Consider the following 56366-nt stretch of genomic DNA (forward strand, 5'->3'; position numbering starts at 1 on the left):
CAGCGGGCCGCTGACCTGGACGCCTTCGTCGGGCGGATCGGCAAGCTGCTGGCCGCCGGCACCCCGGTCATCGTGGTGGACCCGCTCATCGTGAACAAGGCGGACCACGAACTGGTCGCGCGGATGGAGAGCGGCCTGGACCTCGCGGCAGTGCTGTCGTACTCGGGGTGGAACACCGGCGGCAACGCACTCGGCCTGGCGCTCGGCCACGGCACCGCCCGGTGGGCGTACCTCCGCTCGTCGGGCAGTGGGTTCGGCGTGCCCGCCCTGCGCGGGCCCGGCCAGGCGCACGCCGAGTACCTGCTCTACCGGTTCGTGAAGGACGACCCGTGGAAGAACATCGTGCAGGTCGAGGCGTACGCGCACGCACGGGCGCAGGGCTGGGACCCGCTCGCGCTCACCCCCGAGCAGAAGGTCTACTTCGACGGCTGGGTGAGTGAGCGGCTGGTGCCGTTGACCGAGCGGTACTTCGCCGACCACTTCGCCGGGCACCGCATCGTGCTGGGCCATCGAGGCGCGAAGACGTTCACGGCGACGCTGGCTCGCTTCGAGTCGGCGCGTGTCGAGCTGCCGTGGGACCGGCTCTTCGAGGTGATCCTCGAGCCTCGGCTGAAACTGTCCTGACAGGCGCCCGAGCACCGGGCGCTGCACATCGACGACGGCTTCGAGGAGCGCGGTCAACTGCCGCGCGGGCGGGATCCTTCTCCGCCGGCGGAACCGCGCCCTCGAGGTCGGCGATGAGCCGGGAGCATCAGATGGTCACCTCGCCGCGTACGAGTGCCTTCGCGACAACGGTCCGCAGGATGTCGTTCGTGCCCTCGCCGATGCTCATCAGGATCGAGTCCCGGTAGAGGCGCTCGACCTCGAACTCGGTGGAGTAGCCGTAGCCGCCGTGCACCTTCATCGCGTCGATCGCGGCTTCGAGGGCGACCTCCGAGCAGAACACCTTGGCCATCCCGGTCTGCGCGTCGGCGCGACCGCGTCGGACCGCGTCGGCCGCCCAGTACGCCATCAGGCGGGCGGCCTGCAGCTGGATCGCGATGGTGGCGAGCTTGAGCTGGATCGCCTGGAACTCGGCAATGTGTTTGCCGAACGCCTTGCGTTGCTGGGCGTAGGCCAGCGCCTCGTCGTGGGCGCGCTGCGCGATGCCGACTGACCGCGCGGCGATGTTGACCCGGCCCCACTCCAGGGCGGACAACGCCTGTTTGAGGCCGATGCCCTCGACGCCGCCGAGCAACCGGTCTTTTGGTACCCGCACGTTGTCGAGGAGGATCTCGCAGGACTCGGTGCCCTTGTAGCCGAGCTTCGGGATGTCCCGCAGGACCTGGAAGCCCTCCAGCGTCGCGTCGACGAGCAGCACGCTCATGCCGGTGTGCGCGGGCGTGGCGTGCGGGTCGGTCTTGACCAGCACCGGCAGCGGGTCGGCGTACCGCGCGTTGGTGATCCACATCTTGGTGCCGTTGACGACGTAGTGGTCGCCGTCGAGGCGGGCGGTGGTGCGGATGCCCTGCAGGTCGGTGCCGGCGTCCGGCTCGGTGAGGCCGATGCCGGTCCGCCGGGCGCCGGTGGCGAGGTCGGGCAGGTAGGCCCGCTTCTGCTCCTCGGTACCGTGCACGGCGATCATTCGGCAGGCCAGGGAGTGGCTGCCGAGGATGCCGGCGATGCCCATCCAGCCGCGGGAGAGCTCCTCGAACACCAGCGCGAACGAGACCGGGTCGAGGTCGAGGCCGCCGTATTCCTCCGGCACGGTGATGCCGAACAGCCCCATCTCGGCCATCCCCCGCACGATCTCCGTCGGGTACCGCCCGGCGTGCTCCCACTCCCGGGCGACCGGGATGATCTCGCGGTCGACGAACGTGCGGAGCAGGGCGCGGAAGTCCTGCTGTTCCTCGGTGAGCGTGAAGTCCATGGGTGCGCCTCCGTCAGCGGTGGAAGACCGGCAGTGCCCGGCCGTCGTCGAGATCGTGCCAGCCGACGCGGACCGGGTCCCCGATTCGCCAGCCATGACCATCCAGGGTGGACAGCACGATTGGTCCCTCGGCGAGCCGGATCCGGGCGATCGTGTAGGGCACGGCAACCCCCGGCACGGGTGCCCGGTGCACCACGGTGAACGTGTCCACGACGCCGTCGCCGGACGCCTCGACGAACCCAAGGTCCATCATGGACGGGCAGGCGGTACACAGCGCTCGGGGCGGGTGCTGGACGTGCCCGCATGACCCGCAGGTCTGCAGCGTGTAGCGGTGCTCCCGGGTGGCGTCCCACCAGCCGGCCGTCACGTCGTCGGGCGGCGGTACGTTCATCGCTGCACCCCCAGCACGACCGTGGCGTGCGTGGACAGGATCCCGCCGGTGCCGTGCGCCACGGCCACCCGGGCGTCGGGCACCTGCCGGGCACCCGCCTCGCCGCGCAGCTGGCGGACCGCCTCCACCAGCAGCAGCACACCGTACTGACCGGGATGGCAGTACGACAGGCCGCCGCCGGAGGTGTCCAGCGCCAGCTCACCGCCGGGACGGATCCGGCCGTCCTGGATGAAGTCGAGCACCTCGCCCGGTCCGCAGAAGCCCAGCGCTTCGATGCTGAGCGCGGCGGTGATGGTGAACGAGTCGTACACCTCCAAGACGTCCACCTCGGACGGTGTGATGCCGGCCCGGGCGAACGCCTCCCGGCCGGACTCGCGCGCACCGGTGACCGTCAGGTCCTCGACGGCGGTCATCGACGTGTTCGTCGACCGCTCGCCGTAGCCGAGGACCCGTACCGGCGGGTGCCGCAGGTCGCGGGCCCGGTCCAGCGCGGTGACCACGACCGCCCCGCCACCGTCGGTCACCAGGCAGCAGTCAGCGACGGTCAACGGGCTGGAGACCATCGGCGCGGCGAGCACGTCGTCGACGGTCAGCGGCCCGGCGCCGTAGCGGAACGCGGCCGGGTTGAGCAGCGCCCACTCCCGGGCGGCGATCGCGATCTCGGCCAGCTTCTCCCGCGTCCCGCCGTACCGGTGGAAGTACTGCTGCGCCGCCATCGCGTAGTACGACAGCGGATACAGCGGGCCGTACGGCGTCTCGAACTGGGCCTCCGGGGTGTGCGCTTCGACGACCCCGCCGAGGCTGCGCGAGCGCGCGGAGCGCTGGTTCGACGCGAAGCTGATGACCACGGTGGACGCCTGGCCGGCTTCGATCGCCTGCGTGGCGCGGGCGACCATCATCTCGGCGGCCGACCCGCCGACGAACGTCGAGTCGACCCAGCGGGGCCGCAGCCCGAGATACTCGGCGAGCTGTGTGGTGGAGAAGCGGGACACCCCGGTGGTGGCCAGTCCGTCGACGTCGGCGAGGGTCAGCCCGGCGTCGGCGAGCGCCCGGGTGACGGCCTGGGTCTGCAGCGTGAGCGTGGACTTCCCGGTGCTGCCGAGGTCGCACTCGGCCGCACCGACGATCGCGACGCCGGTCATCGCGCGCCCGGCCCGTCGGCCGTGCCCAGCAGGACCGTCGCGTGGGCGGGGCGGGCCGCGGGGCGCTGCGGGCCGTACTCGCTGGCCAGGATCGTGGCGGAGAGGTCGACCCGGACGCGGTCGGCACCGACCTCGACCACGGTGCCCTCGCACCGGACGGTTTCACCGGCGAACATCAGGTTGCGGAACGTGAACGACAGCTCGTGCACGAAGCAGCGCGGGCCGAGCGTGTCCTGCAGCAGCTCGACGAAGAGCGCCCCGAAGACCTGCCCGTCCACGACCGGGCCCGGGACCCGCGCGGCGGCCAGGAACTCGGGGTCGAAGTGCAGGCGGTACCAGTCCCAGGTGGCACCGGCGTAGGCGACCATGTCGGTGAGTGTGATGGTGCGCTCCAGCGCGGGCAGCGCATCCCCGACGTTCGGCGGCACCCGCGATGTCATGCGGCACCGTCCAGGCTGACCAGGATGATCGTCTCCTCGTTGACGGCGAGCAACTCGCCGTCCTGGTTGGTGTACGTCGCGCGCGAGGAGACCACGAGCATGTCCGCGCCGGTGCGGGTCTGCTTCTCGGTCAGGTCGTGGATCTCCCAGGTCGCGGTGATGACGTCATTGGGGCGTACCCGGCGGTGGAACGTGTAGCTGTTGCCGCCGCGGACCTGGCGGGTGCCGGGGACGTCGAGGTGCCATGAGTGCCCGGCGTAGCCGTCGCTGTCCATCGGGAGGTTCGCGTACTGGTTGGTCTCGCAGATGAGCGTCGGCGGGGCGGTCACGCCCGGCAGGCCCTGCGCGCGGGCGAACTCGGGGTCCGAATACAGCGGGTTGTCGTCGCCGACGGCCATGCCGAAGTACCGGCCGGCCGCGGCGCCGAGCGGTTCCGGCGCGGTGTACACCTTCCTCGTGCCCAGCAGTGCGCGCAGTTCGTCGGTCAGCAGGCCCACGCCGTCTCCTTCGCTCCGCTCCGGACCGCGCTCATGCCGCCTTTTCCGCTTCGCTCCGGACCGCTCGTGCCGGGTACACCGCCGTCGGGAACACCTCGAACAGGAACTCGGGGCGCAGCAGGGCCTTGCAGATCGCCCCGGTCGACGCCGGCCAGGGCGGGCTGAGCAGCCGTTCCCGCACGCCGGCCACGCCCCGGTACGCCGGCAGCGCGGACTCGACGCAGTACTCGGTCGTCTCCAGCAGGTGCTCCGGTCCGAGGCCGGCGTAGCGCAGCAGGTGCAGGATCGCACCATAGGTCGCCTCGGCCTGCGCCACGATGTCGTCGGGGTGCAGAGCCTGCTGCGTCTGCATGTCCAGCGCCGCAAAACCGGACATGTACAGCGTCCGGCCGGCCCTGACCCCGGGGGCGTAGGTGAGTGTGTCGTAGCGGGACCAGCCCGGGTTGACCAGTTCCAAAGGGTGCCGGGAGGCGGTGACGTCGATCGCGACGAGCGCGTCCGGGTGGTGCAGCCGGCTCATCAGGATACCGCCCGCGCCCGGGTACACGCCGGCGCCGCCGAGGCGTTCCTGCCGCACGCGGTGCGTCCGGCGGTACACGTCGCGGGTCTGTGGGGTCGAGTAGTCGTAGGTCGTGACGGCAGCGTCGAGGGACAGCCCGACCGCCTTGAGCAGCTCCCCCGCCCGGTCCAGGCAGTAGGCGTACTGCGCGGCGAAGTCGCCCGGGTGGACCACGGCGCCGGTGGCGTCGACCGGGAGCATCGTCGGCAGGTACACCGCGCCGTCGTGGCCGGTCCGCACGGTGGAGGTCCGCCAGGTGCCGGCCCGCCGGGGCTCGCTGGCGGCCAGCACCTCGCCGCCGCCGCGGACCGCATGCAGCTCGACCTCCAGCAGCGCGGTACGCCGCACGAGCCGCTCGACGACGACCGTCCGCAGCACGGGCTCGTGGTCGCCGAAGACCTCCCGCCGGACCGCCGCGGCCGCCTCGTACTCGGCGAGCCCGGCGACGGTCACGTTTTCGGTGACCCGGGTGACGTCCTGCGGCCCGAACCCGGCGGCCGCCAGGATCGTCAGCACCTTCTCGTACGCGATGCGCGCCTGCGCCGCCATGTCCCCGGTGACCGTCATCTTGCCGACGGCCTCGTCGAACGCGGCCGAGGTGTGGCCGGAGGTCCAGGCCGCGTCGCCCTCGGCGAGGCCGAGGCAGAACGTGAAGCCGTCGTACGGGAACCAGCGGAAGGACCGCGGTCTGATGGCGTGCAGTGTCACGGGCCGTCCTTGCCTGTACCGGCGGCGGCCAGCGCCGCCATGAGCGGTTCGATGGTGTCCAACTCTTCGAGGCGACGCAGCAGGTCGACGAGGTCAGTGGTGTCGCCACCGGCGCTGCCGCGGAACTTCGCGACGAGCTGCTCGTCGGTCAGCGGGTTGTCCGGGCCGCCCGCGCTGCGCAGCACGCTGCCGGTGACGGCCGAGCTGTCGACACGCGTGATGCGTGCGGCGCCGGGCGCGTCGGCCGCCGTCCCGCCGGTGGGGGTGACGTGCCAGCGCACCAGCCGGGCAACGCGTTCCACCTCGGGCCGGCCGAGCGAGTCCGGGTCGTACGTCGCGGTGGTCAGGTCACCGTCGACAACGGCGGCGGCGACGCTCCACGGTAGCGAGAACTTCGCCGCGTACGGCGACGCCGGTCGCGCCAGGTCCCGCCGGGTGTCGCAGACCGTGGGCACCGAGTCGGGGTGCACGTCGACGTCGATCGCGGCGACGTCGCCGGGACCGACCCCGCCGCGGCGCACCGCGTGCAGGACCGCGTCGATCGCGGCGTGCGAGAGCTGGCACGCCGGGTACGGCTTGACGCCGATCCGGGTGGTCTCCCAGCGCGTGCCGAGGTCGGCGGTGACGGACGTGAGGTCGACCGCGCCGGCGGCGAGCGCGTCGTACACACCGTGCGGGCCGTCGAAGACGTTCGTCGGGCCGCTGGCCCCGGCCGCGGCCAGCCGGGCGGCGAGGATGCCGGCGTGCGCGGCGAACCCCGGGTGCAACTGCTTCGTCGACGCTCCACCGTGGAGAAATGCGAGGAGCCCACCGGCCTGGCTGCCGGCAATGCCGAGCGCGTCGGCGGTCCGCGCGGCGCCGAGGCCGAGCAGCCGGGCCGCAACGATCGCCGAGGAGAACACGCCGGCCACCATCGTGGCGTGCAGCCCGCGGGCGTGGAAGCCGTGCGGTGCGGCGGCGGCTACCCGGCACACGGTCTCGTAGCCGACGACGGCGGCCTCGAGAACGGCCCGGCCGGCCGCGCCGACCTGCTCACCGACGGCGAACGCGGCCGGCAGCACCACGGCCGTCGCGTGGACGAGGCCGCCGGCGTGGGTGTCGTCGAAGTCCAGAGCGTGCACGAGCGTGCCGTTGGCGAGCGCGGCGGCCGGCGCCCCGACCCGGCCCCGCGACCCGATGATCGTCGCCTCCGGCGGCCCGCCGAGCGCCCGGGCGACGGCGACGGCCGGAATCGGCGCCGGCCCGCCAAACTCCCCCGCTACCGAGCCGGCGCGCAACCCACCCAGCGCCGTGCCGACCCCGTCGAGCAGGTGCCGCAGCGCCGCGGCCCGCACCGCGGCCGGCACCTCGATGTGGCCGGTGCCCCACTCGGCAAGCTCCTCGGCGATCATCGTGACGCGGCCGTGGTGTCGAGGCTGTCGGGGGTGTCGGGGGTGCCCGCGCCGGGTGCCGGCCCGGCGTCGCCGAACGCGCCGGCCGCCCGCAGCGCCGCCACCTGCTGCGCATCCAGGCCCAGAATCTCCTCGGTGACGAGCGCGACGTCCTCGTTGCGCTGCGGCGCCCGGCGGTAGGTGGGCGTCTCGTCGCCGACCCGCACCGGGGACGCGAGCTGCCGTACCTCGCCGTACCGGGGATGGTCGGTGGTGACCACGAGGTTTCGGGCGGCGGTGTGCTCGTCCACCAGGGCCGCGCCGACGTCGTTGATCGGGCCGCACGGGATCGACCCGGCATAGAACTGCGCGAGCCAGTCGTCGACGGTCTTCTGCCGGAAGATCGACTCCAACCGGGGCACCAGGTCGGCGCTGTGCTCCCGGCGGGTGGCGAACGTCGCGTACGGCGAGCCGGCCTCGGCCCACTCCGGGTGGCCGACGATCTGGCACAGCCGGGTCCAGAACTTCTCCTTCGCGCAGCCGACGACCATCCAGCCGTCCTTGGCCTCGAACGCCTGGAACGGCACGAGCGACGGGTGGGCCGAGTGGTGTGTGCGTACCGGCCGGAAGCCGGCGTTCAGGTGCCACGTCGCGGGGTAGGTCAGCATCGACACCGCGGTGTCGTACAGGCTGACGTCGCAGTCCATGCCGACGCCGTCGCGGCGGGCGGCGTGCACCCCGGCCAGGAGCGAGATCGCGGCCACGAAGCCGCCCGAGTAGTCCACAAGTGACAGCCCGGACTTGGTGGGCGGCCCGTCCGGCTCGCCGGTCAGCTCCATCCAGCCGGCGAGACCCTGCAACACGTAGTCGTAGCCGGGTTCCCGCTTGCGCGGCCCGGTCATCCCGAACCCGGTGAGCGCCACACACACGATGCGCGGGTTGAGGTGCTTGAGGTCGTCGTACCGGATGCGCATCTTCTCCGGCACGTCCCCGCGCAGGTTGGAGTAGACGACGTCGGAGACCGCGACGAGTTGCTCGAAGACGTCGCGCCCGGCGGCGGTACCCAGGTCGAGGGAGATGCTGCGCTTGTTGCGGTTGAACGTCTCGAAGAAGAGCGAGTCCTCGTCCTCGGCGTACGGCGGCACGTACCGGCCGACGTCGCCGCCGGCCCGCGGATCCTCGATCTTGATGACCTGGGCACCGAGGTCGGCCAGGTGCACGCTGCCGAACGGCCCGGCGCCGTACTGCTCGACCGCGATGATGCGCAGGTCCTCCAGCGGTCTCATGCGGACGCTCCCGTCAGCTCACCGATCAGCGCGATGATCTCGTCCTGGGCCGCGCGGATCTCGGCGGCCGGCAGCCCATGGGTCGGCGGGCTCAGCTTCACGGTGTCGGCGATGCCGTCGTAGGCCGCGATCCGGGCGGCGACGTCGTCGCGGGTGCCGGCCATGGTGAGCGCATCGACCATCCGGTCGCTGACCCTGCCCGCGAGATGGTCCGCGCCGGCACCGGCCCGGAACGCGTCGATGACAGCCTGCTGGTCCTCGGCGAGGCCGTGGAAGGCAAAGAAGTCGGCGTACGTGCGGACCGTGGCGTAGAAGCCGACCACACCGGCGGCGCGGCGCCGGGCGAGCGCCGGGTCGGCGGCGACCGAACAGCACGCGGAGACGACCACGTCGAGGTCGTGGCGCGCCTTGCCGTTCGCGCGGTCGATGCCGAGCGTGAGGTCGGGCAGGATCTGCTCCCGCAGGTACCCCGGTGAGCACAGCTCGTGGCTGATCCAGCCGTCGCCGATCTCGCCGACCAGCCGGGTCATCAGCGGGCCCATCGCTGCCAGATACACCGGGATCGGCCGCTGCGGCACGGCGAACGGCCGCTCGTAGCCGCGGATGCGCATCGGCTCGAACTCGCCGTCGGCACGGATCTCGGCACCGGTGGTGCAGTCGTCCCAGAACAGCCGGATGTTGCGGACCGTCTCGCGCAAGTGACCGACCGGCTTGCCGAACGGGACGTTGTGCCAGTCCTCGTTGAGCCGGCGCACCCCGGAGCCGAGGCCGAGCACGAACCGGCCGCCGGACAGCTCGTCCAGGTCGAGCGCCTCCAGCGCGGTGATCACCGGGCTGCGGGTGAACGCCAGGACGATCGAGGTGCCGATCCGTGCGGTTGACGTCGCCCCGGCCAGGGCTGCGGCGGTGCCGGTCGCGCTGCGGTGCAGCTCGGAGACCCACAGCACCTCGGCGCCCGCGCGTTCCGCCCGGCGCCCGGCGTCGGCCAGCTCCGCGAGCGTCGCACCCCACGGCTGGTACGTGAGCCTCATGCCGTTCCCTTGCTGTCGCGGTCGCGGTCGTTGTCGAGGGAGAGCGGGGACTTCCCGACGGGGAAGAGGTTCTCCAGCTGTTCGGCGCCCCGGCGGTACACATAGAACGTGCGCTTGAAGGAGCAGACCTCGTCGCCGTGCTGGTTCAGCGTGCGGGTGCGCACCGTGACGATGCCGGCATGTGGGCGGGACGCGGACTCGCGCTTCTCCAGCACGAGCGACTCGCTGTAGAGCGTGTCACCGGCGAACACCGGGTGGGTCATCCGGATCTCGTCCCAGCCCAGGTTCGCGAACGCGTTCTGGGTCAGGTCGGTGACGCTCTGCCCGACCGCGATGGCCACCGTGAGCGTCGACACCACGAGCGGCTTGCCGAACTCCGACCGCGCGGCGTACTCGGCGTTGAAGTGCATCTCGTTGGTGTTCATGGTCAGCAGCGTGAACCAGGTGTTGTCGGTCTCCGTGACGGTGCGCCCGAGGGGATGCTGGTAGATGTCTCCAATCTCGAAGTCCTCGAAGAACCGCCCGGTCCAGCCCTGCTTGAGCCCCATCAGTCGATCTCCTTTTGATACCGCGCGAAGTGGTTGTCACGGATCACCCGCTTGAGGATCTTGCCGCTCGAGTTGCGCGGCAACACGTCGACGACGTGCCACTCGCGGGGCACCTTGTAGCGCGCCACGTGCTGCCGGACGTGGCCCTCCAGGGCCTCGACGTCGATCCGGGTCCCCGGGCGGCCGACCACGAACGCGGCGATGCGCTCGCCGTACACCTCGTCGGGCACGCCGACCACGGCGACCTCGTCGACCGGCTCGTGGCGGGCGATGACCTCCTCGATCTCGCGCGGGAAGATGTTGACCCCACCCGCGATGATCATGTCTTTCTTCCGGTCGACGATGGTGATGAATCCCTGTTCATCACGCACGGCCACGTCCCCGACGGAGAAGAACCCGTCCGCGTCGTACCCGGCCCGGGTGGCCTCCTCGTCGTCGAGGTACCCGGCCAGCAGCAACGGCGAGCGGGCGAACAGCTCGCCGGGCTCACCCGGCCCGACCTCGTTGCCGTCGTCGTCGGTGAGCCGGACCTCGTTCCAGAACCAGGGATGCCCGACACTGCCGGCCCGTTCCAGGGCGAACTCCGGGCGCAGGTTGGTGACGATGGAGCATTCGGTCGAGCCGTACAGCTCGTGCACGTCGACGCCGGGGAAAGCGGCGATCACCCACTCCTTCAGCGCGACCGGCAACGCGGCGGCGTTGAAGTACAGCGTCCGCAGCGCCGACAGGTCGTACCGGGCGGCCGGCTCCTCGCAGAACCGGCGGAGGTGCTGGGCGTGCGTGGGCACCAGGAACACCGTGGAGGCGCGGCTGGCCACCATCAGGTCCAGCAGCCGCTCCGGATCCCAGGTGGGCAGCACGGTGCACGAGCCGCCGAGCATCGGGGCGGTGTAGGCGAACGCGAACCCCGCGCCGTGGTACATCGGCGCGACGGCGATCGTGCTGCGGTTGGGGCCGAGCCCGTAGTCCAGCCCGACCCCGAACGCGGTGAGGACCCGTCCCCGGTGGGTCAGCAGGACGCCCTTGGGCCGCCCGGTCGTGCCAGACGTGTACGTGACGCAGAACGGGTCGAGCTCGTCGACGGGCACCTGCGGATCGACCGCACGGCCCTGACCCAGGAACGTCTCGTACCGCTCGCCGACCTGGCCGGCGAAGCTGAGCACGAGCGGCAGGTCGTCGAGCAGCCCGTCGACGTTGCCGGCCAGCTCGTCGGCCAGGATGATCCCCTTCGCCCGCGAGTGGGCGAGGATGTAGGCGTTGTCCGAGCTGTTGTTCCTCGTGTTCAGCGGCACGGTCGGGATGCCGGCCTTGGCCATCGCCGCCGATATTTCGAAGTACTCGTAGCGGTTGTTGCTCAGCACCGCGATCCGCTCACCGGGGGCGATGCCGTGCGCGAGCGTCGCGGACGCGAGCCGGTTGGAGCGCTCGTCGAGCGCGCCGAACGTCACGGCGTGCTCGCCGTCGACGACCGCGACCCGGCCGGGCGTGGCCCGGCCGAACTCGCGGATCCCGGCGGCCATGTTGAGCTGCACACCCTTCACCCGGTGCCGTCCTTCCTGAGTCGAACCGGTCAGAGTCCGTAGCGGGCGAGCACGTCGCGCTTGCCGGGGGTGAGGGCCTTGCGGGTCATCCGGCCGGTGGTGAGCCACGCGATCGCGTCGCCGTTCCTGTTGCTCGCCAGCATCCGTTCGACCAGGTACGGCGCGACGTCGTCGACGTGGTCGCACAGGATGTTGAGCTGCCTGCGCTGCCGCGCCACCTGCTCCGGCGCGGCGGCGGCCTCGCGCAGCCACCCCTCGGTGATGAGGATGCCGGGGCGGATCTGGCCGACCCGCACGTCGGTACCGGTGACCTCCTTGACCAGCGCCCGGGTGAAGAGGTCCAGACCGCGCTTGGTGGCCGAGTAGACCCCCATGCCGGGGCGGATCCGGCCGTCGCTGCCGCCGCCGAGCACGTTGAAGACTTGGCCGCCGCCGGCGGCGAGCATGCCGCGGACGGCGACCTGGGACCCGTACACGGTGCCGAGCATGTTCGTGGTGACCATCGTCCGGACGTCCTCCGGCGCGGTCTCGGCGATCCGCCGGGTGGTGTTGGCGACACCGGCGTTGTTGATCCACAGGTCGACGCCGCCCAGCGCGTCGACCGCGGCGGTCCACAGCCGCTCGACCTGCGCGGCGTCGGTGACGTCCACGGCGAAGCCGTGCACGGCGGCCGCTGCGGCGGCCTGCGGGCGCAGCCGCGCGACGGCATCGTCCACGGCCGTTTGCGTGCGGCCCGAGACGACGACGGAGTGGCCTCGCGAGAGCAGTTCGCGGGCGAGCGCGAAGCCGATCCCCTTGGTGCTGCCGGTGATGACTGCCTTGTGCATGGCTGCTCCTGCCCACTCGAGTCGGGAGAACGGGTCCGGTCAGTCGCCGGCCAACCGGGCGACCGCGTCGGCCAGCGGCACCACGTCGGCATACTTGGCGTCGAGGTCGAAGAGGTTGGCCTCGTGCGGGCCGGGATCGCGGTCGGCGCACGCCTCGCGCACCACCATCGGGCGGAACCCGTGCTGCAGGGCGTCGACCGCCGACGCGCGGACGCAGCCGCTGGTGGAGAAGCCGCCAAGCACCACCGTGTCGACGCCGGCCGCGGTGAGCCAGGCGGCCAGCGCGGTGCCGGCGAAGGCGCTGGCGTAGTGCTTGTACACGATGTACTCGCCCCGGGCAGGTGTCACCTGGGCCGGGAAGTCGCCGAGCGGGTTGCCGGCGGCGAACGCGGTCAGCGCCGGCACCTTCGCGGCGAACAGGGGCGCCTCGGCGCAGGACTCGTCGGCGTACCGCACCGCGGTGAAGGCCACCGGAACCTGGACCGCGCGGGCCGCCGCCACCATCGCGGCCATGGCGGCCAGCGCGGCCTCCGCGGTGGCCAGAAACAGTGGCGACGAGGGTACGGCGTACGCGGCGACCGGGTCGACCAGCACGAGCGCGGGCCGGGTGCCCCAGCCGAGCCGGCGGGCGAACCCGGCGCCGGCGTAGTCGGCATCGAGCGTGCCGCCGCGCGCGGTACCGACGGACATCTCAGATCACCCCGTCCGCGCGCAGGGCCGCGCGCTGCTCGGCACGATTCATCGCCGCATCGTATGCGCTGGATACATCGTTTCGCTAGGGGGAACAATGCGGGCGACAGGCTTGCCGCGCTCGTGGAAACAGTGTTTCCATTGCAGCCATGCTGGTCCCGGACGGCACCGATCTCACCATCGCCGGACACCGGGCGCCCTGGCACCTCCGGGCAAGGGGCGCCGCCCGCAACGCCGCCGGGAAGACCCTGAAACGCGAACTGAGGAGCAGCGGTGCGAGCGCACGTCGAACTGATTCACGAGAATGACTACATCTGGCACGTCGGGGAGCTGCCGCACGGCGAGGGCGGGGTCCGCGAACGCCGGCTCTCGACCGACGAGGAGGACGGATCGTCCTCGCTGTCGCTGCGGTTCGACAGCGACTGGGGGCGCGGGCCGGGCGTTCCGCACGCCGACACCGAGTTCCTCGTCCGGTCCGGCTCGCTGACCTACGGCGGTCAGGAGATCGGCCCCGGCGGCTACCTGCAGGTGCCGCGGGGCGTGCCGATGGACTGGATCAAGATCCGCGAGGGCTCGTCGGTGCTGCACTGGCGCGAGTACGGCGACTGCGGTTTCGACGTTGAGAAGGCACAGTGGAGCCCGGCCTCAGCGCGGTGGGACACCGCCGTCGGCGAGGTGACGGTGGTGGACTCCAACGCCATGGAGTGGACCGCGGCCCCGACGGTCGGGCCGATCACCCCGCTCTACATCAAGCTGCTGCACCGCGACCCGGTGACCAACTTCTACACCCGGCTGATCCGGGCCAACAAGGGCTGGAGTGATCACCGGCTGGCCCACCACCCCTGCTACGAGGAGTTCTACACGCTCGGCGGGAAGATGGCGTACAACTTCGGCGACATCGACGAGGGCACCTACTGCTTCCGGCCGGCCGGGGTGAAGCACGGCCACTTCGTCGCCGAGACCGACATCGACTGGATCATCCGATCGGACGGCGAGCTGATCAACTGGTACACCACCGATGAGTGGATCAAGTGGGGCGGCACGGCGACCAACTACCACGAACACGATGAGACGCCGGTCATCTCGACCCTGCCGGTGCGGTCCCGTTCGCGCGGCCCGTGGTCCGGCGACGGGATGTGATGGCGACGGGATGTGACGCAGCCGGTCGCCGCGGCCACGTCACATCCCGGTCACACCTACCGGGCCACGTACTCCCCTCGCGGTGGGCCGGTAACCGCGCCGTCGCGAAACGCGACGTGCCCACAGACCACCGTCGCGACCGGCCAGCCGCGGACCTTGCGCCCCTCGAACGGACAGCCGGGGTGAGCGCGGCGGTGCTGGCGGCCGACGGGCTGACCGGGCCACCGACCGTGCTGGAGGGACGGTTCGGCTTCTTCACCGCGCACACCGGCGACTTCACCGCCGACGCGTTGCTGCGCGGGCTGGGCACCGACTGGGAGGTGCTGCGCACGGTCTACAAGCCGTACCCGTCGAACCACTTCACCCACCCCGGCGTCGACTGTGCACTGGCGCTGCGGGCCGGTGGGCTCGACCCGGCCGACGTCGCCGAGATCGAGCTGGGGGTGGCCGCCCCGGTCCTGCGTACCATCGCCGAACCCACCGCCGAGAAGATCCGCCCGCGCAGCGCGTACCACGCGAAGTTCTCCGGCCCGTACACGATCGCGGCGGCGCTGCTCGGCGGTGGCGGCCTGGGGCTGTCGCTCGACGACTTCGCCGGCGAGTTGCCGGCCGACCGGCTGGCGCTGGCGGCCCGGGTCCGGTGCGTGCCCGACCCCCGGGCGTCGGAACTGTTCCCGCGTGCGTTCGCGGCGGTGCTGCGGGTACGGACCCGCGGCGGCGCACTCCTGGAGCACCGGGTCGACTCGTCGCGCGGCGGGCCGCAGCATCCGTTGAGCGCGGCCGATCTGGCGACGAAGTTCCAGCTCAACGCCGAGCGGGCGGTTCCACCGGCGCGGATCGCCGCGCTGCGCGACGCCGTGCTCGGCGGCACCGGCGCCGGGGTGACGCCATCGGCGCTACTCGCGCTGACCGCCCCGGCTGCCTGAGGCCGGTCCCGGCCGCCATGCCCACCGCCGCACCCACGCCCGCCCGGGCCGCGAATGCCCGGGCCCTGCGCGGGCGCCTACTCCGCCAGGGCGAGCAGGCGCCGGGCGGAGCGGACCACCGCCTCGTCCACCAGCCGGCCCCGCGCGTCGAGGCAGACCCCGACGCCGTCGCGGACCGCCGCGTCGAAGCGGGCCACCAGGTCCGCCGCCGTCGCCACCTCGTCCGGTGCGGGGGTGAACGCCTCGTTCACCACCGCGACCTGCGCCGGGTGGATGCAGGCCCGGCCGACGAAGCCGAGCCGCCGCAGCGCCATCGTCGACGCGCGCAGCGCCACCAGGTCTCGGAAGTTGGTGCTGACCGGCGCCACCGGGGGTTCGATGCCGACCGCCGCGCTGGCCAGCACCACCTGCGAGCGGACGAAGAGCAGTTCCCGTTCGTCCGGCCCGAGTGTGACGCCGAGGTCGGCGCGCAGGTCCGCCTCGCCGAGCTGCAGCCGCCGTACCCGGGGTGCGCGGGCGATGTCGAGGGCCGCGACCACAGCCGCCGCCGACTCCAGCAGCGGCACCACGGCCGTCATGCCCGCCGGCAACCCGGCCGCCGACTCGGCCGCGCCGAGCACCTCGTCGAGGGCGGTCAGTTCGGCGGCGGACTCGGCCTTCGCCACGCAGAGCCCGGCGAGGCCCGGCCCCACGACGGCCGCCGCGTCGACGTGGCCCAACCGGCCCGGGTTGATCCGCACCCACCAGGCGACCCCGGGCGGCGCGGATCGCAGGAAGGCGGCGACCGCCGAGCGGGCGGCGTCCTTGCCGGCCGGCGGCACCGCGTCCTCCAGGTCGACGATCACTGCGTCCGCGCTGCGCCCCGCCGCCTTGGCCAGCTTGTCGGGCGCGTCCCCGGGCACGTACAGGTACGACCTCAACGGCTTCGGGCCCTTCCGCTCGACAGCGCCCCGGCGAGGCGCGGCCATTGTTTCGACTACGGATACAGTGTTTCCATTGGTGGTCGAGACGTCAAGGAGGCCTCATGGGACCGCACCCGCACGGCTGGTGGATTCTGCTGCACATCGTGCTCTTCGTCTTCTGGCTGGGCGGAGATCTCGGGGTCTTCTGGTCAAGCAGGTTCGTCCTCAAGCCCGATCTCACGCCGGCCGCCCGGGCCACCGCGCTGAAGATCATGAGCGGGCTCGACCTGGGGCCCAAGATCTGCCTGGTGCTCTTCCTGCCCAGCGGCGTCACGCTGATGGCGCTGGACCCGCACGGCGCGCGGGCCTTCGGGATCAACCCGTTCGGCTGGCCGATCGTCGCGCTGCTCTGGGTGTTCGCGGCGGCGTGGCTGGCCGCCACGATCTCCGACCACCACCGCCCGGGCCACCGCCGGTGGGTGCGCCGGGCGGACTGGACGGTCCGGATCGTGCTGATCGCCGGGCTGCCCGGGACCGCGCTCTACACGCTCTTCGCCGCCGCACCGTTCGGCGTGGACACCAACCCGAAGTGGCTGGGCGGCAAGATCCTGCTCTACAGCGTCGCGATCGCCTGCGGACTGGGCATCCGGCTCACCCTGCGCCCGTTCGGGCCGGCCTTCGGCACGCTGATGACGACGGGCTCCACACCGGAGGTGGAGGGCACGATGCGGCGGGCGATCGACGGCTGCCTACCCTACGTGTGGGGCATCTGGGGCAGCGTGCTGGCGGCCGCGGCGCTCGGCGTGCTGAAGCCGCTCGCGGCGCTGTGACCCGGGCAGGTCGGTCAGGCGCCGCTGTAGCCGAGCTGAGCGGAGATCCGGCTGGTCGCCTTCAGCAGCGACTTCGCCAGGTTGGGCGAGTCCGGCTTGAACCGCCCCACCGGCCCGGCCACGCTAACGACCGCCACCACGTGCCCGTCGTGGTCGTAGACCGGCGCCGCGATCGACGTCGCGCCGGGCTGGCGTTCACCGCGCGAGGTGGCATAGCCGCGCTTACGGATGGCGGCCAGCTCCTTGCGCAGCTTTGCCGGGTCGGTGATGGTCCGGTCGGTGAGCTCGTCGAGCCGGTGCCGCTCCAGGTAGGCGTCGAACTCGTCCTCGGTGACGAAGGCCAGGAACGCCTTGGACGAACTGCCGGCATGCAGCGGGTACGGGATGCCGATGTTGACGTCCAGCCGCAGCTCGTGCTCGGGCACCACCTGGTCGACGTACAGCCGGGTATCGCCCCGGCGCAGCGACAGCGTGGCGGTCTCGCCCGTCTCGGCCGCCAGCGCGCGCAGCTCCGGGCCGGCCATCGCGCGCAGGTCGGTGCGGGCCAGGTAGGCACGGCCGAGCGTGACGGCCGCGTGGCCCAGTGCGTAGCGACGGGTGCTCGGGTCGACAATGATCAGCTCCCGGCTGCGCAGCGCCGTGAGGATGCGGTGCACGGCGGCCTTGGTCAGGCCCAGCGCGGTCGCGATCTCGGTGACGCCCAGGTCCGGGCGCCCGCTGCGCCCGAAGTAGAGCAGCACGTCCATCGCCCGCTCGACCGCCGCGATCGAGCGGGACTGGCCGTCGCTGTCCTCCGCCACGGCCGGTGCCGTCGTCGCGGATGTCCGACTGGTCATGGGTGGGCCTCCACAGCGCTGTTCGTTCGTCCGTCTCCAGAGCAGTGTAGGTCGCTCGATTCGCTCGATTCCACCTAGCGAAACAGCGTGTCCTGGCCGCCGCCGAACGACGGTTGACACGGGACAACGCCCCTCGTTACGTTTGTGGTAACGACGTTTCCTAATGCGAAACGGAGAACCTGCCAGTGTCGGTTGACAGCATCACGTTCCGCTCGGCCCTCGCCCAGTGGCCCAGTGGCGTCGGTGTCGTGACCACGGTCATCGACGGCCGGCCGCACGGCATGACCGCGAGCTCGTTCTCCTCGGTCAGCCTCAACCCGCCGCTGGTCTCCGTCTGCGTGGGCGTCCACCTTCCCAGCCACGCCCTGGTGGAGCGGGCCGGCGTCTTCGCGATCAGCTTCCTCGGTAAGGGCCAGGCCGGCATCGGCCAGCGCTTCGCCGGCATGCACCCCGGGGTCACCGACCGCTTCGGCGGGCTGGACTGGGCGCACGCCGAAACCGGCTGCCCGGTCCTGGCCAACGCGACGGCCTGGCTGGACTGCCGGGTCGTGCACGCCTACCCCGGCGGCGACCACACGATCTTCGTCGGCGAGGTTCTCGCTGCCAGCACTCCCCGGGTCGGTGCCCCGCTGCTGTTCCACTCCAGCGCGTGGAGCCAGCTCGCCGACCCGCTGCCGGAGAGGATCGACATCGCGATCGGGGGCCGACTCTCCCGCCTACGCGCGAGCACCCTGGCAACGGCCGGCTTCACGGTGCGGGCAACCCCCGGCCCGTTCATCGCCGATGCCTTCCGGGCCGGCGGCGAGGAGGCCACCCTCGCCGAGCTGGACCACCTGCTGCGCGCCGGGCACACCGCCGTCACCCTGGTTGAGGAGGCCGACGCCAGCCCGGTGCAGGTGCGGGCCGTGCTCGCCGACGCCACCGTGCGCGCCCGCCGCGCCTCACTTCGGGTGCGGCTGCGTGCCCAGCGCGGGCTCGGCCTGGTCAACGCCATGGTCGCGATGAAGAGCGGGGTCACCGGCTTCGACACCACCCTCAGCGGTCGCACGGGCGCCCTGCGCACCCGCGACGTGGTCTTTCTCGCCCGGCAACTCGGGGTGTCCTGTCCCCGGCTCCCCGCCAACAAACCAGAGGAGTAACCCACATGTCCACCGGCGGACGGCTCATCGACGACCTCACCCCGGCCGAGCAGGATCGCGCGGCCCGGGTGGAGAAGGTGCTGCCCGCGCTGCGGGCCGCCGCCGCGCAGGCCGACGCCGACGGGGTGTTCCCCGCCGCGCACGTCGCGCTGCTGCGCGATGCCGGGCTGCTCGGCCTGGTGGTTCCGCAGGAGTATGGCGGCCTCGGCGGCGGCCTGCGCGACCTTGCCGCCGCCACCTTCGCGATGGGCAGCGCGTGCCCGTCGACGGCCTTGGCCTTCTTCTTCCACAACACCAGCGCCTCCCGGGGCCTGCTGCCGCTGGAGGCGATCGAGCGCGGCCTCTTCGACGACGCCGACGTCCCCGCCGTGCGGGCCTTCGCCGAGAAGGTGCTGACCCGGATGGCCGGTGGGGTGTGGCTGGCCAACTTCGCCAGCGAGGCGGTGAAGAGTTCGTCGGCCAACATCGCCATCTCCACCACCGCCACCCCGGCCAGCCGCGACGGCGTCGACGGCTGGTCGCTCACCGGCGAGAAGTCGTTCGGCTGCGCCACCGGCGTCGCCGACACCTACCTGGTCACCGCCCGGCTCGCCGGGCACGAGACGGCGGACGGGCTGGCACTGTTTCTGGTGCCCCGCGATGCCGCCGGCGTCGCCTCACGGCCGACCTGGGACGGCATCGGCATGCGCGGCTCGGCCAACCACGGCATCCGGCTCGACGACGTCTTCATTCCGTCCGACGAGGCGCTCACCGTGCCCGGCGCGTTCGTGAAGATGCTGCAGTGCAGCCGCGGCAGCTTCGTCGGCAACCAGCTGGCCATCACGGCGGTCTACGTCGGCGCGGCGCAGAGTGTCTACGACGACACGCTGACCAAGCTCACCGAGAAGACCTTCGCCGACACCAGCCGGCCGATTGCGGAGAGCCCCATGCACCAGGTGATCGTCGGTGACATGACGGAACGGTTGGAGACGGCGTACCTCTGGCTGCGCCGCCAGTTGCTGCTGGAGACCAGCGAGCCGCCGCTGCGCCCGCACGCCGACGTCTACCGGCAGTGGCGGTTGGCCAAGGGCTCGATCTGCGAGGCGTGCTTCGACGTGGCGGTCGGCGCGCTCAAGGCGTCCGGCACGTCCGGTGCCACCATGAACGGACCCGTCGGCCGGGCGCTGCGCGACCTGGCGATGGGGCTGGTGATGACGTTCCCACCGGAGCGCGGCCGGTTGGAGGCGGCCAGCTCGGTCACCAGCGACCGGTCCAACAACCTGTTCGCGGCGGTGGCCGGGTGACCGGGTCCGACCAGCCGGACCAGCCCGATCTCGCCGACCTGGTCGACGGGGTCTGGACGCCCAGCGACGCACCGCTCGGGTTCGACCTGGAGGACCCGGCGACCGGGGCGGTGCGGCGGCCCGCCGCCGGCACGCCGCCGGTCCGGATCGAGGCCGCCGTCGCCGCCGCCTCGGCGGTGCACGAGGCCGGGAGCTGGGCCGTACTGCCGGCCTCGGCCCGCGCCGACGTGCTGGACGGCGTCGCCGAGGCGGTCGAGGGCGTCGCGGCCGAGATCTGCGCGCTGGAGTCGGCGACCACCGGCGTGCCGATCCAGCAGACCACACCGCTGGGTGTGATCCTCGGCGGCGCGTTCCGGCTCGCGGCCGCCCAGCTACGGCAGGGCCCGCAAAGCCAGGAGTTCCACCGCGAGGACGGCCGGATCGTGCACGTCGAACGGCTGCCCTGGGGTCCGGCCGCCTGCGTGGTGCCGTGGAACGCGCCCGCGCCGATGGCCGCGCACAAGGTCGCGAACGCGCTCGCCGCCGGCTGCCCCACGATCCTCAAGCCCAGCGAGTACGCCCCGCACGGCAGCCAACGGCTCGCCGCCGTCATCGGGGCGGCGCTCGCCGCCTCCGGTGTGCCGGCCGGGGTGTTCCAGCTCGTGCACGGCGGGGCCGAGGCCGGCGCGGCCCTGGTCAGCGATCCCCGGATCCGGGCGGTCTCCTTCACCGGCGGGCTCGCCGCCGGGCGGGCGGTCGCGGCGGCCTGCGCCTACGACATCAAGCCGGTGCAGCTCGAGCTCGGCGGCAACAATCCGCTGGTCGTGCTCCCCGACGCCGACGTCGCCGACGTCGCCCGGGCCGCGGTCGACCTGCTCAGCACGCTCAACGGCCAGTGGTGCCGGGCGCTGGGCCGACTGATCGTGCCCGCCGACCGGCACGACGAGATCGTCGGGGCGATCGCCGACCGGCTTGCCGGCCTGGTCGCCGGCGCGCCGCTGGACCCCGCGACCGACCTCGGTCCGCTGGTGCACTCCCGGCACCTGGCCCGGGTGTTGGCCGCCCGCGACGACCTGCTGGCCCACGGCGGGACCGCGGTCACCGGCACCACGCTGCCCGCCGCCGGGCCGCTGGCCGGCGGGAACTTCCTCGCCCCGACGCTGGTCACCGGCGTCGCCGCGGTGCACACCGGCGACGAGATCTTCGGACCGGTAGCGGCGGTGCACCCGTACGCCACCGAAGACGAGGCGGTGGCGCTGGCCAACGGCACGCTGTACGGGCTGGAGGCGTACGTGCTCGGCGCGGACGAGGAGGCCGCGTTGGCCGTGGCCCGCCGGATCCGGGCCGGCGAGGTCAAGGTCAACGGCTCCTCAGTGCTCAGCCTGCACCTGTTCAGCCCGCGCCCGGCGTTCGGGCTGTCCGGGTACGGCGAGGAGGGCACCGCCGAGACCCTGCGGTTCTTCACCAACCCGCGGGTGGTCGGCGTCGAGGGCGGCTTCGCGCTGCACGGCCGGCCATGAACCCGGGCGAGACCGTCCCGTCGAGGGATGCGCCCCCGGTCGCGCCCGGCGGCGCGGCGCCCGCACGCCCGGCCGACGTGCTGCGGGCGCTGCTGGGCGGCGCCTCGCCGGTACACGCCCCCGGCGTACACGACCCGCTCACCGCCGCGCTGGCCGCCGAGGCCGGACACCGGGCCGTGCACCTGTCCGGTGCGGTCTGCGCCGCGGTCGAGCTGGGCCTTCCCGACCTGGGGTACCTGCACGGCACGCACGTCGCGGAGCGGGCCGCCCGGCTGGTCCCGGCACTGGCCGGCGTGCCGCTGATCGCCGACGCGGACACCGGCTACGGCAACCCGCTGCACGCGGTCTGGACCGCCCAGCGGTACGCGGCGGCCGGTGTCGCCGGGCTGCACCTGGAGGATCAGGTCAGCCCGAAGCGCTGTGGCCACCTGGCCGGCAAGGAACTGCTGGACCGGGCGGGTGCGACGGCAAAGATCCGGGCGGTCGCCGAGGCGGGTACCGGCCTGGTGCTGATCGCACGCACCGACGCCTACTCGGTGGCCGGCCTCGACGAGGCGATCGAACGGGCCGGCCGGTTCGCCGCCGCGGGCGCGGACGCGGTCTTCCTGGAGGGCGTGGACACCGCCGAGGAGCTGGCGGCGGTGCGTACCGCGCTGCCCGGCGTACCCCTGGTGGTGAACCGCTCGGAGGCGGGCGGCGTGCGGCCCTTCCCGCCCGACGACGCGCTCGGCGCGCTCGGGGTCCGGGTCGTCCTGCACCCGGTCGCGCCGATGCTGGCCGCGCTCCGTGCGGCTGCCGCCGCCTACGCAGCGATCGGCCGGGACGGCCACGCTGACGCGGTGCCCCGGCTTGCCTGGTCGTCGTTCACCGCGCTGGTCGGCCAGGACGACGCGCTGACTCTCGATCGGAGGTACGCCTGATGCACGTGCTGGTCGCCGGAGCGGGGCCTGTCGGGCTGACCGCGGCGCTCGCGCTGGCCCGCCGGGGCTGCGAGGTGACCGTGCTGGAGGCCGGCGACCAGCTCGCCGCCGAGTCCCGCGCCTCCACGTTCCACCCGCCGACGTTGGAGATGCTCGACGCGCTGGGGGTTGGCGCGGACCTGTTGGCGCGTGGGCTGGTCGCGCCGACGTTCGCGTACCGGGACCGCCGGGAGGGGCTGATCGCGGAGCTGGACCTCGCGGTGCTCGCCGGCGACACTCCGTACCCGTACCGGGTGCAGTGCGAGCAGTCCAAGCTGACCCAGATCCTGCTGGCCCACCTGGCCGGGCACCCAGCGGCCCGGGTCCACTTCGGCTGGCCGGTCGACTCGGTACGACACGCCACGGATCCGGCCGACGGCGGCGTGGTCGCGGTCGCCGAGGATGGCCGGGAAGTGGCCGGCGACTGGCTGATCGCGGCCGACGGCGCCAGTTCCGCGGTACGGCGGGCGCTGGAGCTGCCGTTCGACGGGATCACCTACCCCGAACGGTTCCTGGTGGCCTCCACCGACGAGGATCTGCCGGCGCTGCTCGGCCCGCTGGCGTACGTCAACTACGTCTTCGACCCGGTCGAGTGGTCGGTGCTGCTGCGCACGCCGGACCACTGGCGGGTGCTGCTGCCCACCCCCGAGGACACCACCGATGCCCACGAGCTGGGCCGGCTCGACGAGCGGCTGCGGGCGATCGCCGACCCGGGCCGGCCGTGGCGGGTGGCGCACGCCAGTTTGTACCGGGTGCACCAGCGGGTCGCCGCGGCGTTCCGGCAGGGGCGGGTGCTGCTGGCCGGCGACGCCGCGCACGTCAACAACCCGCTCGGCGGGCTGGGCATGAACTCGGGCATCCACGATGCGGTCGCCTACGCGGAGGTGCTGGCCTCGGGCCGCGCGGCACCGGACGGCGGGGAGCTGGACCGGGCGGTGACGGCGGTGGCCGACGAGCGGCGCCGGATCGCCCTGACCTACGTGCAGGAGGTCTCCGACCAGAACTACCGCCGGATCCGGGCCACCGATCCGCAGCTGCGGTCCGCGCAGCTGGCCGGCCTGCGCGCGCTGGCCGAGGATCCGGCGGCCGCCCGGGCGTACCTGCTGCGCAGCTCCATGATCGCCTCGCTGCGTCCCGACGCCGGGCAGCCGGTGGCACGGGCATGACGGCAGCCGGCGACGGCCCGCACGGCGCGGTGATCGAGCGGGAGAACCCGTCCAGGGCCAGCGAGCTGGTCGGCACGGTCGGTGTCAGCGGGCCCGACCGGGTGGACGCCCTGGTCCGCCGGGCCGACGCCGCGCAGCGGGGCTGGGCGGTCACCGGTATCGCGCGGCGGCTCGCCGCGCTGGCCGCCGGCGCCGACGCGATCGCCGGACGGCTCGAACCGCTGGCCGAGCTGCTGGCCCGGGAGTCGGGCAAGGTGCTCGCCGACTGCCGCGGCGAGGTCGGGTTCGCCGCCACTTACCTGCGCTGGGTCGTCGAGCATGCCCCGGCGGCGTACGCGGAGCGGGAGATCGACGACGCGGCCGGCCGGCTACTGCGGCTGCCCCGGCCGTACGGGGTGGTCGCCGCGATCACGCCGTGGAACGCGCCGATCATCCTCACCCTGCTCAAGGTGGCCCCGGCCCTCGCCGCCGGCAACGCGGTGGTGGTCAAGCCCTCGCCGCTGGCCCCGCTGGCGGTCTCGGAGGCGCTGCACCTGCTCACCGGGGCGCTGCCCGACGGGACGCTGGCGGTCGTCCACGGCGACGCCGTCGCCGGAGCGGCGCTGGTCGGACACCCGCTGGTGCGCAAGGTGGCGTTCACCGGCGGCGGCACGGCGGCCCGGCAGGTGGCGGCGACCGCGGCCACCCAGACCACCCCGGTCGTGCTGGAGCTGGGCGGCAACGATGCGGCGATCTTCCTGCCCGACGCTGACCTGGGCGCCGAGCCGATGCGCCGGCTGGTTTTGGCGAGCTTCGCCACCAGCGGCCAGGTGTGCATGGCGGCGAAGCGGCTGTACGTGCACCGCAGCCGCCGCGACGAGTTCGTGGCGGCGTACCGGTCCGCGGCGGCGGAGGTGCTGCGCGTCGGTGACGCGCTCACGCCCGGGGTGAGCATGGGCCCGGTCATCTCGGCCGGCGCCGCCGCCCGGATCGAGCGGATCGTTGCGGCGGCCGTCGCCCGGGGAGCCACCGCGCTGCCGCTGGGCACCGTCGATGGCGGCACCGACCTGGCCGGCGGGTACTTCGTGGCCCCGACGCTCGTGCTGGACGCACCGGACGACGCCGAGGTGATCGCCGGGGAGCAGTTCGGGCCGACGGTACCGCTGCTGCTCTACGACGACGAGGAGGAACTGTTGGCCCGGGTCAACGCCGACGAGCTTGGCCTTGGCGGCTCGGTCTGGTCGGCCGACGAGGAGCGGGCGTTCGCGCTGGCCCGCCGGGTCGAGGCGGGCTTCGTCTTCGTCAACACGCACAACCGCACCGGGCTGTCGCTGCGGGCGCCGTTCGGTGGGGTGAAGCGCTCCGGCTACGGCCGGGAGTACGCCGAGGAGGGGCTCGCCGAGTACGCGCAGACCTGCGTCGTGCACGCCCCCGGCCCGTTCCGGCCCGGTGGCGCCGGGCTGCCCGCCAACGCGTACCCGGGCTGAGGCCGGGCGGCGTCGGGCGGGCCCTGTCCTCAGTAGTCGACGACGACGCGGGCCGCGAGGCGCGGCTTGAGCCAGCCCGCCACCTCCAGGTGGGCGGGGTGGGACTGGTAGGCGCGCAACGCGTCCGCGTCGGTGTGCGTGCTGATCATGCAGAGGTCGTAGGAGACCGGGGTCCGCAGCGTGTCCAGGGCGACCGTCAGCGTCGCGATCTCATCAATTGTGCTGGCCAGACCTTCCAGCAGCGACTTCGCCTTGGCAGCATCGGCCGCATCGGCGAACTTCATCAGTACCACGTGTGTAAACACCTGTTCTTCCCCCTGTTCCCCGGCGTCGCCCGAGTGTATGTTCTGGAAACAGCGTTTCGCCAGGGGAACCGGAGCGGGAATGACCATCAGGGTTGCCGCCGTACAGTTCGAGGCCGGCCAGGACATCGAGGCCAATCTGGCCACCTGTCTGCGCCTGATCGCCGACGCCGCCCGACAGGGCGCGCAACTCGTGGTGCTGCCCGAGTTCTGCAACCACCTGTCCTGGTACACCGACCGCGCCCAGGCACGCGCCCTGGCCACCCGGCCGGGCGACACGTTCCTCACCGCGATCTCGGCGAGCGCCGCCGAGCACCGGGTGTACATCAAGATCAACGTCACGCACGCCTACCCCGACGGGCGCACCGGCGGCACCAACTTCCTCTTCGGACCGGACGGGGCGGTGCTCGGCAGCTGCGACAAGCAGGTCCTGATGGGCGCCGAGAACGACCACCTCGACCCGGCGACCGAGGTCGGCCCGGTGCTCGACACGCCGATCGGCCGGCTCGGCATGTACGCCTGCATGGAGGGCGTCATTTCCGAGGTCACCCGCGGGCTCACCCTGTGCGGCGCGCAGGTGCTGCTGAACAGCCTGAACTCGTTCGCCACCGATGAGGCCGCACTGCACATCCCGGTGCGGGCCACGGAGAACCGGGCCTGGGTGATCGCCGCCAACAAGGTCGGCCCGCTGCTGCCCGCCGAGCACCTGCCGGCCATGAGCCGCGGCCTCGGTGTGCCGGAGCAGTGGCTGCACGGGGCCGGCGAGTCGCAGATCGTCGCACCGGACGGCACGGTGGTGGCCAGGGGCCCGCGCACCGGCGAGGCCGTCGTCATCGCCGACATCGCTCCGGAGCGCGCCGACGACAAGCACCGCCCGGACGGCACCGACATCCTCGCGGCCCGCCGGCCGGACCTCTACGGCCCGCTCGGGGACGCGCCGACCGGCCGCCGCCGGCCGCCCGGCGCGGCGAGCCTGCCGGTCGCCGTGGTCCGGCCGCCGGACCCCGGCCAGGCGGCCGACCTGCTCGGCAAGTCGGTCGCCGAGGGCGCGCTGCTCGCCGTGCTCGCCGAGAACGCCCTCGGCGCGCACGTCGGGCCGGCCGAGGTGGCCGCGGCGCTGATACCGACACTGCGCGGCACCGACTCGTACGCCGTGGCCACCGCCCGCGGCGCCGACGGCCCGGTCGGGCTTCTCATCGGCCCGGATGGCGTGGTCGGCGAGCAGCCACAACTGCATCGGGCCGGCGCGGCCCGCGACGCCGCGCGGCCCGGCGACGCGTTGCGCACCTTCGATCTGCCCTGGGGGCGGCTGGCGATCGTGGTCGGCGACGACGCGATCTTCCCGGAGACGTTCCGGCTCACCGCGCTCGCCGACGCCGATGTGGTCGCCGTGCCGTTCACCCCGCGCGAGCCCTGGGAGCTGGCGCTGGGCCTGCCGGAGCGGGCCGCGGAGAACCGGCTCAACGTGATCGCCGCCGGGCCACTCGGCACGGGCGCCGCGGTCTTCACGCTCAGCGCCGACTTCACCCTGTGGACCACCTGGGCCGGGCCGTTCACCGGCCGGATCAGCAGCCCGCTGCGCACCGACATCGCCGCCGACCGGCCCGTCACGCATGCCGTGGTGGCCCCGGCGCAGGCGGCGAACCGGCTCGTCTCCCGCCGAACCGACCTGGTCGACGGCCGCCCGTGGCGGCTCGTCCATGCCCTCACCGAAAGGCGCTGATCCGTGGCCGACACCTTGAAACATGTCGAGGACATGCTCGACAACTCCCCCACGGTCGACGTCCACGAGACGTTCCACCGGTACCAGGTACTCCTGGGTGAGCTGAAGGCCAAGATCGCTGCACGGTTCGAGCTGACCCGCGACCCGTCCACCGAGCCGCTGGAGCACTACGGGGACTACCCGAACGGACCGGGCGGCTCGCTCGCCGCGTACACCGGGCCCGAGGTCGACTGGCTCGTGCACTCCTGGCTGGGCAACCCGGCGGCCAGCTTCGCCAACCTGCACCTGACGTGCTGGCTGGGCCCGCAGGTCAGGGTGCCGCACCTGGGGCTGGCCCTGCTGGTCTGGCCCGGTGGCTGGTTCTACATCGACTCGGTACCCCGGGTCAACATGGTCGAGCACGGCGACTACTACGACCGGTACTACGAGCCGGTCAACGAGAAGTGGCTGGAGCTGCGCGCCGACCCGGCGTTCGACTACTTCGTCAGCCGGGCCGGATTCATCCGGGCCAGCCTGTCGCCGACGGCGTACTGCTACTCCTTCGACCGCAGCCCGGAGAACATCGAGAAGGTCAGCCAGGTGACCCACGCCCACGTCGACCGCTGGCTGCGCTGGGTCGACGAGGCCGAGCCGGTGCCGGCCGAGGAGCGGGCCGCGCTCGCCGAGACCGATCTGCGGATCCGCCGCAACATCGCCGACCGCGACCCGGCGAACGTGATGGGCGTGCGCTACTTCGGCGAGGAGACCACCAACCGGCTCGTCCGCGCACTCTGGGGCGGCGACCGCGAACTCCCCCGGCCGTCGGCATGAGCGGTCCGCAGCGAAGCGGTGTCCGGTCGGTCTGGTGGGCCGCGCGCGTCCCCGGCGCGCCGGCCCCGTTCGACACCGCACACCTGCGGGTCTACTACCCGGCCCGGCCCACCGGCTCGGACGCCGAGCGGCTCAGCGGGGTGCTGGCGGCAGACCCGGCCGGAGCGCCGTACCCGGTGGTCCTGCTGGTCTCCGGGGTCAACGTCGGGCAGGACACCTACCGCTGGCTGGCGGTGGAGCTGGCCGCGCGGGGCGTCGTCGCGGTGACCTACGACTGGGTCGGAGTGCTCTTCGCCGGCCTGCACGGGATCACTCCCGGCGTCGACCTGGACGCAGCCCGGCCGGACGGCTACGGCAGCCGGCCGACCAGCCCGTCGCTGCGCCCGGTGCTCGACGCGCTGGCGCAGCTCACCGGGCCGCTCGACGGGTTACTCGACCTCGATCGGGTGGCGCTGTTGGGCCACTCGGCCGGCGGAACGGTGGCGCTGCAGTCGGCGCGGTTCCTGCCCGAGGTCCGTGCGGTGGCCACCTACGGGGCGCACACCATGGTGGCGACCATGCTCGGCTGGCCGGCCGGCACCGTGCTGCCGGCCCAGGTGGACTGCCCGGTCATGCTGCTCGCCGGCACCAACGACGGCGTGATCAACGGCTCCGCCGACCGGTATGGCGAGGACGCGACCACCCGCGCCGACCCGATCACCCGCACCTTCGACGAGGCACTGCCCGACGCCGGCGGCACCAACCTGCTGGTGCGGCTGGCCGGTGCCAACCACTTCGGCATCGCGCACCCGCTCGACCCCACCTCGGCACGCGCCTTCCTCGACGAGGAGGCCACCGGCGACCCAGAGACCACCCGTGCGCTCCTGGTCGACCTGCTGTCCGGGTTCCTCGCCGTCCACCTTCGCGGCGAACCGGCCGACGGCTTCGACCGGTTGCTGGCAAAGCTCGACACCACCTCTTCGATCGCCTCGTTCCGTCGGAGGTAAGCCACCATGCTCAAGAACTTCTGGTACGCGGTCGAGTTCTCCGACCGGGTCACCACCAAGCCGACCCGGATCACCGTGCTCGGCCAGTACCTGGCCCTCTACCGCACCCCGCGCGGGCGCGTGGTGGCCCTGTCCGACCTGTGCGTGCATCGGGGCGCGGCGCTCTCCGGCGGCTGGACGGCCGGCGAGAACATCGTCTGCCCGTACCACGGCTGGGAGTACGAGCCGGGCGGGGCGTGCACGAAAATCCCGGCGAACCAGCCCGGCCGGGGCATCCCGAACAAGGCCCGAGTCGACTCGTACCCCGTGCAGGAGCGCTACGGCTTCGTCTGGGTCTTCATGGGCGACCTGCCCGAGGCCGAGCGGCCGCCGATCCCGGTCTGGCCGGAGTTCGACAACCTGGTGGAGAACGGCGGCAAATACCGGGCGGTCACCGGCGAGTTCCTGTGGAAGGCCAACTACGAGCGGATCCTGGAGAACGGCTGCGACATCGCGCACGCGCCCTTCGTGCACGGCAGCGTGTTCGGCAACCGGGAGAAGCCCGAGGTTCCCGAGTACGAGGTCGAGGTGCGCGACGAGTGGTCGGCGTTCGCCACGGTCAGCCTGCACCCGCCGCGCTCCAAGGGCCTCTGGTCGCTGATCAGCCGCAACAACGCGGACCTGGCCAACCGCCCGCCGGTGGTCACCTCGGCCGGCTGGATGCTGCCCAACATGATCAAGCTGCACGTCCGGCTGCCGATCGGCGAGCTGATCATCTACGACACCAACATCCCGGTGGACGAGACGACCACACTGGTCAAGTGGGTCGCGCTGCGCACCTTCTTCACCGGTGCCTGGGCCAACCGCAACGCCGTGCAGCGCGTCATCCGGATCTTCTATCAGGACGCCGAGGTGGTGAACAAGGTCCGCCCCGAGCTGCTCCCGTTCGACCTCGGCGCGGAGCTGCACGTCAAGAGCGACCTCATCGCGGTGCACTACCGGCGACGCCGGCAGGAACTGGCCGAGCAGGGCTGGATGCTCTCCGACGCCGACCGGGTGACGGGCGACGTGCCGCGCCGAGAGGCAACCGTCATCCCCTCGCCAGCCCGCCGGGAGAACCCGGAGCTGGCCCGCGCCTGGATACACAAGGCCAAGGGCGACCACCCGACCGTGGCGGAGTCGCAGCGGATCGGGCTCAAGCGCATCACCGAGCAGGAGGGCGCCGACGCCGCCGCAGGTGCCGAGGCGCAGGCGAGCCCCGAGCCGACCAACAGCGCGCCGACGAAGGAGCAGTCATGAGTCTCCCGCTGGAACTCTGCGAGAACGCGGTGGCCCACCTGACCGCCCGGCACCCGCTCACCGCGGTCATCGACGAGCCGCTGAGCAGCCCGATGTCGCCCGACCCGGTGGGTTCGCTGCGGGTCTGGCGGGGCGCACCGGGCCAGCCGGTGGCCAAGGTGGTCTACGTCGGGCTGGTCGTCCCGATGATCCGCCTCGACAGCCACATGGTCTTCGCCTTCACCGCCGCCGACAGCGCGGTCCCGCACTTCACCCTGGACTCGGTGTACGGCGGCGACTACTACGCCTACCACCTCGACCTGATCCCCCGGGCCGAGCTGAGCAGCCACCTGCCCTACATGGACACGGTGTACCAGCCGCTCACCGCGGTCTTCACCGAGGCCGACGCGATGGACGGGCTGAGCCGGGCCGACATCGGGCCACGCCAACACGCGCTGATGTCGCCGTGGATGCTGGTCAGCCGGGCCACCGAGGAGGCGTTCCGGAAGATCGGAGCCGCCGTCTCCGCGTACGCCGAGCACTGGTCCGCGCTGGTGACCGACGGCCTGCCGGCCGACGTCGTGGCCGGCCTGGCCGACACCGACCTGGCCGCCCGGGACACCGCCGTGCGGGTCAACCTGTTCAGCCCCGACGTCGACCCGGTCTGGGCCCGGGTCTCCCGGCTGATCGGCGAGCCGGCAACCGACCGGATCCGGGCGGAGCTGGTCGGCAATGAGTGAACCGACCGAACCGACAACCGAACCGGCGGCCACCGAACCAAGCGAGTGGCAGCAGCGGATCGCAGGCGAATGGCACGGCCGGCCGTCGCTGTTCACCGCCACCGGCGTCTGGCAGGGCTTCGAGGAGATCCGCCGCTCGTCGGTTTACGCCGATGGCGTCACCACGTACTACATGGACGGCGGGCTGGTCGGCGGGGGCGAGCTGGCCGGGCGCTACCGGCTGGGCGCGCCGTTCGCTTTCGGCGTGATCGACTCCGACGCCAACCGGGTCTACACCGGCCCCGACTTTTTCGGCACCGGCCAGCCGTACGGGTCCTTCGTGGACTCGCACTACTACGGCCCCGGCTGGCAGGTCGACCTGAACACCTGGAACCAGGTGCTGCCCGACGGCGAGACCCAGGTCTACTCGTCGATGCTCTACCAGGGCTGGGCGGTGGTGGGCTGCTTCAACGGCGTCTACACCCGAAGCTTCGACCACGACACCAACACGGACACCCGGGAGCGGGTGGCGCGGTTCCTGTCCGCCGAGGAGCGGCGCGGTCCGGTGCCGTACATCCTGCCGACCAAGCAGGCCGGCGCGTTCACCGGTAGCTGCGAGCTGTGGGGCGCCGACCAGCAGCTGCGCGGCAAGGTCGCGGTGCGCCTCGGCCTGGAGCCGATCGACCTGCTCCGTACCCGCCGGGTGGTGCGCTGGACCGGCGCCGGCCTGGACCGGCAGTACGTGGTCGAGCAGCGCCGCGACGGCGACCGGCTGTTCTTCGAGGGCCCCGACGCCTGGGGCAACGCGCAGGGCTTCGGCCGGGCCAGCTACCCGTCCTGGCACTTTCACGCCGACGGAGGCGACGTGTGGAAGGTCAAGGGCCGCGAGTTCGCCATCGACGCCGAGCCGGGCATGTCCGCCGGTGGGCGCCTTGCCGTGGTGTACGAGCTGTTCCGGGGCAATGTGCTGGACAGCGTCCTGCACGGCCTGCTCGCCTGGGAGCCGGCCGGATGACCGCGGTGGTGGTGACCGGCGGCACCCGCGGGATCGGCGCCGGCCTGGTGCGCGCGCTGCTGGCCCGCGGCGCCCGGGTCGCGTTCTGCGGACGCAGCGCGGACTCGGTGGCCACGGCGCTCGCCGCGCTGCGCTCCGACGCCCCGGCGTCGGCCGGTGCCGAGGTGCTCGGGGTGCGCGCGGACGTCACCGACCGCGCCGACGTGTCCGCGCTGTGGTCGGCCGCCGCCGAGGCGTTCGGCGGTGTCGACATCTGGATCAACAACGCGGGCACGAACCATGCCCGCCGCCCGCTGTGGGAGCTGGCACCGGCGGAGCTGGACGGGGTGCTCGCGGCGAACCTCGGCGGGGTGGCCCGGGCCAGCGCGGTGGTGCTCGCCGCGATGGTCAGGCAGGGCCACGGCGCGCTGTGGAACATGGAGGGCTTCGGCTCCAACGGTCAGGCTCGGCCGGGGCTGACCGGGTACGGGGCGTCGAAGCGTGCGGTCACCTACCTGACCGACGGGCTGGCCAAGGAGCTCGCCGCAGCCGGGGTCGCCGACAAGGTCACCGTGCACCACCTCTCGCCCGGCATTGTCGTGACCGACCTGCTCACCCACGACTACCCGCCGGACGAGCTGGCGAAGGCCAAGAAGATCTTCAACATCCTCGGCGACCGGGTGGAGACGGTCACCCCGTGGCTGGCCGACCGGGTCCTCGCCGGGGGCCGCAACGGCAGCCGGGCCGCCTGGCTGACCAGCCGCAAGGCCGCCGCCCGGTTCGCCGGTGCCGGCTTCCGCAAGCGTGACCTCTTCGGCGACTCCGTCGGCGGCCGCAGATGACCCGGCGCGAGCGCGTGCTGTGAACGGCAGCGACTACACCGTCCTCCTCGCGCTGGAGGACTTCGTGCCGACCGGTCTGGCGCTGGTCGGGTTCTGGATCCTGGCCGGGCTGTCCGGTCGGATCGTGCCCCGGGTGGGCCCGGTCGCCCGGGTCGGCGCCGTCCTGATCGGCCTCGGCGGCCTGGCCAAGTCGACCTGGAAGCTGCTGCTGGCCGGGTTCTCGGTCGACCTGCCCTGGTTGGAGGCGGCGCTGTTCCCGCTGATGGCGCTCGGCGCGGTCGGACTGATCTGGGGCCTGGCCGGCGCGCTGCGCGGGCGCAGCGTGCCGTGGTGGCCGTTCGCCGCCGTGCTGGCCGTTACCGCTGGCGTGGCGATCGCGTACGCCATCCTCCAACCGATCTTCGCCCTCGCCACCACGGGCGTGACCACCATCAGCGTCCTGGCCGCGGTCATCGCCAGCCGACGGCGCGCCTGGGGCGCGGTGGCGCTCTACGTCGCCGGGCTGGCCTGCGTGCTGCTGCTGGTGCCGCTGCGCAACCACCCCGATCACGAGACCCTGGCCATGCAGTGGGTGGAGCAGGGCACCAACACCCTCGGCCAGGCGGCGCTGCTGGTCGCGGCGTGGCTGACCGCGCGCGCCCACACCCTGGCCTCGGCCAGTCCCCACCCGACCCCCGCCCAGGAAGGAGCCGTCAGGCCATGACCGACGCGCTCGGCTGGCGCCGAAAGTTCGGCGTCATCGCCCCGTCGACCAACACCATTGTGGAGCCGGACTTCTACCGGATGACGGTGCCCGGTGTGACCGCGCACTTCTCCCGGATCCACATCCGCAACCAGGACCTGTCCAGCGACAGCAACTTCGAGAACCTCCTGACGCAGATCCGCGGCGAGATCGGCGGTGCCTGCGAGCGGGTACTGACCTGCGAGCCCGACTACATGGTGATGGGCATGTCCGCGGAGACGTTCTGGGGCGGCGTCGAGGGCAACCGGGAATTCGTCGCCCAGATCAAGGCGGCCACCGGGCTGGAGGTGGCGACCGGGGCGGAGGCGTGCGAGCGGGCACTGCGCCTCTACGGCGCGCGCCGGATCGGCGTGGTGACGCCGTACCAGCCGATCGGCGACACGAACGTCGTGCAGTTCTTCTCCGAGATCGGTTTCGAGGTGGCCGCGATCGAGGGGCTCAAGTGCCCGACCGCGGTCTCCATCGCCCATGTCACGGAGGACGAGTTGCGCCGGGCGCTGCTGGCGGTGGACGGCCCGGACGTGGACGCCCTGGTCCAGTGCGGCACCAACCTGTCGATGGTCGGGCTGGCCGACGAGGCCGAACGCTGGCTCGGCAAGCCGGTGATCGCCATCAACGCGGCGACCTGGTGGATGGCGCTGCGCGAGAACGGGATCCTCGACAAGGTGTACGGCGCCGGTTCCCTGCTGCGCGAGCACTGAGAGGGTGGTTCGAACCACCCTCTCAGGTTCCGGGTGTCACGGCACGGGTGATCCGGCCGCCGAGCTGGCGTAGGTGGTCGACCAGCGCGACCGGCTCGTGGACGGTGAAGTCGCAGCCGAGCAGGGTTAACCGGACGGCGAGCCAATCGATCGTGTCCTGCGGGCTGTGCCAGCGACACGATGTGTCGTCGGTAGGCCGCAGTTCGCCGGTGTAGTCGCCCAGTTGGGCCGCAGCCTGCCCGGCCGGCAGGGCGAGCGTCACCACCGCCCGGAAGACCGGTGCCAGGTCGTAGAGCTGGCTGGCGACGAACGCGGCCAGGTCATCGGCCGGTGGATCGCGCGGCGGCACCCGCGTCCCGGTGGTCTGGGCATTGTCGATGCGGTCGATGCGAAAGGTCCGCCAGTCGTTGCGCTCGTTGTCGTGGGCGAGCAGATACCAGCGACGGCCAACCACGACCAGCCGGTGTGGTTCGACGAGCCGCCGGCTGACGGCGCCGTCGTGGTTGCGGTAGTTGAACCGGACGCGTTCGTTGGTCGAGGCCGCGGCGGCGAGGACTGTCAACTGCGTGGGGTCGACCAGCGAGGCCGAAGCTGCGGGCGTCGGCAGGGCGGTCGCGGTGAGGGCGCTGACACGGCGGCCCAGCCGGGGCGGAAGCACCTGCTGTAGCTTGGCCAGCGCCCGCAGCGACGCCTCGGCGATGCCGGCGACCGGCTGCCGGGCCGCTGTGCGCAGGCCGACGGCGATGGCCACGGCCTCCTCATCATCGAGCAGCAGCGGCGGCATCGCCTTGCCCGCCACGAGCCGGTACCCGCCCTGCGCGCCCCTGGTGGCCTGAACCGGGTAGCCGAGCTCACGCAGTCGGTCGATGTCCCGGCGCACGGTGCGTGGGGCGACCTGGAGTCGTTCGGCGAGTTCGCTGCCCGGCCATTCCCGGGGCGTCTGGAGCAGGGACAGCAGTCGCAGCAGGCGGGCCGACGTGTCATTCACGTTCCCATAGTGCCTCCTCATATAGGACCGGAGTTGGCCTATATGAGCTCTAGCGTGGTTCCTGGCGGTGCACGGACAGTGTGCCGAAACGAGGAGATGAGCGATGAAGGTTGTCCCCGACAACTACCACACCGTCACCCCGTGGATGATCTCTCCGGGGAACACGGCACAGTTGATCGACTTCGTCGTCAGTGTCTTCGACGCCACCGAGTTGGCTCGACTGGACGTGGGCGGGGTGATCGGCCATGCCGAGGTCCGCATCGGGGACTCCGTCGTGATGATGTTCGACAAGCCGGACTGGCCGCAGACGCCGGCCTTCCTGCGCCTCTACGTTGCCGACGATGCCGAGGTGCTACGCCGGGCGGTCGAACACGGCGCGACCGTTGTCACCGACCCGACCGAGCTGTTCTGGGGCGACCGGGTCAGCCGGTTCCGCGACCCGTTCGGCAACCTGTGGTGGATCCACCAGCGGGTGGCGGAGCCAACCGAGGAAGAGATGAATCGCAGGCTCAACGACCCCGAGTTCGTCAAGGCGATGGAGTACGTCCAAGGTGCCGAGTTCTCTCTCAACCGCTGAGCGACCCTCTGGCACCGGCGCTGTCGGCGGTATGCAACGGCGCCGGGGCGGGGACGCGTCCCCGGCCCGGCGCCGTTTGCTGGCTCAGCTCCGCGGGATACCGCGACGCCTCGGCAGCACCACAACCAGGCCGATACCGAGCACGAGCACCGCGCTCGACCAGAGCAGCAGCAGCGCCGTCACGCCTCCCTCGCCCGTGGTCGGCAGCGACCCGTCGCCTCCGCCGTCGCCTTCGCCCTCGTCGTCGGTCGCGGCCCGCGACTTCACCGTGAACTTGGCGACGATCGACGTCGCCTCCGGGCCGGTCATCGGGTCGGCGCCCGCGTTGCACTCGGTGTCGACCTGGGCGTGGTCGAAGACGATGTTGGTGACCGTCAGCGAGACCAGCCCCGGCTGCGAGGTGGTGTAGGTCCCGGTCAGCGTCGCGCCGGGCAGGGCGGCGTAGGCGCCGATCGCGCCGTACGCCGGGCCCGTCAGGTTCACCGTGCCGCTGCCCGCCCCGCCGACCTTGACGGTCGCCTTGGGCACCAGATCGCCGGCGCCGACCGCCACCGGTCCGCTCTTCGGCCCGGCCGAGAACTTCAGGCTCACCGTCACCTTGGCACCCCGCCCGGGGTTGCTGGGCGACATGCTCAGCGTGTGCGTGGCGGTCCACGCCGAGAGGCTGCTCAGCGTCTTGCAGTTCAGCTTCACGCTCTTCGGGCCGAACGGCTGGGCCGGCGTGTCGACCTCGTCGGTTGCCGTCGGCGGCGGGTCGTCCGTCGCGGACGGCGGAAGCGACGGCGACGGCGACGCGGACGGCGACGGCGTAGCGGAGGCGGACGGGCTCGGCGGTGGGGTCGCGGTGCCGGTACCACCGACGGTGAAGCTCTCCACGATGGAGGTCAGCGCCGGTGCGGCCTTGTGGTCGCGGTCCCCGGCCGCCGAGCAGTGCGTCGTCGCCGAGGCATTGGCGAAGGTGACCCGCCCGACGGTGAGCGTCGCCGCTCCGGCGGCGGCGGCGAAGTAGGTGCCGGTCGCGGTGATCGGGCCGAGCGGTTCCGCCGGGGCGACGGCCCGCGCCGGGTACGAGGACATGCGCAGCGTCGCGCTGCCGGAGAGGGAGCCGCCCAGGGCCAGCGTGACGTTCACCGGAACGTCACCGGCGTTCAGCCCCACCGGCCCGTTGTCGGGGCCGGCCTGCGCCGTGAGCGTGACGGTCACCGTGTCGCCGACCTTCGGCGCGGCCGGCGACTGGGTCAGGGTGAAGGTGTCCTGCCAGACCGTCGGCGAGCTGCCGGCACCGGCGTCGTTGAAGTAGAGCCGGCAGCCCAGCGTCGCGGCCGTGGGACCGACCGCCGCGGCCGGCGGCGTCGCCCGGGCGGGGACCGTCGCCGGGATCGTGAGGAGCAGCAGCGGCGCCAGGACAAGGGCGAGCGCCGCCGCCCGGACGGGGAAACGACGTCGGGTCATGTGGACCTCCGGTTCCGGTAGGGCATCAGCACGAGCAGGCCGATGCAGAGCAACAGCAGGCCGGAGCCGACCAGCACGGTGACGGCGTACCGGTCTGGGCCGGCGCTCACCGGGTTGGCGTTGACCAACGTTGGGGCCGACGTACCGGCGGCGACCGCCGGACTGGTCGAGGGTGATGTCGTGGCTGCCGGCGTGGCCGACGGTGCCGCGGACGTGGGTGGGGTTGCCGATGAGGGCTTCTGCGCCGGCTTCTTGCCGAACGTCAACGCCACCGAGACCTTGTTGGCCTCGACCTGGTCGGCGTTGCCGCTCGTGGGCAGGATCTGCGCCGCGACCACGCACTCCCGCTTGGTGCAGTCGAACGCGCCGAACTTCTGGGCAAGCTTCAGGGTGACCGTGGGCAGCTTCCCGCTGGCGTCGGCGTTGACGAACGCGGCGCCGCCGGCGAGGTTGCAGTCGGTCGGGCCCTTGAAGCCGGCGACGCACTGGCCGACGGCAATCTGCTTCAGGTTCGGGGTGAAGCCCGAACCGTTGACGACGACCTGCTGCTTGTCCGCCAGCCCGGTGGTCGCGCTGACGGTGAGGGTCGGCGCGGCGAACGCGGCCGGGGGTGCCACCACGACCGCGAGGCCGCTGCTGGTGGCGAACAGGACGGCGAGCGTGAGCGCCCGGCGGCGGAAGGTTCGCACGGCGATCTCCTGACAGGTTCGGCGCAGGCCGGCACGGGCAAGGGCGGGTGTCGAAGTCCTCGGTCGAGCCGAGGCGGAGTCCAGGCGATGTCCGGCAAGGCGGAGGTTCGTTCGGATACCGGTGTTGTATCCGGGCGGACCTCCAACGCCGCCGGGCGTCGCCTGGGCCCGCCGCAGGCCGGCCAGGGGCTTTGACACTCGCCCCAGGGGCGGGGCGGGGCGGGCAGGGCTCACGACGGCACCGCCGCACGCTGGGCGGGCGCGCCGGAGCGGTTGACGGCGGCGTGGTCGGTACCGAGGTAGGAGCGGACCACGTCGGGGTGGCTGCGGACCTCCTGCGGGGTGCCGTCGGCGATGATTTGGCCGCCGTCCATGGCGACCAGCCGGTCGGCGAGCCGGGCGAGCAGCGGCAGGTCGTGCTCGATGATGACCATGGTGACCCCGAGCTCGTCGTGGACCCGGCGCAGCACCTCGCCCAGCGCGACGCCGTCGGCCTGGGACACCCCCGACGAGGGCTCGTCGAGCAGCAGCAGCGCCGGCTCCAGCGCCAGCAGGCAGGTGATCTCGACGATCCGTCGGGTACCGGTGGACAGCTCCCCGACCAACCGGTCGGCGAGCGGGGCCAGACCCATGAGCGTGACGAGTTCCTCGGCCCGGCGGCGCTTGGCCCGGTCCGGGCCGGTGGCACCGAGAGCCGCCGCGACGAGGCTGGTCGGCGCGGTGCGCTCGCCGGCCACCATGACGGTCTCCAGCACCGTCATGGTGGCGAAGAGCCGGGCGTCCTGGAACGAGCGCACCAGCCCGAGACCGGCCCGCCGCTGCGGCGACAGCCCGGTGACCGGGCGGCCGGCGAACAGGACCGCGCCCCGGTCCGGGCGGGTGAAGCCGGCGATGATCTCGAACAGGGTGGTCTTGCCGGCCCCGTTCGGGCCGATGATGCCGACCACCTCGCCGGCGTCGACGTCGAGGCTGGCCCCGGCGACGGCCCGCACGCCGCCGTAGGAGCGGGCCACCCCGCGCACCGAGAGCAGCGGCTCGCCGGTCACCGCCGGTCGCAGCGGGACGGTGCGCGGCGGCAGCGTGATCGAGCCACCCGATCCGGCGGCGGCCGGCGGCGGCCCGGCCACGGATTCGGCCACCTGATCGGCAGCGGACGGTGCCGGTGCGCCGCGGCCGCGGGCGATCAGCGCGGCGAACCGGTCCCGCAGCCACAGCACCGGCCCGCCGAGCCCGGCCGGCAGCGCGATCACCACGACCAGCCAGACCAGGGTCAGTGCGGCCTGGCCGATGATGTCCAGCTCCAGGAATCCGGGCACGCCGACGATCAGGAACGCCCCGAGCAGCGGGCCGCCCAGTAGCGTGATCCCGCCGACCACCACGGTGGCGACGACGTCGATGCTGGCCGAGGCGGGGAACGTGTTCACGGTGAGCTGGGTCTGCCCGTGGCCGATCACTGCCCCGCCGAGACCGGCCAGCGCACCCGCGACCGCGTACGCCTGCAGGACCCGCAGCGGCACCGCGACGGTGAACGCCCGGGCGGCGTCGGCGTTGTCGCGCAGCGCCACCAGGATCCGCCCGAAGGCACCGGTGCGCAGGTTGGCGGTGACCCACAGGCCGAGCAGCAGCACCACCAGCGCGAACAGGTAGTAGTCGGTGGCCAGGTCGAAGGTGTGGCCGAGGATGCGCGGCTTGGGTACCTGCGCACCGTCGCCGAGCAGCCAGCCCTGTCGCAGCAGGAACGCGCTGGTGGCCAGCGCGAAGGCGAGCGTCGTGACGGCGAGGGCGAGCCCGCGCAGGCGCAGCGCCGGCACTCCGACCGCGACTGCGGCCAGCGCTGCCGCCGCGCAGCCGGCGAGGATCCCGAGGAACAGGTTGCCGGTCCGCACGGAGACCTGCACCGACACCGCGGCGCCGATGCCGGCGAACGCGAACTGGCCCAGGGACAGCTCGCCGGCCACGCCGGTGACCAGCCCGATCGACAGGCCGACCAGGGTGAAGCCGATGATCGCGATGAGCACCGAGGCGCTCTCGTTGCTGATCACGAAGGCCAGCACGGCGGCGATGGCGAAGCCCACGCCGGCGACGACCCGGCCCAGGTTGCGCAGCAGCCAGACCCGCTGGTAGGCGGCGGGCAGCGCCGGTGCGCCGATCCGGCCCCAGCCGCCGTCCTCGCCGTCGCGGCGCGCGCGGACCGGCTGGGCGAGCAGCGCGACCAGGATGACCGCGACGAGGGCCAGCTCAACGAGACCGCCGCTGGACCGACCGGACAGCAGGATCTGCTCCCCCACCCCAATGCCCAGCGAGGCGCCGAACGCGATCGGGACGGAGGAGAACCGGGCGATCACCGCGCCGGCGAGGCCCCGCACCAGCAGGGCCGGGCCGAGCGACTCGATCGACTGGGTGCCTTGAGTCGGCGCCACGAGGATCGCCGAGAAGGCGGCGACGGCGCCGGCGATCGACCAGGCCAGGGTCGCCATCCGGGCCGCGGTGACGCCGTTGAGGGTGGCCGCGTCGGGGGCGTCGGCGGCGGCCCGGATCGCCAGCCCGAACCGGCTGCGCTTGAGAAACATGGCGAGCCCGACCAGCAGCACCGGCGTGAACAGCAGCATCGCGGTGAACGCCGGGCCGACCGGGGTGTTGCCGACGGTGAACGACGGCATGCCGGGCGGCGTCGGGAATGTTGGGCCGCTGGCCCCCGAGCTGTTCACCAGCAGGGCGAGCACGAGCACGAACTGGGACAGCCCGAGGGTGGCGATCATGCCGATCACCCGAGGCCGGTGCCGCAGCCGGCGGACCACGCTCAGCTCGATCGCGCCGGAGATCGCGGCGGCGGCGAGCATCCCGGCCGGCAGGGCGAGCCAGTACGGCAGCACGCCGTCACCGACCAGCCGGCCGAGCACGGCGGCGCCGAACACCCCGACCGCGCCGTGTGCGAAGTTGACGAACCGGCTGGACCGGTAGACCAGTACCAGCCCGACCGCCAGCAGTCCGTACGTGAGGCCGGTGAACAGGCCCAGCACGATGCGGTCCGGGCCGAAGTCGAATCCGTCGATCACCGGATCACCGCCCCGGCCGCCGGAGCGGCCTCCGGCGCGGGCGCGCCGCCCTGTGCCTGGGGCGCGGGCTCGGCGTCCTCGGCCGGCGCGTGGCCGCCGAGCATCAGGGCCCGGACCAGGTCCGGCCGACCGGCCAGTTCGCCCGCGGTGTGCTCGGCGACCATCGCACCCTTCTCCATGAAATAGATCCGGTCGGCCAGCGACAGCGCCACATTGACCGACTGCTCCACCACCAGCAGCGAGGTGCCCAGCGCGTTGAGCCGGCGCAGCATCTCCAGCAGGCCGCCGACGACGACCGGGGCCAGGCCGAGCGACAGCTCGTCGACCAGCAGCATCCGGGGGCGTTGGATCAGCGTCTTGGCGAGCACGAGCAGTTGGCGCTCACCGCCCGACAGGGTGGCGGCGACCTGGTCCCGCCGCTCGTAGAGGCGGGGGAAGACGGCGAACGCCCCGTCGACCCCCCGGTGCACGGCGTCGCTGCGCCGACCCAGCGCGTAGCCGTGCATGCGCAGGTTCTCGGTGACGGTGAGCGAGCCGAACACCGCCTGGCCAACCACCGTGGACATTCCGAGCTCGATCCGGCGGGGTGCGGTCAGCGCAGTCACGTCGACCCCGCCGAGCCGGACCACCCCGGCGGCGGGGCGGTGCAGCCCGGAGAGCACCCGCAGCAACGTGGTCTTGCCGACCCCGTTCGGGCCGCAGATCGCGACCAGCTCGCCGTCGTCGACGCGTACGGCCGCGTCGTAGAGCACCTGGACCGGACCGTACGCCGCGTCGATTCCGGAGCAGGAGAGAGCGGCGGGACGCGCGCCGCTGTGCCGTAGCCGGGCGACCTCCGCCTCGTCGGCGAGCACCCGGGCCAACCGCTCGGCGTCGGCCGCGGCGGTGCGCCGGAGCCGCCGGGCGTAGCCGGCGCCGACCAGCACCGCCGCCGCGGCCACCGCGAACGCCGGACCGGCACCGTATCGGGCATTGAGCAGGGCGAGCAGACCGGCGCCGGCCAGGCCACCGGCCAGGGACAGCACCGACGCCGCCGCCGCGAACGCGGGGCGGGCGTCCGGATGGAGCACCTCGGCGGCGACGCGCTCGCCCGCGACGGCGAGCGCGACCAGCGCACCAACGGCGACGGCGAGGCCCGATGCGAACAGCACGACGCCGACCGCGGCGGGGGCGTCCCCGACGAGCAGCGCACCGGCGGCGACGAGCAGCCCGGCCGGGGCTGCGGCGACGGCGAGGCGCAGCGGCCGCTCGCCGCGCAGCAGCACCGCAAGCGCGGCTCCGGCGAGCAGCGCGTCGCCGACCACACCGACGGCGCCGCGCGAACCGAGGCCGAACCCGGCGCGCAGCACGTCGGCGGCGAAGACCAGCACGCCGGGCACGACCAGGCCGAGGCCGGCCTGGGCCAGCACGGCGGTACGCGCGGTGGGCGGGCGGGTGGCGTTGTCGAACAGAGTGCGCAGCGCCGGTGGCCAGCCGACATCGCCCGGCAGTTCCGCGGCGGTCACGCCGGCCAGTACGCCGAGCGCCGCGAGGACGCCCGCCGCCCAGTGGTATCCGGACCCGCTGCCGGTGCCAGCGGCGAGCAGCGCGGCCAGGCCGAGCCCGTTCAGCAGCCCCACGTGCCAGTACCGCAGGGTGGCCGTCGCGGCGGCGACCGCGCGGCCGGCCACCACCAGGACCGCCCAGGGCAGCCCGAGCGCGGTGAGCGCGAACAGCCCCGGCACCGGGGCCGCGACGGTGACCACCAGCAGCAGCGCGGCGCCCACCCCGGCGCCGGCGAGCAGCGCGGCCCGTACCGGATGGCGGTGCGGTACCCGCTGAACGACCGCGACGGTCGCGGCCGCGCCGACCACCGCAGCGGCGATCACTGCGGCCAGCACGCTGGTCAGGTCGACACCGAGACCCCGGGCGAGTCCTGCGGCGCCGAGCAGCGGCACCCCGGTCAGGAGGCCGCCGGCCGTACCCGCGCCCCAGCCCGCGCTCCGGGAACGCCATGCCCCCGCACCGTCGCGGGCGATGCCCGGCGGGACGCTGGGGCGGGTGTCTTCATCGGGTCGCAAAGGACACGTCCTCCCCGCGGTAGGTGAAGCAGGCGCAGCCGCTGTCGTAGCCGAACGCCCGGTAGCCGTTCGAGGCGGCGAACCGGCCCGCGCCGAGCCGCCCGGAGAATCCGGTCGCCGGCTGGAACGGGATGTCGAGCCGGCCCACGGCCGCCAGCCACCGGTGCGCGTTGAGGTCCGCGCCGAGGTCCTTCGCGCCGGCCTGCAGCAGCAGGACCGCGTCGCAGTACGGGAAGGCCACGCGCGCGTTCTCGCGGGTGCCGAACGACTCACCCCCCGTGGCGAAGATGCCCAGGCAGGTGCGTTCGGCGTCGGTGGCGGGGAAGGCGTACTCCCGGTCGGCGACGTCCTGGCTGGGGTTGAAGCCGATGCCCACCGCCCCGGTCAGCGCCTCGCGCGGGATGATGTCCGGGTTGCCGATCAGGAAGCTGGGATTGTCGTAGCTGGAGATGCCGTACCGGGCGGTGAAGCCCTGCGCGGTGGCCGAGGTGAGGAAGAAGGAGGCCAGCCGGGTCCCGCCGAGGAAGAAGACCCGCTCGACGCGCTTGGCCCGCAGGTCGACGGCGGCCTGGTTGAGCCCCGTGTTGAGGGTGCCCAGGTCGGTGCTGTCGATCCAGGCCGGGGTCGGGGTGATTCCCCGCTGCTTCAGGTACGGCACCACGTGCTGCTCGTACATCGCCCGGTTGGCCGGTGCGTCCACCGCGACGATGCCCACCTGCCCGGCCCCGTCGAAGAAGCCCTGCGCGGCCAGCGCCGGCAGGTACGCGCGCACGAAGTCGTCGTACGCGGGGTAGGCCGGGGCGAACAGGTACGGCGCGAGCCTCTCGTTCGTCGCCTGGTCGATGGTGATCAGGGTGGCGTCCAGCACCAGGGTGTGCCGCTGTGCGTAGCAGGGGCGGGCGTTGGCCTGCAACTGACCGGTGAGCACGACCGCGAACGCCCGGTCGTCCTGGGTGATCTGGTTGCAGAGCTTCTCCTCGGCGGCCGGTGAGTCGTCGCTCGCCTCGTAGTTGCGGAAGATCGCCCGCATCCGCCGGCCGTCGATGCCGCCGTTGGCGTTGACGTGGCTCTCCAGCGCCCGCATCTGGCGCACCGGGTCGCCGGCCGAGGCGGTGTTGAACCCGGTCAGGTTCGCCGTCTTGGTCAGGTCGGTGCCGACGAACACGACGGTGACCGCGTCGGCGGTGACGCCGGGCCCGACGCCGGTGCCGTCGGCGCCGCCCACGCCGGGCAGCACCACGCCGCAGCCGACGAAGGCGAGCAGCGCGGCGACGGTGGCGACGGCCGCCCGTACCGTCAGGCTCCGGTCCCGGTCGATGGCGTGGATGCCAGGATCGCGGCTCATCGAGGGCTCCCGAGGTAGGTGTCGAGGGCGGCCAGATCGATCACGGCGGCGGCGGTCTGGTTGCCGCCGCGTGCTCCGGCCGGCGTGGCCGCGCCCGGGCGCGCGGCGAGCACCGCGTCGAGGGCGGCGAGGTCGATGACCGCGGCCCCCTCGGCGCTGGATCCGTTTGGCAGTCCGGCGTCGCCGAGCAGGTCCCGCAGCGCGGCGACGCTCAGGTGGGCGCCGGCTCGCCGACGTAGCTGACCGGCACCGGGAGCGTCGTCGAAGACGAGGTACGCCCCGAGCGAGCCGACCCGCACGACGGACGGCAGCAGCGTGCCGGCCGGGGCGGCGGCCATCGCGGGCAGCGGCGGGCGGTTGCGGCGGTTAGCGATGCGGCGGGCGACGCCCACGACGATCAGCGCCCCGCCGAGCAGGTGCACCACGAACAGACCCCACGGGTACGTCCGGAGCGTCACCTCGGCCGGGCCGAACCCGCCCAGGTCGGCCTGCACGGTGTACCGGCCGAACGCGGCGAACGGGGTGATGACGGGCACCCGGTAGGTGTGCGTCTCGCCCGGCCGGATGTCGCCGGTACCGGGCGTGCTGACCCGGTCGCCGCCGCCGTCCCGGCCGACTCGGACGTTGAGGGGCGGGTTGGGCAGCGGCTGTGGCCCGGGGTTGTGCACGGTGTAGACGAGGGTCCGGGTCGCCGCCGCGCCGAACAGGCTCCGCCAGCCCGGCCGGCCGACGATCCTCGCCTCGACCAGGTCGAGCCGGACCGGGACGGCCGAGACCGTGGGGGTGTCCCCCATGGCGTGCCCGGTGAGTTCCAGCGGCGCGTCGGCCTGGCCGCGCGCGGCGCCGCCGACCAGCGTGGCGTGCACGACGCACGGGCAGGGCACTGGCGGGGTGCCGAGCACGAGCTGCACCGCGAAGGTGCCGTCCGGGCGCACCGGAACGGCCAGGGCCGCCCGCGTGTCGCAGGAGGCCGAACCGGCGATGGCAAGCTGCCCGCAGGTGACGAGTTGGACCAGCGCGCCGCCGGGCCAGCCGGTGCCGGTCACCCCGAGCCGGTCGCCCGGTGCCGCCGCCGGGGCGGCGAGGGTGAGTCCCTCGGCCGCCCACGCCGGGCCGGTGGGCAGTGCCAGCCCGGCGGTCAGCACGCACACGACGGCGGTCAGGGTGCGCGCGATCCTCGTCATCCGACCTCCGCATGCGCGCGGACGCGCCGGACGCCCCGGGGGCGGGCCACCTGGGTGCGGCGGCGCCTGCGCCAGGCCAGGACCCCGGCGGCGATCAGCGCGGCGAGTGCGGCGAGGCCGGTCCAGGAGACCACGACGGTACGGGTGGTCCGTACCGTCAGCACGCCACCGTCGGCCTTCGCCGTCACGGTGGCGGTGACGACGTCGACCGGCCACAGCCCGGTGAACTGGGCACGCATCCGCGACTCGGCGCCCGGAACCAGGTCGAGCTGTGGGGTGGCGCCACGTTGGCGGATCTGATGTCCGAACATGCCGGAGGCGGTGACCGTGATGGTGGGGGCGAGGCGCAGGTTGCCGGTGTTGGCCAGGGTGTATTCCAGGGCACCGTCGACCGGTGTGGGCAGCCACGGCGTCGGGTGCGTCAGGTCCAGATCGGCGAGGTTGAGGCCGGGCACCCCCGGCCCGGCGACGCGCAGGTAGATGCGGGCGCCGACGGCCCGCTGCACCGCGACGGCGACGCCGTTGCTCTCGCTCCGGCCGCCCGGGACGGACTCCATCGCGACAATGCCGCCGACGTGGTCGCCGGGGCTGGCGTTCGTCGGGATGGTGATGGCGAACGGGATGTCGGCCTGCGCCTTGGGCGGGATCACCACGGTGCCGGCGCCGACCGCCGTCCAGATCCCGACGTCCGACTGCTTCTCGTTGAGCTGGCGCAGCGCGAACCCGCCGTCGCGTGCGGTGTTGTAGGCGTCCGCGCCGTACACGGTGAAGGTGCGCTCGGTGTCGGTGCGGTTGATCACCCGCACCGAGTCGGTGAGGGTCCGGCCGGCGGGTGACTCGAGGAAGAAGTAGAGCCGGGGGGTGGGCCCGGCGTTGGCCGGCGGGGTGGGCACGACCGCCCATTCGCCGTTGTCCGCCGCGGCGGCCGGCCCGACCGGGACGACGGTCAGCGCGACGGCGGCGACAGTGGCGGCGAGGGCCGCCGCACCGGTGCGGAGGCGACGTGGCCAGAGGGGGTGACGCACGCGGTTCCACCCTTCGACTGCTCGGTGTGGGGGCGGCCGGCTCAGCCGACCGCCCCACCTCGAGGCGGTCCTCAGCTCAGGGTGAGCGTGAGGGTCGCAGCGTAGGTACCGGCGAGTTGGTTCGCCGGCACGGAGAGGGTCAGCCCGGCCGAGGCGTCGAAGCTGCCGCCCGTACCGGTGGCGCTGGTCGGCGCGGAGCAGAGCGTCGCCGCGTCGACCGTGCCCGGGGTACCGGCCACCGCGGTGACCGCGTTGGTCGCGCCGGCGGTGCCGACGCAGGCCGGTGTCCAGGACAGGTTGTTCTTGGCGATGGTTCCGCCCGGGGTGCCGGTGAAGTCGGTGACCGTGCCGACGAGGCTCCACCCGAAGGTGCTGCCCCGGTAGTCGGTCACCGTGACGGGCGACAGGTTGCCCGTCGCCGTCTGGACGCTGCCGCCGACGGTGACGCCGGAGAACGCGATGTTGCCGGTGCCGGCGGCGCGAGCCATCGACAGGTTTCCGGCGGTCACGGTCTCCGACAGGTTGTACGACAGGGTGCAGTTGCCGGTCGTGGCCGAGCCGGTCTTGGCAGTGCACGAGTCAGCCGACCCCGTCCAGGCGGAGATCGCGAACAGGGCGCCGGACTGCGCGCCGATGTACGCGGTGCTGCCGTCGGTGACGGTGTAGGTGGCGTTGATCCCACCGGTGGCGCCGGCCGTGGCCGTCGTTGCCGGGTCGCTTGTCGCGGGCGGCGGCGGGGCGCCGGTGAACGCCTTGTAGCCGCGGATCGTGACCGTGCTGCCCGGGTTCCAGTTGGTGCCGGTGACCGTCACCACGGTGCCGGAGCCGCCACCGCTGGGGGTGATCGCGATGCTCGGCGAGCCGAGGATCGTGATCGGGACGGAGACCGTGTTGGTCCCGTCCGAGACCGCCAGGGTACGTGCCCCCGTGGTGGCGCCGCTGGGCACCGTGAGCGTGCCGGTGCCGGCGCCGGCGGCGTCGGTCGTGCCGGTGCCGGAGCCTTCGGGCGTTCCGGCGCCGTCGGGCGCGCGCAGTGTTGCGGTCAGGGCGGTGGACGGCGCGAGACCGGTCACCGCGTAGTTGATGACGTTGCCGGCCCGGGCATGCCCGGGCACGGTCTGGCCGGTCACCGAGGTGACCGAGACCGTGCCGCCGAAGACGGTGAAACTCTCCACGATGGGTGTCGGGACCGGTGCTGCCTTGTGGTCCCGGTCGCCCTCCGCCGAGCAGTACGTCTTGGCGATCGGGTTGTTGAGGATCACCCGGTTGACGGTCAGCGTCGCGGCTCCCGTCGCTCCGGCCACGTAGGTGCCGGTGGCGGTGATCGGGCCGGTTGGGGTGTTGCCGGGAATCGGACCGGCCGGGTAGTTGGGCTGGGTGAGAGTGACCGGGCCACTCTGCGAGCCACCCAGCGCCGCCTCCACCACGATCGGCACGTCACCGGGGTTGATCGCGACCGGGCCGTTGTTCGGACCGGTCGCCGCGGTGAAGGTCACCGTCACGGTCTGCCCCGGGCTCGGCGTCGCCGGCGTCTGGGTGAGCCCGAACGAGTCGGCCCAGTTGCTCGGCGAGCTGCCGGTACCGGCGTCGTTGAAGTACAGCCGGCATCCCAGGTTGCCCGGGGTGGGGCCGTACGCCTGCGCGGGGGACACGCAGACCGCGGTCGCGGCGGCGGCCAAAGCCGCCACGCCCACCGCTGTAGCCGTAGTTCTGAGCAATCCCATTGCGGTCCCGCTCTCCTTCCTGTGGGGAACGGTGCACCCCTGGCCGCTGTTTCGCTGATGGAAACACCGGTTTCCAAAATTGGATAGGTTCATAAAGGCAGCCGGCTCGCCCTCCTGTCAATAGCCCAACAGGCGATTTGACGCCGGCCGATTCGATCGACCCCGCGGACACCGCAGCGTCGTCGGCGGGCCCCGTGCGGCACGGTCTTGGCAGGGGGCCGGAGATGGGGCAGAGTGGGAAACAGCGTTTCCCTTTTGGAGGTCCAGGTGCGTTACGTGATCATCGGTTGCGGCAACGTCGGCATGGAGCTGGCCCGTCGCTGGGTCTCGGCCGGCCACTACGTGGTCGGCACCACCACCTCCCCCGAGCGGGTGCCCGAGCTGGCGCCCGTCTGCACCGAGGTGGCGGTCCTCCGTGGCAGCGACCGCGCGGCCGTCGAGGGGGCCACCCGGGACGCCGACGCGGTCGTGCTCACCGTGAGCCCGCGCATCGCCCGAGCCTTCGACGCCGACCAGCGCATCGCCGAGTACGCCGACACGCTCACCGCGTCCGCGCGCACCGCCGCCGCCGCGCACCCCCGGGTGGTCTTCACCAGTTCGGTGTCGGTCTACGGAGCCGGCCATGGCACGGTGGTCGACGAGGCCAACCCCGTCACCGACGACCCGGACGCCTCACCCCGCAACTTCATCGCCGCCGAGGCCGCCGTGCTGGCCACCCCGCGCGGCGCCGCGCTGCGGATCCCCGACGTGTACGGGCATCCACGCGACCTCGACTATCCGACCCGGGTGAAGCTGGCCCACGAGATGCTCGGCGGCAGCGTGCCGTTCTCGGCCGAGGCCCTGCACTATCGCATCGACTACCGCGACGTCGCCGCCGCGCTCGACTTCGTGGTGAGCCGCGACCTCACGGGCGTGTTCAACGCGGTACCGGACGCGGTCGTGCCGCAGACCAACCGGGCTGTCCTCGACGAGCTCTGCGCCGCCGGAGGCTGGCCCGCGCTGGCCTATCGGGGCGAGATCAGGACCCCGTTCGTGCCGATCAGCTCCGGCAAGCTGCGCGCGGAGGGCTTCGCCTTCGCACACTGAACCGGCCCGGCTCAGATGTCCGCCGTGGACAGTCAGACCGAGACCGGCTCAGCTCGCGGTCCGCGCGAGGCGACGCCCGACCAGCCGGCCGAAGGCCATGGCCGGCGTCAGGCACATGCCGGAGCAGAAGGCGTTGCCATTGACGGCGGCGGAGCCGATCACCTCACCGACGGCGTACAGGCCGGGGATCGTCGTGCCGTCCGCGCGGCGGACCCGCAGCATCTCGTCCACGTCCAGGCCGGCGAACGTGATCAGGGTGACCGGATGGTTCTCCAGCGCGTAGAACGGCGGCTCGACGATCGGCGCCGGCAGGTACGCCCGGCCGAAGTCGGCATCTCGGCCGTCGGCGACGAAACCGTTGTAGCGGGCCACCGTGGCCGAAAGCCCCGCCGGGTCGATGCCGGCCAGCCCAGCGAGCTCCGCCAGCCCGGGCGCCCGGTGCACGCCCCGGCGTCGGCCGCACTGGGCGTCCAGCTCGGCCGCGCTCCAGCCGTGCACCATCGGGTACGACTCGCGCAAGGCGTGGGCGTCGAAGACCGTCCAGAAGGTCATCCGGTCGACCGTGGTCAGCACCCGCTCCTTGTGGTCGATGCTGGGCTCATCCTCGGCGATCCAGCGCCGCCCGGCCCGGTCGACGTAGATCTCCCAGGGCGGCCGCTCCGGCGCCACCAGGTGCGGCCGGTGCACCCAGTCGACCCGAAGGTCGCCGTCGATCGGGGGCAGCCCGCCGAAGGTGGGGATGTAGCGGCCCAGGCCTTGCAGGCCGGCGCCGACCGACCGGCCCATGAGCAGGCCGTCGCCGGTCGAGGTGGGCGCCGCCGAGGTGGTCAGCGGGGCGCCCTCCAGCTCGGCGAAGAGCTCCGGCGCGTACCCGAATCCGCCGGTGGCGAGCACCACAGCGGGCGCCCGCCACCGCGTGCCGTCGTCCGCGGCGACCCCGACCACCGCGCCGCCCTCGGTCAGCAGCTCGGTGACGCGTACCCCGCAGCGCAGGTCGATGCGGCCGGTGGCCCGATGTGCGTCGAGCATCGGGCGCAGCGCGGCCAGGATCGCCGGACCGCCGGGGACGGTGGTGGCGTGGACGGTTCGCGGCGTGCGGTACGGCTCGTGCCCGTACACGATGCGGGGGGTACCCGGATCGACGGCGAGCCCGGCGGCGAGCAGCCACTCCAGCACCGCCGGCTGTTCGCGCAACGTCAGCCGGGTCAGGTCGGCCCGCGCGGCGCCTCGGCTGATCCGCCAGACGTCGTCGAAGTGCCGCTCGGGGTCATCGCTGATGCCCCGCGCATGCTGCAGCGAGAAACCGCCGGCGGACAGGTGCCCGCCCGAGTACGGCAGGGCGCCCCCGACGTCCGACGCCTTCTCCAGCAGCAGCACGGCGCCGCCCGCGTCGGCGGCGGCGATGGCACAGGCCAGACCACCCGGCCCGGCGCCCACAACGATCGTGGTCGGCACGCCCACCTCCGGCACTCCAGTCGCGTTTCCATGGAAGTAACAGTGTTTCCATTAGATCCGTGAGCCGTCAACCGCCCTGGGCGAACCGTTCGGCAACGATCACCGCCCGCCGAAAACTCTGCACAATTGCGACTTTCGGCGAATGTCCTCGTCGTACAGTCACAGAGGCAGTCCAGCCTGGCGCCTGCGTCTCGCGAGCACCGGCGGCGCCGATCACCAATCGACAAACTGAACGCGTCCGACGCAGTGGCGGGACGCCTCCCCCGCAGCAAACGTGGACTGCCTTGGCTCTTAGCGGAGCTTTGATCCACTGTGTAACGCTGCTGGCCGGAGGGCCGCCTAATCCCATGACGCGACGATCTTGTCGCAGGCCCGGCACCGGCTCCGCCGGCCGCCGCGGCATCACGGGGTTACCACCGAAAGGGGACCGCAGGTGCGATTCCGCACAGTGATCGGCTCAGTCCTGGCATCGACGATGGTCGCGGCAGTCGGCCTCGTCGCCACCGCCGCACCCGCCGCCGCCAGGGACACCGCCACCCTGATCCAAGGCGTTACCGGCGTCGTCGACACGGCCGCGGCCGGCGGCCGGGTCTTCGTCTCCGCGAACGACCGCATCGTGGTCGCCGACGCCCACGGCACGCTCACCGGTAGCATCACCGGCCTGGCCGGCCCGACCGGCCTGGCCGTCACGCCCGACGGCAACCGGGTCTACGCCGCGCTGTCCGGCTCAAACGAGATCGCCGAGATCGACGCGGCCACCCTCACCGTCGTCCGACGGATCAACCTGGCCGCGTACCCGTCCCCGGCAAACCTGTCTCTCGACGGCGACCAGCTCTGGGTGGGCTACGGCATCAAGAACGACTTTGTCGGCGGCGTCCTCGGCCTCGATCTGTCCCTGGCGGCGCCTACGCCCGTCCAGGTCGCCACCCGGATGTACGGCGCGCCCCTGGTTGCCGGCGCCGGCAACACGGTCTTCACCGCCGAGGCAGGGATCAACCCCGCCAGCCCTCGGGTGTACGACGTCAGCACGATCCCGGCGACGCTGCGGGGCGTCATCGACGGCGCCGACAACGACCTGTCGAACCTGACCGACCTCACCATCACGCCCGACGGCGCCCAGGCCATCTCGGTCTTCGCCATCTCCGGCTTCGATATCTGGGATACCACGACCCTGACCAAGGTCCGCAGCTACGGATCGAGGGCCGACTACCCGGGCTCACCGGGCGCGATCGCGCTCAGCCCGAACGGCGCACACGTCGCCACCGCCTTCTACGGCTCGAGCTACGGCCCCTACGCCGAGGTGTACAACGCCGCCACGGGGGCGAAGACCTCGCAAGCCCAGATGACCTACAAGGGCGACCTGGTCACCGGCAGCCTCTCCGTGCTGGGCGATGACCTCTACGCCCTGCTCAACGACTGGCCGTACAACCGGTACTACCTGTGGCGCGTAGAGGGCGCCGTCCTGCCGACGTCCACGCTAAGCCTGTCGGCCACCACCGCAGCGACCGCGCTGGACCCATTCACCATGACCGGCCGACTCGCCTTCCCCAACGACTCCGCGCCGGGCGCACAGCCGATCGAGATCACCCGCACGCTGCCCAACGGCACCACCGCCACCCTGCCCGGCGTGACCACTGCCGAGGACGGCACCTTCACCGTCACCGACACCTCGCCGGTCGGCGGCAGCGTCAACTACACCGCCATCTGGGATGGCAGCCCTGCCTTCCGCTGGTCAAAGACCACGACCAAGGTCGACGTGGCCCAGCACCCCACCTCGCTGCTCGTGACCGGCCCGACGACCGGGAACGCCACGAAGCCGCTCACGCTCACGGGTCAGATGAGTACCGTCAGCAACGTGCCCACGCCGGCCTCCGGGGCGATCGTGGTGTACCGGGTCTACACCAACAAGCATGGTTCCGTCGGGGCCGACCTGCCGATGGTGCCGCTCGTCGCTGACGGCTCGTTCACCATCACCGACACGCCCCCGGTGTCCGGCCAGTACACGTACCACATTCGCTTCGACGGCGACGCCACCTACGCATACGCCTACACCAGTCAGGTTGTCACGGTTCGGGGCGCGAGCAGCTGAGCGACCCGCCGCAGTAGCGGCGACGGTGCCCGTCCTGGTCACGTACCGGGCGGGCACCGTCGCTCCGGAGTGTTTCGTGGAGAGCCAGGCAGCCGTGTCCGACAGCGCGGCCTCCGGCTCGTCGCGCAGGTGCAGTCCGCGCGCCCCGCCGACGCTGAGGAGGACCGCGGGCCGGGGGCCGAGCCTCGACCGATTGCCGGGTTCGGGTTTGAGGACGGCTCCAACTCAGCCTGTAGAGCCGTACGCCCGCAGGAACGCGCGTACTCCGGCGGCGATCAGCCGGTCGGCTTCCTCCGGGGGGAGCGGGCTGACCCCCCAGTAGGACCGTTCCGTGATCTCGGTTGAGATCAACGCCATGAAATGGGCGGCGGCCTGGGCCGGGCTGCCGTGGACGTCGATCAGGCCACGATCGCCCAACGCGGCCATGGCAGACGCCACCTCGCGGTCCACCACGCGCGGTCCGGCCTCCTGCCAGGTATTCAAGACCTCGGCCGGGATGTGCCCGGCTTCCGCGTAGATGTGCCGCACCAGCGAGAAGTGGTAGCGGAAGTCCGTTATCAGGCCGACCCAGGCGCGGGCCAGAGCGAGCAGGTCACGTTCAAGGTCGTCAGGATGCGGCGGACGCTCCGGGTCCAGGTACCTCCGCAGCTGCGCGAGCTGCTCGTCCCTGACCCGCTCTGCGCTCAACCGCATGATGGAGCGGAACAACTCCTCCTTCCCACCCGGGAAGTGGTTGTAGATGGTGCGAGTCGAGGCGCTGGCCTCGGCGGCGATCGTGTCGATGCTGGCCCGGGAGTAGCCGTCCCGTCCGAAGACCTCGCACGCGGCCTGCACGATTGCTGTCGCCTTGTCCACCCGGCCCCGCCGCGGCTGGACCGTCCTTGTCTTGTCCTCTGAGCCCGTGCCGGTCATCGCTCCATCTTCCACATGTCGATCAAGGCAGATTACAACGGTCGTTGTAGCTTTTGCAGTGACCGTTGTATGCTACCTGACGTGCAGCGAATCGTGGCAATGAAACAAGAGGGGAGACCGCGATGTCTGACTTCGCACCTTCGAACGACCGCGCGCTCCGGGTCGCCGTCATCATCGGAAGTGCTCGTGGCGGCGGCGCCGGCCTGTCGATCGCCGAGTGGTTCACCGGCCATGTGGGCCACCGCCCCGACATCGATCTGGACGTTGTCGATGTCGCCAGCCTGGATCTTCCCGTGTCCATGCCCGGGTGGGACGGCCTTCCCACCCCCGCGCCGGGGACTCAGGCCGTTCTCGCCGACGTCAGCCCACGGCTGGCCGCCGCCGAGGCGTTCGTCCTCGTCACGCCCGAGTACAACCACAGCTTCCCGGCCTCGTTGAAGAACCTGATCGACTGGCACTACACCCAGTGGCAGGCCAAGCCGATCGGCTTCGTCTCCTACGGCGGGGTGAGCGGCGGGCTACGCGCCGTCGAGCAGCTTCGTCAGGTCTTCGCCGAACTGCACGCCATGACTGTGCGCGACTCCGTCAGCCTGCACGGGCCCTGGTCCGGGTTGGGCGAGGACGGCAGACCGCTCGACCCGGCGGTCCTCGAGAGCGCCGCCAAGAACATGGTCGACCAGCTTTTGTGGTGGGGCCGCGCGCTGCGCACCGCTCGCGCCGAGCGTACGGCATGTGACAAGGGATGAGCACCGTCACCGGACCGGCACGAACCGCCGGATCCGCCGCCACTCTCGCCCGTACCTTCGTGGTCGTCATCATCGGCTCGATCATGGCCGTGCTCGACGTGACCATCGCCAACGTCGCTCTCCATCCGCTGGCGATGGTGTTCGACGCGCCACTCGCCGCCGTGTAGCGGGTCGCCACCGGCTACACGCTCGCTCTTTGCGCCGTGATCCCGCTGGCTGCCTGGGCCATGAGCCGCGTCGGCGCCGAGCGCACCTACCTCACCGCGTTGGCCCTGTTCACCGGCGGCTCCGCCGCTAGCCACCAGGCCGGAGTCCGGTTTAGACCATCCCGCCACACGACAACCCACAACCAAAGGAATGATCTTGTGATCGACGTACCTCTCTCTGTCCTCGATGTCGCTCCGGTCGACGCCACCGGATCCTCCGCCGAGGCCCTCCGGTACACCACGGCGCTCGCGGTCCGCGCCGAAGAGCTGGGTTACCGGCGGTTCTGGGTGGCCGAGCACCACAACACGCCGTGGGTCGCCAGTTCGTCCCCGGCTGTGCTGATCGCGCATTTGGCGGCGTCGACCTCGACGATCCGGGTCGGCTCGGGCGGCGTGCAGCTGCCCAACCATGCCCCGCTGGCGGTGGCCGAGCAGTTCGGCACCCTGGAGGCGCTGCACCCGGGCCGGGTCGACCTGGGCATCGGCCGGACGTCCGGCACCGACCAGGTCACCGCGCTGGCCCTGCGCCGGACGACGAAGGGCATGTCCGCCGAGGCGTTCCCGCAGGAGTTTGACGATCTCATCGGGTACTTCATTAGGCGCGAGCCTCGGATGCGGATCACCGCGATCCCTGCGCTGGGCAACATGCCGAAGATCTGGTTGCTCGGATCGGGCGGGTTCAGCGCGCAGCTGGCCGGCACGCTGGGCCTGCCGTTCAGCTTCGCGCACCACTTCAGCTCCGCCAACACCCTGCCGGCACTGGCCCTGTACCGGCAGCACTTCCGCCCGTCGGAGTACCTCGACAAGCCGCACGCGATGGTCTCGGTCAACGCGATCTGCGCGGATACCGACGAGCGCGCGGAGTACCTGGCCGGCCCGGCCATGCTGTCCTTCCTGCGCATGCACACCGGCCAGGCGCAGCTGCTGGCCAGCCCCGAGGAGGCGGCCCGGTACCCGTACACGCCGCAGGAGCTGGAGCTGGCACGGTCGCGGTTCGAGGGGCAGGCGCTCGGCTCCCCGGAGACCGTGGCCCGCCAGCTCGCCGAGCTGCGCGAGCGCACGGGTGCGGACGAGCTGATGCTGACCACCCAGGTCTACGACATCGAGGACCGGATCCGCTCGTTCGAGCTGATCGCCAAGCAGGCGGCCACCGCCTGACCCAACGGCCGGCCGCGGGCGAGGCCGAGGTGAGTCCGCCACAATCTGATTGAAGGGGCAACCATAGATGGGCACCGTGACACCAAGCAGGACTTCACCGAGACGGCAGGGCCACGGCATCGTGCTGGTGGACTTTTGGGCCGCGTGGTGCGGGCCGTGCCGCCAGTTCGCGCCGGTGACGCACGGCATGACCGGCGGAGGGCACCTGCCCGAGGTGTTCGCACGGCGGCCCAAACGGGCCGACGCCCGGCGCAACTACGAGTCGCTGATCGCGGCGGCCCGCGAGGCGTTCGCGGAGAACGGAGCGTCGGCCTCGCTGGAGGAGGTGGCCCGGCGCGCCGGCGTAGGCATCGGCACCCTCTACCGGAACTTCCCAAATCGACGGAACCTGTTCGAGGCCGTCTACGTCGAGGAGGTCCGAGCGCTCAGCCGATCCGCCGCCGACCTCGCCGA

At 72.6% G+C, this 56366-nt stretch carries 53 protein-coding genes (2 of these 53 cut by a window edge); 26 read left to right on the forward strand and 27 right to left on the reverse strand.

Translation table 11 applies throughout. The features are described 5' to 3' along the window. Positions 1-624: the 3' portion of a DUF4127 family protein gene (locus ABZV00_RS08355; RefSeq protein WP_355602999.1), read on the forward strand. It extends 1017 nt beyond the left edge of the window; only the last 624 of its 1641 coding nucleotides appear in the window; its start codon lies beyond the left edge, outside the window; its stop codon occupies positions 622-624. Positions 625-751: 127 nt separating this feature from the next. On the opposite strand, the gene ABZV00_RS08360 is transcribed toward ABZV00_RS08355, so the two are convergent. The 13 genes from ABZV00_RS08360 to ABZV00_RS08420 are packed head-to-tail and all read right to left on the reverse strand — an operon-like array spanning position 752 to position 12939. After that, complete coding sequence (locus tag ABZV00_RS08360) at positions 752-1909, reverse strand: acyl-CoA dehydrogenase family protein (RefSeq protein WP_355603001.1); 1158 nt, start codon at positions 1907-1909, stop codon at positions 752-754. Positions 1910-1922: 13 nt separating this feature from the next. Beyond that, on the reverse strand, positions 1923-2300 hold the full coding sequence (locus ABZV00_RS08365; RefSeq protein ID WP_355603003.1) for a Zn-ribbon domain-containing OB-fold protein: 378 nt from the start codon (positions 2298-2300) through the stop codon (positions 1923-1925). Further along, on the reverse strand, positions 2297-3442 hold the full coding sequence (locus ABZV00_RS08370) for an acetyl-CoA acetyltransferase (RefSeq protein WP_355603005.1): 1146 nt from the start codon (positions 3440-3442) through the stop codon (positions 2297-2299). Before ABZV00_RS08370 ends, ABZV00_RS08365 begins: the two co-directional genes overlap by 4 nt. Next, entirely contained in the window at positions 3439-3882 is a 444-nt protein-coding gene (locus ABZV00_RS08375) for a MaoC/PaaZ C-terminal domain-containing protein (protein WP_355603007.1), read from the reverse strand. The genes ABZV00_RS08370 and ABZV00_RS08375 overlap by 4 nt, the downstream gene beginning before the upstream one ends. Then, entirely contained in the window at positions 3879-4379 is a 501-nt protein-coding gene (locus tag ABZV00_RS08380) for a MaoC family dehydratase N-terminal domain-containing protein (RefSeq protein WP_355603009.1), read from the reverse strand. Before ABZV00_RS08380 ends, ABZV00_RS08375 begins: the two co-directional genes overlap by 4 nt. Before the next feature lie 31 nt (positions 4380-4410). Then, on the reverse strand, positions 4411-5646 hold the full coding sequence (locus ABZV00_RS08385) for a RidA family protein (protein WP_355603011.1): 1236 nt from the start codon (positions 5644-5646) through the stop codon (positions 4411-4413). Next, complete coding sequence (locus tag ABZV00_RS08390; RefSeq protein WP_355603013.1) at positions 5643-7037, reverse strand: MmgE/PrpD family protein; 1395 nt, start codon at positions 7035-7037, stop codon at positions 5643-5645. The genes ABZV00_RS08385 and ABZV00_RS08390 overlap by 4 nt, the downstream gene beginning before the upstream one ends. Beyond that, positions 7034-8302, reverse strand: coding sequence for a CoA transferase (locus ABZV00_RS08395; protein WP_355603015.1), 1269 nt, complete (start codon positions 8300-8302; stop codon positions 7034-7036). The genes ABZV00_RS08390 and ABZV00_RS08395 overlap by 4 nt, the downstream gene beginning before the upstream one ends. Continuing rightward, the gene (locus ABZV00_RS08400) at positions 8299-9333 is read right to left on the reverse strand and encodes an LLM class flavin-dependent oxidoreductase (RefSeq protein WP_355603017.1); all 1035 of its coding nucleotides are present in this window, start codon (positions 9331-9333) and stop codon (positions 8299-8301) included. The genes ABZV00_RS08395 and ABZV00_RS08400 overlap by 4 nt, the downstream gene beginning before the upstream one ends. Beyond that, positions 9330-9881 carry a MaoC family dehydratase gene (locus tag ABZV00_RS08405; protein ID WP_355603019.1) on the reverse strand — a complete coding sequence of 184 codons (552 nt, stop codon included), beginning with the start codon at positions 9879-9881 and terminating at the stop codon, positions 9330-9332. Before ABZV00_RS08405 ends, ABZV00_RS08400 begins: the two co-directional genes overlap by 4 nt. Continuing rightward, positions 9881-11422, reverse strand: coding sequence for a class I adenylate-forming enzyme family protein (locus tag ABZV00_RS08410; RefSeq protein WP_355603021.1), 1542 nt, complete (start codon positions 11420-11422; stop codon positions 9881-9883). Before ABZV00_RS08410 ends, ABZV00_RS08405 begins: the two co-directional genes overlap by 1 nt. A gap of 29 nt (positions 11423-11451) precedes the next feature. Next, complete coding sequence (locus tag ABZV00_RS08415; protein WP_355603023.1) at positions 11452-12249, reverse strand: SDR family oxidoreductase; 798 nt, start codon at positions 12247-12249, stop codon at positions 11452-11454. A gap of 39 nt (positions 12250-12288) precedes the next feature. Continuing rightward, positions 12289-12939 (reverse strand): isochorismatase family protein, encoded by a 651-nt coding sequence (locus ABZV00_RS08420; protein WP_355603025.1) that lies wholly within the window; start codon positions 12937-12939, stop codon positions 12289-12291. Positions 12940-13212: 273 nt separating this feature from the next. On the opposite strand from ABZV00_RS08420, the gene ABZV00_RS08425 reads away from it, so the two are divergent. Further along, a complete protein-coding gene (locus tag ABZV00_RS08425) occupies positions 13213-14079 on the forward strand; it encodes a DUF4437 domain-containing protein (RefSeq protein ID WP_355603027.1) in 867 nt (288 codons plus the stop codon). Positions 14080-14261: 182 nt separating this feature from the next. Then, positions 14262-15005, forward strand: coding sequence for a hypothetical protein (locus ABZV00_RS08430; protein WP_355603029.1), 744 nt, complete (start codon positions 14262-14264; stop codon positions 15003-15005). A 77-nt stretch (positions 15006-15082) separates the two neighbouring features. Here ABZV00_RS08430 and ABZV00_RS08435 read toward each other — a convergent pair whose 3' ends face one another. Next, entirely contained in the window at positions 15083-15973 is an 891-nt protein-coding gene (locus tag ABZV00_RS08435; RefSeq protein ID WP_355603031.1) for a CoA ester lyase, read from the reverse strand. Between the two features lie 56 nt (positions 15974-16029). Between ABZV00_RS08435 and ABZV00_RS08440 the strand changes: the two genes are divergently transcribed. After that, positions 16030-16737, forward strand: coding sequence for a hypothetical protein (locus tag ABZV00_RS08440; RefSeq protein WP_355603033.1), 708 nt, complete (start codon positions 16030-16032; stop codon positions 16735-16737). Between the two features lie 14 nt (positions 16738-16751). On the opposite strand, the gene ABZV00_RS08445 is transcribed toward ABZV00_RS08440, so the two are convergent. Then, positions 16752-17573 (reverse strand): IclR family transcriptional regulator, encoded by an 822-nt coding sequence (locus ABZV00_RS08445; RefSeq protein ID WP_355603035.1) that lies wholly within the window; start codon positions 17571-17573, stop codon positions 16752-16754. 185 nt (positions 17574-17758) lie between these two features. Here ABZV00_RS08445 and ABZV00_RS08450 point away from each other — a divergent pair, with 185 nt between their 5' ends. From ABZV00_RS08450 to ABZV00_RS08475, 6 genes are read left to right on the forward strand one after another with little or no spacing between them, the layout of a single operon-like run. Continuing rightward, positions 17759-18712 carry a flavin reductase gene (locus ABZV00_RS08450; RefSeq protein WP_355603037.1) on the forward strand — a complete coding sequence of 318 codons (954 nt, stop codon included), beginning with the start codon at positions 17759-17761 and terminating at the stop codon, positions 18710-18712. Positions 18713-18717: 5 nt separating this feature from the next. Continuing rightward, positions 18718-19995, forward strand: coding sequence for an acyl-CoA dehydrogenase family protein (locus ABZV00_RS08455; protein ID WP_355603039.1), 1278 nt, complete (start codon positions 18718-18720; stop codon positions 19993-19995). Beyond that, positions 19992-21494, forward strand: a complete 1503-nt coding sequence (locus ABZV00_RS08460) for an aldehyde dehydrogenase family protein (RefSeq protein WP_355603041.1) — start codon at positions 19992-19994, stop codon at positions 21492-21494. Before ABZV00_RS08455 ends, ABZV00_RS08460 begins: the two co-directional genes overlap by 4 nt. After that, complete coding sequence (locus ABZV00_RS08465; protein ID WP_355603043.1) at positions 21491-22414, forward strand: isocitrate lyase/PEP mutase family protein; 924 nt, start codon at positions 21491-21493, stop codon at positions 22412-22414. The genes ABZV00_RS08460 and ABZV00_RS08465 overlap by 4 nt, the downstream gene beginning before the upstream one ends. Further along, on the forward strand, positions 22414-23619 hold the full coding sequence (locus ABZV00_RS08470) for an NAD(P)/FAD-dependent oxidoreductase (RefSeq protein WP_355603044.1): 1206 nt from the start codon (positions 22414-22416) through the stop codon (positions 23617-23619). The genes ABZV00_RS08465 and ABZV00_RS08470 overlap by 1 nt, the downstream gene beginning before the upstream one ends. After that, positions 23616-25085: an aldehyde dehydrogenase family protein gene (locus tag ABZV00_RS08475; protein ID WP_355603046.1), complete on the forward strand. Its 1470-nt coding sequence runs from the start codon at positions 23616-23618 to the stop codon at positions 25083-25085. Before ABZV00_RS08470 ends, ABZV00_RS08475 begins: the two co-directional genes overlap by 4 nt. A gap of 29 nt (positions 25086-25114) precedes the next feature. Here the strand turns inward: ABZV00_RS08475 and ABZV00_RS08480 are convergent, their stop codons facing one another. After that, complete coding sequence (locus tag ABZV00_RS08480; RefSeq protein WP_355603048.1) at positions 25115-25390, reverse strand: Dabb family protein; 276 nt, start codon at positions 25388-25390, stop codon at positions 25115-25117. Between the two features lie 79 nt (positions 25391-25469). Between ABZV00_RS08480 and ABZV00_RS08485 the strand changes: the two genes are divergently transcribed. From ABZV00_RS08485 to ABZV00_RS08525, 9 genes are read left to right on the forward strand one after another with little or no spacing between them, the layout of a single operon-like run. Continuing rightward, the gene (locus tag ABZV00_RS08485; protein ID WP_355603050.1) at positions 25470-27110 is read left to right on the forward strand and encodes a nitrilase-related carbon-nitrogen hydrolase; all 1641 of its coding nucleotides are present in this window, start codon (positions 25470-25472) and stop codon (positions 27108-27110) included. Positions 27111-27113: 3 nt separating this feature from the next. Beyond that, on the forward strand, positions 27114-27920 hold the full coding sequence (locus ABZV00_RS08490; protein ID WP_355603052.1) for an oxidoreductase: 807 nt from the start codon (positions 27114-27116) through the stop codon (positions 27918-27920). Further along, positions 27917-28906, forward strand: coding sequence for an alpha/beta hydrolase (locus ABZV00_RS08495; RefSeq protein WP_355603054.1), 990 nt, complete (start codon positions 27917-27919; stop codon positions 28904-28906). Before ABZV00_RS08490 ends, ABZV00_RS08495 begins: the two co-directional genes overlap by 4 nt. Before the next feature lie 6 nt (positions 28907-28912). After that, a complete protein-coding gene (locus ABZV00_RS08500; protein ID WP_355603056.1) occupies positions 28913-30184 on the forward strand; it encodes an aromatic ring-hydroxylating dioxygenase subunit alpha in 1272 nt (423 codons plus the stop codon). Continuing rightward, positions 30181-30903 carry a hypothetical protein gene (locus tag ABZV00_RS08505; RefSeq protein ID WP_355603058.1) on the forward strand — a complete coding sequence of 241 codons (723 nt, stop codon included), beginning with the start codon at positions 30181-30183 and terminating at the stop codon, positions 30901-30903. The genes ABZV00_RS08500 and ABZV00_RS08505 overlap by 4 nt, the downstream gene beginning before the upstream one ends. Further along, positions 30896-31897 carry a hypothetical protein gene (locus ABZV00_RS08510; protein ID WP_355603060.1) on the forward strand — a complete coding sequence of 334 codons (1002 nt, stop codon included), beginning with the start codon at positions 30896-30898 and terminating at the stop codon, positions 31895-31897. The genes ABZV00_RS08505 and ABZV00_RS08510 overlap by 8 nt, the downstream gene beginning before the upstream one ends. Further along, the gene (locus ABZV00_RS08515; RefSeq protein WP_355603062.1) at positions 31894-32718 is read left to right on the forward strand and encodes an SDR family oxidoreductase; all 825 of its coding nucleotides are present in this window, start codon (positions 31894-31896) and stop codon (positions 32716-32718) included. The genes ABZV00_RS08510 and ABZV00_RS08515 overlap by 4 nt, the downstream gene beginning before the upstream one ends. A gap of 19 nt (positions 32719-32737) precedes the next feature. After that, positions 32738-33421 (forward strand): hypothetical protein, encoded by a 684-nt coding sequence (locus tag ABZV00_RS08520; RefSeq protein WP_355603064.1) that lies wholly within the window; start codon positions 32738-32740, stop codon positions 33419-33421. Beyond that, entirely contained in the window at positions 33418-34161 is a 744-nt protein-coding gene (locus ABZV00_RS08525; protein ID WP_355603066.1) for an arylmalonate decarboxylase, read from the forward strand. The genes ABZV00_RS08520 and ABZV00_RS08525 overlap by 4 nt, the downstream gene beginning before the upstream one ends. 22 nt (positions 34162-34183) lie before the next feature. On the opposite strand, the gene ABZV00_RS08530 is transcribed toward ABZV00_RS08525, so the two are convergent. After that, entirely contained in the window at positions 34184-35149 is a 966-nt protein-coding gene (locus ABZV00_RS08530; RefSeq protein ID WP_355603068.1) for a YafY family protein, read from the reverse strand. Between the two features lie 103 nt (positions 35150-35252). On the opposite strand from ABZV00_RS08530, the gene ABZV00_RS08535 reads away from it, so the two are divergent. Then, positions 35253-35726, forward strand: coding sequence for a VOC family protein (locus ABZV00_RS08535; RefSeq protein ID WP_355603070.1), 474 nt, complete (start codon positions 35253-35255; stop codon positions 35724-35726). Between the two features lie 84 nt (positions 35727-35810). On the opposite strand, the gene ABZV00_RS08540 is transcribed toward ABZV00_RS08535, so the two are convergent. From ABZV00_RS08540 to ABZV00_RS08575, 8 genes are all read right to left on the reverse strand, one after another. Then, the gene (locus tag ABZV00_RS08540; RefSeq protein ID WP_355603072.1) at positions 35811-37178 is read right to left on the reverse strand and encodes a hypothetical protein; all 1368 of its coding nucleotides are present in this window, start codon (positions 37176-37178) and stop codon (positions 35811-35813) included. Continuing rightward, positions 37175-37867 carry a neocarzinostatin apoprotein domain-containing protein gene (locus tag ABZV00_RS08545; RefSeq protein WP_355603074.1) on the reverse strand — a complete coding sequence of 231 codons (693 nt, stop codon included), beginning with the start codon at positions 37865-37867 and terminating at the stop codon, positions 37175-37177. The genes ABZV00_RS08540 and ABZV00_RS08545 overlap by 4 nt, the downstream gene beginning before the upstream one ends. 230 nt (positions 37868-38097) lie before the next feature. After that, positions 38098-40923, reverse strand: a complete 2826-nt coding sequence (locus ABZV00_RS08550; RefSeq protein WP_355603076.1) for an ATP-binding cassette domain-containing protein — start codon at positions 40921-40923, stop codon at positions 38098-38100. Further along, the gene (locus tag ABZV00_RS08555; protein WP_355603078.1) at positions 40920-42983 is read right to left on the reverse strand and encodes an ATP-binding cassette domain-containing protein; all 2064 of its coding nucleotides are present in this window, start codon (positions 42981-42983) and stop codon (positions 40920-40922) included. Before ABZV00_RS08555 ends, ABZV00_RS08550 begins: the two co-directional genes overlap by 4 nt. Continuing rightward, positions 42970-44328 (reverse strand): hypothetical protein, encoded by a 1359-nt coding sequence (locus tag ABZV00_RS08560; RefSeq protein ID WP_355603080.1) that lies wholly within the window; start codon positions 44326-44328, stop codon positions 42970-42972. The genes ABZV00_RS08555 and ABZV00_RS08560 overlap by 14 nt, the downstream gene beginning before the upstream one ends. Further along, a complete protein-coding gene (locus ABZV00_RS08565) occupies positions 44325-45512 on the reverse strand; it encodes a hypothetical protein (RefSeq protein WP_355603082.1) in 1188 nt (395 codons plus the stop codon). The genes ABZV00_RS08560 and ABZV00_RS08565 overlap by 4 nt, the downstream gene beginning before the upstream one ends. Continuing rightward, complete coding sequence (locus ABZV00_RS08570) at positions 45509-46537, reverse strand: DUF916 domain-containing protein (RefSeq protein WP_355603084.1); 1029 nt, start codon at positions 46535-46537, stop codon at positions 45509-45511. The genes ABZV00_RS08565 and ABZV00_RS08570 overlap by 4 nt, the downstream gene beginning before the upstream one ends. 71 nt (positions 46538-46608) lie before the next feature. After that, positions 46609-48225 carry a hypothetical protein gene (locus ABZV00_RS08575; RefSeq protein WP_355603086.1) on the reverse strand — a complete coding sequence of 539 codons (1617 nt, stop codon included), beginning with the start codon at positions 48223-48225 and terminating at the stop codon, positions 46609-46611. 303 nt (positions 48226-48528) lie between these two features. On the opposite strand from ABZV00_RS08575, the gene ABZV00_RS08580 reads away from it, so the two are divergent. After that, positions 48529-49347 carry an NAD(P)-binding domain-containing protein gene (locus ABZV00_RS08580; protein ID WP_355603088.1) on the forward strand — a complete coding sequence of 273 codons (819 nt, stop codon included), beginning with the start codon at positions 48529-48531 and terminating at the stop codon, positions 49345-49347. A 48-nt stretch (positions 49348-49395) separates the two neighbouring features. Here the strand turns inward: ABZV00_RS08580 and ABZV00_RS08585 are convergent, their stop codons facing one another. Beyond that, positions 49396-50802, reverse strand: a complete 1407-nt coding sequence (locus ABZV00_RS08585; protein ID WP_355603090.1) for an FAD-dependent oxidoreductase — start codon at positions 50800-50802, stop codon at positions 49396-49398. A 433-nt stretch (positions 50803-51235) separates the two neighbouring features. Here ABZV00_RS08585 and ABZV00_RS08590 point away from each other — a divergent pair, with 433 nt between their 5' ends. Continuing rightward, positions 51236-52891, forward strand: coding sequence for a hypothetical protein (locus tag ABZV00_RS08590; protein WP_355603092.1), 1656 nt, complete (start codon positions 51236-51238; stop codon positions 52889-52891). Positions 52892-53116: 225 nt separating this feature from the next. Here the strand turns inward: ABZV00_RS08590 and ABZV00_RS08595 are convergent, their stop codons facing one another. Continuing rightward, on the reverse strand, positions 53117-53803 hold the full coding sequence (locus tag ABZV00_RS08595) for a TetR/AcrR family transcriptional regulator (RefSeq protein WP_355603093.1): 687 nt from the start codon (positions 53801-53803) through the stop codon (positions 53117-53119). Between the two features lie 122 nt (positions 53804-53925). Between ABZV00_RS08595 and ABZV00_RS08600 the strand changes: the two genes are divergently transcribed. The 4 genes from ABZV00_RS08600 to ABZV00_RS08615 all read left to right on the forward strand — a co-directional run. Then, the gene (locus ABZV00_RS08600; protein ID WP_355603095.1) at positions 53926-54549 is read left to right on the forward strand and encodes an NAD(P)H-dependent oxidoreductase; all 624 of its coding nucleotides are present in this window, start codon (positions 53926-53928) and stop codon (positions 54547-54549) included. After that, the gene (locus tag ABZV00_RS08605; protein WP_355603096.1) at positions 54546-54716 is read left to right on the forward strand and encodes a hypothetical protein; all 171 of its coding nucleotides are present in this window, start codon (positions 54546-54548) and stop codon (positions 54714-54716) included. The genes ABZV00_RS08600 and ABZV00_RS08605 overlap by 4 nt, the downstream gene beginning before the upstream one ends. A 198-nt stretch (positions 54717-54914) precedes the next feature. After that, the gene (locus ABZV00_RS08610) at positions 54915-55913 is read left to right on the forward strand and encodes an LLM class flavin-dependent oxidoreductase (protein WP_355603097.1); all 999 of its coding nucleotides are present in this window, start codon (positions 54915-54917) and stop codon (positions 55911-55913) included. A gap of 67 nt (positions 55914-55980) precedes the next feature. Next, positions 55981-56366 carry the 5' portion of a TetR family transcriptional regulator gene (locus tag ABZV00_RS08615; protein ID WP_355603098.1) on the forward strand. 316 nt of this gene lie beyond the right edge of the window, so the window shows 386 of its 702 coding nt (coding positions 1-386); its start codon is at positions 55981-55983; the stop codon falls past the right edge of the window.

Origin of the sequence: Micromonospora sp. NPDC005173 (genome assembly GCF_040608515.1) — a bacterium.
Lineage (GTDB): Bacteria > Actinomycetota > Actinomycetes > Mycobacteriales > Micromonosporaceae > Micromonospora.

Excerpts from the sequence above, each read along its gene's own strand:
- ABZV00_RS08440 (WP_355603033.1), top strand. The coding sequence starts at position 16,030 with ATGGGACCGCACCCGCACGGCTGGTGGATTCTGCTGCACATCGTGCTC.
- ABZV00_RS08605 (WP_355603096.1), top strand. The coding sequence starts at position 54,546 with ATGAGCACCGTCACCGGACCGGCACGAACCGCCGGATCCGCCGCCACT.
- ABZV00_RS08390 (WP_355603013.1), bottom strand. The coding sequence starts at position 7,037 with ATGATCGCCGAGGAGCTTGCCGAGTGGGGCACCGGCCACATCGAGGTG.
- ABZV00_RS08510 (WP_355603060.1), top strand. The coding sequence starts at position 30,896 with ATGAGTGAACCGACCGAACCGACAACCGAACCGGCGGCCACCGAACCA.
- ABZV00_RS08600 (WP_355603095.1), top strand. The coding sequence starts at position 53,926 with ATGTCTGACTTCGCACCTTCGAACGACCGCGCGCTCCGGGTCGCCGTC.
- ABZV00_RS08540 (WP_355603072.1), bottom strand. The coding sequence starts at position 37,178 with ATGACCCGACGTCGTTTCCCCGTCCGGGCGGCGGCGCTCGCCCTTGTC.
- ABZV00_RS08560 (WP_355603080.1), bottom strand. The coding sequence starts at position 44,328 with ATGAGCCGCGATCCTGGCATCCACGCCATCGACCGGGACCGGAGCCTG.
- ABZV00_RS08485 (WP_355603050.1), top strand. The coding sequence starts at position 25,470 with ATGACCATCAGGGTTGCCGCCGTACAGTTCGAGGCCGGCCAGGACATC.
- ABZV00_RS08475 (WP_355603046.1), top strand. The coding sequence starts at position 23,616 with ATGACGGCAGCCGGCGACGGCCCGCACGGCGCGGTGATCGAGCGGGAG.
- ABZV00_RS08445 (WP_355603035.1), bottom strand. The coding sequence starts at position 17,573 with ATGACCAGTCGGACATCCGCGACGACGGCACCGGCCGTGGCGGAGGAC.
- ABZV00_RS08375 (WP_355603007.1), bottom strand. The coding sequence starts at position 3,882 with ATGACATCGCGGGTGCCGCCGAACGTCGGGGATGCGCTGCCCGCGCTG.
- ABZV00_RS08595 (WP_355603093.1), bottom strand. The coding sequence starts at position 53,803 with ATGACCGGCACGGGCTCAGAGGACAAGACAAGGACGGTCCAGCCGCGG.
- ABZV00_RS08470 (WP_355603044.1), top strand. The coding sequence starts at position 22,414 with ATGCACGTGCTGGTCGCCGGAGCGGGGCCTGTCGGGCTGACCGCGGCG.
- ABZV00_RS08400 (WP_355603017.1), bottom strand. The coding sequence starts at position 9,333 with ATGAGGCTCACGTACCAGCCGTGGGGTGCGACGCTCGCGGAGCTGGCC.
- ABZV00_RS08515 (WP_355603062.1), top strand. The coding sequence starts at position 31,894 with ATGACCGCGGTGGTGGTGACCGGCGGCACCCGCGGGATCGGCGCCGGC.
- ABZV00_RS08455 (WP_355603039.1), top strand. The coding sequence starts at position 18,718 with ATGTCCACCGGCGGACGGCTCATCGACGACCTCACCCCGGCCGAGCAG.
- ABZV00_RS08495 (WP_355603054.1), top strand. The coding sequence starts at position 27,917 with ATGAGCGGTCCGCAGCGAAGCGGTGTCCGGTCGGTCTGGTGGGCCGCG.
- ABZV00_RS08365 (WP_355603003.1), bottom strand. The coding sequence starts at position 2,300 with ATGAACGTACCGCCGCCCGACGACGTGACGGCCGGCTGGTGGGACGCC.
- ABZV00_RS08500 (WP_355603056.1), top strand. The coding sequence starts at position 28,913 with ATGCTCAAGAACTTCTGGTACGCGGTCGAGTTCTCCGACCGGGTCACC.
- ABZV00_RS08370 (WP_355603005.1), bottom strand. The coding sequence starts at position 3,442 with ATGACCGGCGTCGCGATCGTCGGTGCGGCCGAGTGCGACCTCGGCAGC.
- ABZV00_RS08505 (WP_355603058.1), top strand. The coding sequence starts at position 30,181 with ATGAGTCTCCCGCTGGAACTCTGCGAGAACGCGGTGGCCCACCTGACC.
- ABZV00_RS08415 (WP_355603023.1), bottom strand. The coding sequence starts at position 12,249 with ATGCACAAGGCAGTCATCACCGGCAGCACCAAGGGGATCGGCTTCGCG.
- ABZV00_RS08395 (WP_355603015.1), bottom strand. The coding sequence starts at position 8,302 with ATGAGACCGCTGGAGGACCTGCGCATCATCGCGGTCGAGCAGTACGGC.
- ABZV00_RS08420 (WP_355603025.1), bottom strand. The coding sequence starts at position 12,939 with ATGTCCGTCGGTACCGCGCGCGGCGGCACGCTCGATGCCGACTACGCC.
- ABZV00_RS08465 (WP_355603043.1), top strand. The coding sequence starts at position 21,491 with ATGAACCCGGGCGAGACCGTCCCGTCGAGGGATGCGCCCCCGGTCGCG.
- ABZV00_RS08535 (WP_355603070.1), top strand. The coding sequence starts at position 35,253 with ATGAAGGTTGTCCCCGACAACTACCACACCGTCACCCCGTGGATGATC.
- ABZV00_RS08360 (WP_355603001.1), bottom strand. The coding sequence starts at position 1,909 with ATGGACTTCACGCTCACCGAGGAACAGCAGGACTTCCGCGCCCTGCTC.
- ABZV00_RS08435 (WP_355603031.1), bottom strand. The coding sequence starts at position 15,973 with ATGGCCGCGCCTCGCCGGGGCGCTGTCGAGCGGAAGGGCCCGAAGCCG.
- ABZV00_RS08405 (WP_355603019.1), bottom strand. The coding sequence starts at position 9,881 with ATGGGGCTCAAGCAGGGCTGGACCGGGCGGTTCTTCGAGGACTTCGAG.
- ABZV00_RS08525 (WP_355603066.1), top strand. The coding sequence starts at position 33,418 with ATGACCGACGCGCTCGGCTGGCGCCGAAAGTTCGGCGTCATCGCCCCG.
- ABZV00_RS08565 (WP_355603082.1), bottom strand. The coding sequence starts at position 45,512 with ATGACGAGGATCGCGCGCACCCTGACCGCCGTCGTGTGCGTGCTGACC.